Origin of the sequence: Enterovibrio norvegicus (assembly GCF_002876705.1) — a bacterium.
GTDB classification, from domain to species: domain Bacteria; phylum Pseudomonadota; class Gammaproteobacteria; order Enterobacterales; family Vibrionaceae; genus Enterovibrio; species Enterovibrio norvegicus_B.
This window is the reverse complement of the sequence record NZ_MDAG01000014.1, coordinates 173014-230684: the sequence shown is the minus strand read 5'-3', so window position 1 is coordinate 230684 and position 57671 is coordinate 173014. Positions and strand designations below refer to the sequence as shown.

The 57671-nt window shown below is 47.5% G+C and carries 54 protein-coding genes and 1 riboswitch (2 of these 55 only partly in view); of the genes, 30 read left to right on the top strand and 24 right to left on the bottom strand.

All coding sequences use genetic code 11. The features are described 5' to 3' along the window. From BCT27_RS10740 to gbpA, 3 genes are all read left to right on the top strand, one after another. On the top strand, window positions 1–968 hold the final stretch of the coding sequence (locus BCT27_RS10740) for a monovalent cation:proton antiporter-2 (CPA2) family protein (protein WP_102316888.1). 1009 nt of this gene lie to the left of the window's left edge; only the last 968 of its 1977 coding nucleotides appear in the window; its start codon lies beyond the left edge, outside the window; the stop codon is at window positions 966–968. Next, window positions 968–1447 carry a GNAT family N-acetyltransferase gene (locus tag BCT27_RS10735; protein WP_102395797.1) on the top strand — a complete coding sequence of 160 codons (480 nt, stop codon included), beginning with the start codon at window positions 968–970 and terminating at the stop codon, window positions 1445–1447. Before BCT27_RS10740 ends, BCT27_RS10735 begins: the two co-directional genes overlap by 1 nt. Before the next feature lie 282 nt (window positions 1448–1729). Beyond that, window positions 1730–1832, top strand: a riboswitch (cyclic di-GMP riboswitch). A 142-nt stretch (window positions 1833–1974) separates the two neighbouring features. Continuing rightward, the gene (gene gbpA / locus BCT27_RS10730) at window positions 1975–3546 is read left to right on the top strand and encodes an N-acetylglucosamine-binding protein GbpA (RefSeq protein WP_102395796.1); all 1572 of its coding nucleotides are present in this window, start codon (window positions 1975–1977) and stop codon (window positions 3544–3546) included. 156 nt (window positions 3547–3702) lie between these two features. Here the strand turns inward: gbpA and BCT27_RS10725 are convergent, their stop codons facing one another. The 3 genes from BCT27_RS10725 to BCT27_RS10715 all read right to left on the bottom strand — a co-directional run bounded on the left by BCT27_RS10725 (window position 3703) and on the right by BCT27_RS10715 (window position 6373). Next, entirely contained in the window at window positions 3703–3981 is a 279-nt protein-coding gene (locus tag BCT27_RS10725) for a hypothetical protein (protein WP_017016531.1), read from the bottom strand. A 9-nt stretch (window positions 3982–3990) separates the two neighbouring features. After that, the gene (locus BCT27_RS10720) at window positions 3991–5133 is read right to left on the bottom strand and encodes a Na/Pi symporter (protein WP_017016530.1); all 1143 of its coding nucleotides are present in this window, start codon (window positions 5131–5133) and stop codon (window positions 3991–3993) included. Window positions 5134–5575: 442 nt separating this feature from the next. Next, window positions 5576–6373 (bottom strand): L,D-transpeptidase family protein, encoded by a 798-nt coding sequence (locus tag BCT27_RS10715; RefSeq protein ID WP_102395795.1) that lies wholly within the window; start codon window positions 6371–6373, stop codon window positions 5576–5578. Window positions 6374–6882: 509 nt separating this feature from the next. Here BCT27_RS10715 and BCT27_RS10710 point away from each other — a divergent pair. From BCT27_RS10710 to pcp, 3 genes are read left to right on the top strand one after another with little or no spacing between them, the layout of a single operon-like run. Continuing rightward, entirely contained in the window at window positions 6883–7596 is a 714-nt protein-coding gene (locus BCT27_RS10710; RefSeq protein WP_102316892.1) for a DUF969 domain-containing protein, read from the top strand. Between the two features lie 3 nt (window positions 7597–7599). Next, window positions 7600–8505 carry a DUF979 domain-containing protein gene (locus BCT27_RS10705; RefSeq protein WP_102395794.1) on the top strand — a complete coding sequence of 302 codons (906 nt, stop codon included), beginning with the start codon at window positions 7600–7602 and terminating at the stop codon, window positions 8503–8505. A gap of 8 nt (window positions 8506–8513) precedes the next feature. After that, entirely contained in the window at window positions 8514–9152 is a 639-nt protein-coding gene (pcp, locus tag BCT27_RS10700) for a pyroglutamyl-peptidase I (protein ID WP_102316894.1), read from the top strand. Between the two features lie 150 nt (window positions 9153–9302). Here pcp and BCT27_RS10695 read toward each other — a convergent pair whose 3' ends face one another. Beyond that, window positions 9303–9641 (bottom strand): DUF2185 domain-containing protein, encoded by a 339-nt coding sequence (locus BCT27_RS10695; RefSeq protein WP_102395793.1) that lies wholly within the window; start codon window positions 9639–9641, stop codon window positions 9303–9305. Window positions 9642–10116: 475 nt separating this feature from the next. Between BCT27_RS10695 and BCT27_RS10690 the strand changes: the two genes are divergently transcribed. The 4 genes from BCT27_RS10690 (at window position 10117) to BCT27_RS10675 (ending at window position 14304) form a co-directional block, all read left to right on the top strand. Continuing rightward, complete coding sequence (locus BCT27_RS10690; RefSeq protein WP_102395792.1) at window positions 10117–11916, top strand: FG-GAP repeat protein; 1800 nt, start codon at window positions 10117–10119, stop codon at window positions 11914–11916. Window positions 11917–12126: 210 nt separating this feature from the next. After that, window positions 12127–12612: a hypothetical protein gene (locus BCT27_RS10685; protein WP_102316897.1), complete on the top strand. Its 486-nt coding sequence runs from the start codon at window positions 12127–12129 to the stop codon at window positions 12610–12612. Window positions 12613–12717: 105 nt separating this feature from the next. After that, window positions 12718–13437: a hypothetical protein gene (locus tag BCT27_RS10680; protein WP_102316980.1), complete on the top strand. Its 720-nt coding sequence runs from the start codon at window positions 12718–12720 to the stop codon at window positions 13435–13437. Window positions 13438–13533: 96 nt separating this feature from the next. Continuing rightward, on the top strand, window positions 13534–14304 hold the full coding sequence (locus BCT27_RS10675; RefSeq protein ID WP_102316898.1) for a phosphotransferase enzyme family protein: 771 nt from the start codon (window positions 13534–13536) through the stop codon (window positions 14302–14304). Between the two features lie 74 nt (window positions 14305–14378). Here the strand turns inward: BCT27_RS10675 and BCT27_RS10670 are convergent, their stop codons facing one another. Then, window positions 14379–15410: an extracellular solute-binding protein gene (locus BCT27_RS10670; RefSeq protein WP_017015337.1), complete on the bottom strand. Its 1032-nt coding sequence runs from the start codon at window positions 15408–15410 to the stop codon at window positions 14379–14381. Between the two features lie 349 nt (window positions 15411–15759). Here BCT27_RS10670 and BCT27_RS10660 point away from each other — a divergent pair, with 349 nt between their 5' ends. Next, window positions 15760–16002, top strand: a complete 243-nt coding sequence (locus tag BCT27_RS10660) for a hypothetical protein (protein ID WP_102316900.1) — start codon at window positions 15760–15762, stop codon at window positions 16000–16002. Between the two features lie 116 nt (window positions 16003–16118). On the opposite strand, the gene BCT27_RS10655 is transcribed toward BCT27_RS10660, so the two are convergent. Then, window positions 16119–17249 carry an HlyD family secretion protein gene (locus tag BCT27_RS10655; RefSeq protein WP_102316901.1) on the bottom strand — a complete coding sequence of 377 codons (1131 nt, stop codon included), beginning with the start codon at window positions 17247–17249 and terminating at the stop codon, window positions 16119–16121. After that, a complete protein-coding gene (locus tag BCT27_RS10650; protein WP_102316902.1) occupies window positions 17249–17644 on the bottom strand; it encodes a DUF3302 domain-containing protein in 396 nt (131 codons plus the stop codon). Before BCT27_RS10650 ends, BCT27_RS10655 begins: the two co-directional genes overlap by 1 nt. 783 nt (window positions 17645–18427) lie before the next feature. Here BCT27_RS10650 and BCT27_RS10645 point away from each other — a divergent pair. From BCT27_RS10645 to BCT27_RS10630, 4 genes are all read left to right on the top strand, one after another. Continuing rightward, window positions 18428–19603: an RNA ligase RtcB family protein gene (locus BCT27_RS10645; protein ID WP_102395790.1), complete on the top strand. Its 1176-nt coding sequence runs from the start codon at window positions 18428–18430 to the stop codon at window positions 19601–19603. Beyond that, window positions 19600–20229 carry a peptide chain release factor H gene (gene prfH, locus BCT27_RS10640; protein WP_102395789.1) on the top strand — a complete coding sequence of 210 codons (630 nt, stop codon included), beginning with the start codon at window positions 19600–19602 and terminating at the stop codon, window positions 20227–20229. The genes BCT27_RS10645 and prfH overlap by 4 nt, the downstream gene beginning before the upstream one ends. Before the next feature lie 326 nt (window positions 20230–20555). Further along, a complete protein-coding gene (locus BCT27_RS10635; protein ID WP_102316905.1) occupies window positions 20556–21884 on the top strand; it encodes an anaerobic C4-dicarboxylate transporter in 1329 nt (442 codons plus the stop codon). Between the two features lie 589 nt (window positions 21885–22473). Continuing rightward, entirely contained in the window at window positions 22474–22914 is a 441-nt protein-coding gene (locus BCT27_RS10630; RefSeq protein ID WP_102395810.1) for a hypothetical protein, read from the top strand. 306 nt (window positions 22915–23220) lie between these two features. On the opposite strand, the gene BCT27_RS10625 is transcribed toward BCT27_RS10630, so the two are convergent. The 6 genes from BCT27_RS10625 to efpL all read right to left on the bottom strand — a co-directional run bounded on the left by BCT27_RS10625 (window position 23221) and on the right by efpL (window position 28472). Beyond that, window positions 23221–24606, bottom strand: a complete 1386-nt coding sequence (locus BCT27_RS10625; protein WP_102395788.1) for a class II fumarate hydratase — start codon at window positions 24604–24606, stop codon at window positions 23221–23223. 16 nt (window positions 24607–24622) lie between these two features. After that, window positions 24623–25003 (bottom strand): hypothetical protein, encoded by a 381-nt coding sequence (locus tag BCT27_RS10620; RefSeq protein ID WP_102395787.1) that lies wholly within the window; start codon window positions 25001–25003, stop codon window positions 24623–24625. Between the two features lie 186 nt (window positions 25004–25189). Further along, the gene (trxC, locus tag BCT27_RS10615) at window positions 25190–25618 is read right to left on the bottom strand and encodes a thioredoxin TrxC (protein ID WP_102316908.1); all 429 of its coding nucleotides are present in this window, start codon (window positions 25616–25618) and stop codon (window positions 25190–25192) included. Window positions 25619–25850: 232 nt separating this feature from the next. After that, the gene (locus BCT27_RS10610; RefSeq protein ID WP_102395786.1) at window positions 25851–26186 is read right to left on the bottom strand and encodes a PepSY domain-containing protein; all 336 of its coding nucleotides are present in this window, start codon (window positions 26184–26186) and stop codon (window positions 25851–25853) included. 312 nt (window positions 26187–26498) lie between these two features. Further along, window positions 26499–27611, bottom strand: coding sequence for a chemotaxis protein (locus BCT27_RS10605; RefSeq protein ID WP_102395785.1), 1113 nt, complete (start codon window positions 27609–27611; stop codon window positions 26499–26501). A gap of 294 nt (window positions 27612–27905) precedes the next feature. Next, complete coding sequence (gene efpL / locus BCT27_RS10600; protein WP_017011449.1) at window positions 27906–28472, bottom strand: elongation factor P-like protein EfpL; 567 nt, start codon at window positions 28470–28472, stop codon at window positions 27906–27908. Window positions 28473–28749: 277 nt separating this feature from the next. Here efpL and BCT27_RS10595 point away from each other — a divergent pair, with 277 nt between their 5' ends. The 7 genes from BCT27_RS10595 (at window position 28750) to BCT27_RS10565 (ending at window position 36675) form a co-directional block, all read left to right on the top strand. Further along, on the top strand, window positions 28750–29679 hold the full coding sequence (locus tag BCT27_RS10595) for a DoxX family protein (protein ID WP_102390836.1): 930 nt from the start codon (window positions 28750–28752) through the stop codon (window positions 29677–29679). Window positions 29680–29822: 143 nt separating this feature from the next. Further along, window positions 29823–30338: an RNA polymerase sigma factor gene (locus tag BCT27_RS10590; protein ID WP_102395784.1), complete on the top strand. Its 516-nt coding sequence runs from the start codon at window positions 29823–29825 to the stop codon at window positions 30336–30338. A gap of 2 nt (window positions 30339–30340) precedes the next feature. Continuing rightward, window positions 30341–30928 carry a hypothetical protein gene (locus tag BCT27_RS10585; RefSeq protein WP_102390834.1) on the top strand — a complete coding sequence of 196 codons (588 nt, stop codon included), beginning with the start codon at window positions 30341–30343 and terminating at the stop codon, window positions 30926–30928. A 186-nt stretch (window positions 30929–31114) separates the two neighbouring features. Beyond that, window positions 31115–31603, top strand: a complete 489-nt coding sequence (locus tag BCT27_RS10580) for an NUDIX domain-containing protein (RefSeq protein ID WP_241905132.1) — start codon at window positions 31115–31117, stop codon at window positions 31601–31603. A gap of 407 nt (window positions 31604–32010) precedes the next feature. Then, complete coding sequence (locus BCT27_RS10575) at window positions 32011–34173, top strand: TonB-dependent receptor plug domain-containing protein (RefSeq protein WP_102395783.1); 2163 nt, start codon at window positions 32011–32013, stop codon at window positions 34171–34173. Between the two features lie 7 nt (window positions 34174–34180). Further along, complete coding sequence (locus tag BCT27_RS10570; RefSeq protein WP_102316918.1) at window positions 34181–34747, top strand: YfiR family protein; 567 nt, start codon at window positions 34181–34183, stop codon at window positions 34745–34747. Then, complete coding sequence (locus BCT27_RS10565) at window positions 34744–36675, top strand: diguanylate cyclase domain-containing protein (RefSeq protein ID WP_102316919.1); 1932 nt, start codon at window positions 34744–34746, stop codon at window positions 36673–36675. The genes BCT27_RS10570 and BCT27_RS10565 overlap by 4 nt, the downstream gene beginning before the upstream one ends. Window positions 36676–36862: 187 nt before the next feature. Here the strand turns inward: BCT27_RS10565 and BCT27_RS10560 are convergent, their stop codons facing one another. Continuing rightward, window positions 36863–37351: a hypothetical protein gene (locus BCT27_RS10560; protein WP_102395782.1), complete on the bottom strand. Its 489-nt coding sequence runs from the start codon at window positions 37349–37351 to the stop codon at window positions 36863–36865. Window positions 37352–37872: 521 nt separating this feature from the next. Between BCT27_RS10560 and BCT27_RS10555 the strand changes: the two genes are divergently transcribed. Further along, on the top strand, window positions 37873–38673 hold the full coding sequence (locus tag BCT27_RS10555) for a tRNA (adenine(22)-N(1))-methyltransferase (protein WP_102395781.1): 801 nt from the start codon (window positions 37873–37875) through the stop codon (window positions 38671–38673). Here BCT27_RS10555 and BCT27_RS10550 read toward each other — a convergent pair. Then, window positions 38666–38869: a hypothetical protein gene (locus BCT27_RS10550; protein WP_102395780.1), complete on the bottom strand. Its 204-nt coding sequence runs from the start codon at window positions 38867–38869 to the stop codon at window positions 38666–38668. The two genes, BCT27_RS10555 and BCT27_RS10550, sit on opposite strands and share 8 nt — an antisense overlap. Before the next feature lie 154 nt (window positions 38870–39023). Here BCT27_RS10550 and BCT27_RS10545 point away from each other — a divergent pair, with 154 nt between their 5' ends. Continuing rightward, window positions 39024–39647 (top strand): LysE family translocator, encoded by a 624-nt coding sequence (locus BCT27_RS10545; RefSeq protein ID WP_102316923.1) that lies wholly within the window; start codon window positions 39024–39026, stop codon window positions 39645–39647. A 121-nt stretch (window positions 39648–39768) separates the two neighbouring features. Here the strand turns inward: BCT27_RS10545 and BCT27_RS10540 are convergent, their stop codons facing one another. Together BCT27_RS10540 and BCT27_RS10535 are read right to left on the bottom strand one after the other, a co-directional pair. Then, a complete protein-coding gene (locus BCT27_RS10540) occupies window positions 39769–40542 on the bottom strand; it encodes a class I SAM-dependent methyltransferase (RefSeq protein WP_102395779.1) in 774 nt (257 codons plus the stop codon). 31 nt (window positions 40543–40573) lie between these two features. Next, complete coding sequence (locus BCT27_RS10535; protein ID WP_102395778.1) at window positions 40574–41443, bottom strand: LysR family transcriptional regulator; 870 nt, start codon at window positions 41441–41443, stop codon at window positions 40574–40576. 116 nt (window positions 41444–41559) lie between these two features. Between BCT27_RS10535 and BCT27_RS10530 the strand changes: the two genes are divergently transcribed. Both BCT27_RS10530 and BCT27_RS10525 read left to right on the top strand, forming a co-directional pair. Continuing rightward, window positions 41560–42225 carry a glutathione S-transferase family protein gene (locus BCT27_RS10530; protein ID WP_102395777.1) on the top strand — a complete coding sequence of 222 codons (666 nt, stop codon included), beginning with the start codon at window positions 41560–41562 and terminating at the stop codon, window positions 42223–42225. Window positions 42226–42438: 213 nt separating this feature from the next. Beyond that, window positions 42439–43545, top strand: a complete 1107-nt coding sequence (locus BCT27_RS10525) for a M20/M25/M40 family metallo-hydrolase (RefSeq protein ID WP_102395776.1) — start codon at window positions 42439–42441, stop codon at window positions 43543–43545. Window positions 43546–43632: 87 nt separating this feature from the next. Here the strand turns inward: BCT27_RS10525 and BCT27_RS10520 are convergent, their stop codons facing one another. Together BCT27_RS10520 and BCT27_RS10515 are read right to left on the bottom strand one after the other, a co-directional pair. Further along, on the bottom strand, window positions 43633–44265 hold the full coding sequence (locus tag BCT27_RS10520) for a LysE family translocator (protein ID WP_102395775.1): 633 nt from the start codon (window positions 44263–44265) through the stop codon (window positions 43633–43635). Window positions 44266–44418: 153 nt separating this feature from the next. Next, a complete protein-coding gene (locus tag BCT27_RS10515; protein WP_102316928.1) occupies window positions 44419–45267 on the bottom strand; it encodes an AraC family transcriptional regulator in 849 nt (282 codons plus the stop codon). A gap of 65 nt (window positions 45268–45332) precedes the next feature. On the opposite strand from BCT27_RS10515, the gene BCT27_RS25475 reads away from it, so the two are divergent. Continuing rightward, window positions 45333–45485 (top strand): hypothetical protein, encoded by a 153-nt coding sequence (locus BCT27_RS25475; protein ID WP_157939236.1) that lies wholly within the window; start codon window positions 45333–45335, stop codon window positions 45483–45485. A 79-nt stretch (window positions 45486–45564) separates the two neighbouring features. Here BCT27_RS25475 and BCT27_RS10510 read toward each other — a convergent pair whose 3' ends face one another. From BCT27_RS10510 to BCT27_RS10490, 5 genes are all read right to left on the bottom strand, one after another. Next, a complete protein-coding gene (locus BCT27_RS10510) occupies window positions 45565–45789 on the bottom strand; it encodes a hypothetical protein (RefSeq protein ID WP_017008404.1) in 225 nt (74 codons plus the stop codon). A gap of 149 nt (window positions 45790–45938) precedes the next feature. Further along, a complete protein-coding gene (locus tag BCT27_RS10505) occupies window positions 45939–46469 on the bottom strand; it encodes a hypothetical protein (RefSeq protein WP_102395774.1) in 531 nt (176 codons plus the stop codon). Window position 46470: 1 nt separating this feature from the next. Beyond that, window positions 46471–47292 (bottom strand): hypothetical protein, encoded by an 822-nt coding sequence (locus BCT27_RS10500; RefSeq protein WP_102395773.1) that lies wholly within the window; start codon window positions 47290–47292, stop codon window positions 46471–46473. A gap of 28 nt (window positions 47293–47320) precedes the next feature. Beyond that, the gene (locus BCT27_RS10495; RefSeq protein WP_102395772.1) at window positions 47321–47578 is read right to left on the bottom strand and encodes a hypothetical protein; all 258 of its coding nucleotides are present in this window, start codon (window positions 47576–47578) and stop codon (window positions 47321–47323) included. A 306-nt stretch (window positions 47579–47884) separates the two neighbouring features. Continuing rightward, window positions 47885–53302 (bottom strand): DUF4114 domain-containing protein, encoded by a 5418-nt coding sequence (locus tag BCT27_RS10490; RefSeq protein WP_102395771.1) that lies wholly within the window; start codon window positions 53300–53302, stop codon window positions 47885–47887. Window positions 53303–53742: 440 nt separating this feature from the next. Between BCT27_RS10490 and BCT27_RS10485 the strand changes: the two genes are divergently transcribed. The 3 genes from BCT27_RS10485 to BCT27_RS10475 form a co-directional block, all read left to right on the top strand. Then, a complete protein-coding gene (locus BCT27_RS10485) occupies window positions 53743–54759 on the top strand; it encodes an alpha/beta hydrolase (protein WP_102395770.1) in 1017 nt (338 codons plus the stop codon). A gap of 180 nt (window positions 54760–54939) precedes the next feature. Further along, the gene (gene gshA, locus BCT27_RS10480) at window positions 54940–56472 is read left to right on the top strand and encodes a glutamate--cysteine ligase (protein ID WP_102395769.1); all 1533 of its coding nucleotides are present in this window, start codon (window positions 54940–54942) and stop codon (window positions 56470–56472) included. A 30-nt stretch (window positions 56473–56502) separates the two neighbouring features. Next, window positions 56503–57671: the 5' portion of an ABC transporter ATP-binding protein gene (locus tag BCT27_RS10475; protein WP_102395768.1), read on the top strand. Its footprint extends 634 nt past the window's final position; the window shows 1169 of its 1803 coding nt (coding positions 1–1169); the start codon lies at window positions 56503–56505; its stop codon lies beyond the right edge, outside the window.

The following is a 57671-nucleotide window of genomic DNA, read 5'->3' as shown; positions in this document are numbered from 1 at the left end:
AAATCAAAGGGAGCAGCCGTTGGTTGTTTGCATTGAGCCTTGCGCAAGCGGGTGAGTTTGGTTTCGTGCTTCTCAGCTTCACCACACAGAACCATGTGTTGCCGATGGACATCGCACAGTTGCTATCACTGGTGGTCGCAATCTCTATGTTCCTAACACCTGGGTTGTTTATCTTGTATGACAAAGTCATCTTGCCACGCTATGAAAAAGCGTCGAATGATCGCGAAGCGGATGAAATTGACGAACAAGGCACTGCCATCATTGCTGGTGTCGGTCGTTTCGGTCAGGTGGTTAACCGCTTGCTGACGGCAAATGGCGTAAAAACGGTTGTTCTTGATTATGAAGCCACCCAAGTGGAAAACCTTCGCCAAATTAACATCAAGAGCTTCTTCGGTGATGCGACACGTCCTGATCTGCTGCACACCGCAGGCATTGAAGAAGCGTCGTTGTTGGTGGTGTCTATGGATAATCAAGAAACCACGACCGAGCTGGTGAGATATGTGAAGCATACCTATCCACATGTGAAAATCATTGCGCGTGCGTTTGACCGTGGGCATTCCTACATGTTGAGAGCGGCGGGGGCAGATTATGTCGAGAAGGAAACATTCCACTCCGCGATTGAAGTCGGTGCAACGTCACTGCGCTGTTTGGGTGTGCACCCATTTTTGGTCGAGCAGCAAAAAGCCAAGTACCTTCGCTTAGAAAATAGCAGCTCTGAAATGTTGTATGAATCTTGGATGGGCGGCGAAGAAACAGAGTCGTACGATAATCACTATCAACATTTGTTTATCCAGTTGGAAGAAACCATTCGTGATGCCATGGATGAAGATCGTATGGATCGACATGGGTTGACGGAACGTGAGTGGACGCCACCGCCGAAAGATTACCTTGATGATTTTACCGATCACCCATTGGACGAAGTGGTCGATGATGAGGATGATCTTTCTGGTAGTGAGAAGCCAGCATAATGGAGCTTGTGCCCTTCGGTGAAAATGACGCGGCGCAGCTTTGCGCTTGGATCCCTGATGCCTCGGCGAATTTTCAGTGGGGTGGGCCGGCGTTTTCTTTCCCACTGACGCCTGACCAGATCTGTACGCACATTGCGCGTGAAGAAGTAGCACCGTATTTAGTAAAACATCTTGAAGAAGCGGTGGGCTACATCGAGCTGTTTCGTGTGTCCGACAATGAGTACCGTTTGTGTCGTGTACTCATTGCTTCACCGACGCAAAGAGGTAAAGGTTTAGGGCACCAATTGGTTGCGCTGGCGTTGGAAAAAGCGCGGGTGATTCCGAACGTGTATAAAGTCTCCTTGGCGGTGTTTGCGCACAATACGGCGGCGATTTCCTGCTATTCCTCTTTGGGGTTTGTAGTATTGCCTGATCACACCAAGACACGCTTCTTTAACGGAGAGTCGTGGACGTTACTCCGTATGGAACGTTGGCTGTAGCCGGCACCTATACAAACCAGTAGGTAGGCAGTCGTCATTAACAGAGGGTGTTGAAACCAAGGCCAAGTAAATTAAAAGCCAGACATGCTGTCCAGTATGTCTGGCTTTTTCATGTGTAATCAATCGGGTATGAAATATCGCCACACTGCTTGATATGTCATCAATGCAGATTGCGCACACCTTGATTTAATGTGATTAAAATCACATTTATGGATCTGTGTGCTGTTTGTATGCAGTAAATGTTTGTCTCGACGCGTTTTCTGAATACTCTGGCGACCGTTCCACAATCATCGGCAAACTGCTTGAAAAAGCAGGACGCAAAGCTTCCGGTCTAAGGGCAATTACCCAATAAGAGGTAACAGCTTACGACAGCGGGGCCGCCATTTTCTTGGTTCACGAAGAACCTGCTCGTTAAGACGCGTTTTCGTAGAAAGCGACGTTCCACAACACGAGTCTCCGAGAAAATGTTCCGTTGCGACGTTTGTCAGTGCTGTGGGTGAATTTATAAACACTCAGGAAGTACAAACATGCTCAAACTACGATCGACCCTTCTTCCCCTTTCGGCTGCATTGTTTAGTGCGGGCGCGATGTCTCATGGTTATATCAGTGCGTATGATGGCGGCGTGGCTGCGGGTCGTGCTGCTTTGTGTAAGGCGGCAACCGCTGATACAGGCGAACAGAACGCAAATTGTGGACAAGTACAATGGGAGCCTCAAAGTGTTGAGGGCCCTGAAGGATTCCCGGAATTTGGCCCAGAAGATGGCAAGCTTGCAAGCGCTGGCCTGATCCAATTTTCTCCGCTGGATGAGCAGACGGCATCACGCTGGGTTAAGCGTCCTATTGCTGCGGGCATGAATGACTTCGAGTGGACGTTCACCGCGAACCACGTGACCCGTAGCTGGAAATATTACATCACAAAACCAGACTGGAACGTCAATCAGCCGCTTTCCCGTAACCAACTCGACTTAACCCCTTTCTGTGTGGTTGAAGGCAACATGCAAAAGCCACCTAAACACGTTCTTCATGCATGTGATGTTCCAGTACGTGAGGGTTACCACGTCATTCTAGCGGTGTGGGATGTGGGCGATACTGCCGCTGCTTTTTACAACGCGATCGACGTGCAATTTGGTGGTGACCAACCGGTATTGCCAGAGTGGTCAGTCGCGGGTCAGATTTTCCCAGGGATTAACTTGGCGAAAGGCGACAAAGTGTTCACTCGCGTGTTTGATAATGAAGGCGAGCGCCCTGAATTGACCACACGTCTTGAAATCAACTCTGAAAAAGCGGGCATCGCGAACAACTGGTCGCATGATCTTGCCGTGAAAATTAATGATTCACACAATGATGCAATCAAAGCGGGCCAGCCTGATGGCAAAGGTAAATTTGTGCCTGCATATGGCGCAAACCCAGTCTACCTGAAAACCGACAGTGGATTAGCACGCGTTGAAGTGGGCTATGAGATTGCATCGCCAGGGCTTGACTACAACATCACGATTGAGGGTCTGAAAAACGAATACATGCTGAGCAACGAGCCTGTCACACTGGATCTTGCGGTGACGGCATCTGGTGACTTAACCGTTGAAATGACCGTGTATAACCATGCCCAAGAAGCTCTTGCTAACGAGAGTTTGGCATTGAAAGACGGCACAACCGCCTACGTTGATATGGTGCTAAAGAGCCCGACAGCGGGTCATCACATGCTGGTATCTCGCCTGAAAGACAAAGACGGTAACCTTGTTGATCAACAGTTATTGGATTTTCATTTGATTGAGCAAAGCGATCAATGTGGTACTGATCCTGATGCGGTTAACTTCCCTGTGTGGAATACGGACAGCATTTATACGGGTGGCGACAAAGTCAGTTACAACGGCTTGGTATGGCAGGCGAACTACTGGGTAACAGGTGCAGAACCTGACAACAGTGATGCGTGGTCGCTTGTGAGCAACATGCCTGTGCCATGGACACAAGGCAAAGCCTACAACGGCGGCGAGCAAGTGATTTTCGATGGTGAGCTGTATCAAGCAAAATGGTGGGTGAACAGTAGCCCTACATCTTCCCCTGAAGCGTGGGAGCACAAAGGTGCGTTTGTTTGCGAATAATCGCAATTGTTGTGAAGATGCAGAGTGCTGAACTCTGAATAACGTCGTAAAAACCACACGCTAAAAGAATGAAAAAAGCCCGACACGGGGATGTGTGCATCGGGCTTTTTTGTTTTGCTCTTTCTCGTGTCGATTGACCACTATTTTGTGACGTATTTAGTGGTGCATTTTGTTGTGCATTTTTTCAACCAATGCCTTTAGTTCGCTGGCAGCGAGCTTGGCAAAGGTTTGTAGATTTGTTGCGTTGTGTTCAGTGTCTTCGTAAACCGCTTCAAGGTTATCGATCATTAAATGTTGCTCACGTTCGATTTCCGCTGCGACTTCGACTTTCTTTTCTTTGTTCTTTTTTGCCGCTGCTTCGAGTTCAGAAAGCAACTTGCGCGCACGACTGATTTCTTCCATTAACTCGTCATACGATAATTTTGAATCTGGCATCTTGGCCTCCTAGCTAAGCAAGATTAGGAATAATGGGACAACGAAGAACACAAACACGATGTAGGCCAAAGGATATAGCTTGCTTCTTGCTGCGAGGTCGCCCATGTAGGCGGCGCCTTTGAGTGGTATCTCCCGTAAGAACGGAATACCAAATATGACGGCCACGGCTAATACATTATAGACAAGGTGTACCAGTGATATTTGGAGTGCAGCATCCGCGAGCTCACCACTCACCGCGGTGGCAGCCAGCAATGCCGTTACACACGTACCGATGTTTGCGCCCAAGGTGAAAGGATAAATCTCACGTACCTTGAATACCCCAGAACCTACCAATGGAATCGCCAGGCTCGTTGTGGTCGAGCTAGATTGCACAAGAATCGTCATCAAAGTGCCGGAGAAAATGCCTGAAATGGGGCCTTTACCGATGGCATTGTGAAGAAGCTGCTTCGCTCGGCCTACCATCGCGACCTTCAGCAATTTGCCGATGATGGTGATGGAAATGAAGATGCACGTGATGCCCAACAAAATCATGATGATGCCACCAGTCGGCTCACCCAAAGATTCCAATGCGCCTTTGACTGAGTTGATCACCGGCTTGGTGATGGCTTTCATGAAGTTGAAGCTGCTCAAACTCATGCCGTCAGAACCTGATAGTGGTGACACCATCCATGCACTGACCTTCTGCAAGAAGCCTGTTGCGATTTCTAATGGCAGGAAGATAACAACCGCCATCAAGTTAAAGAAATCGTGAATGGTGGCAGCTGAGAATGCACGTTTGAATTCTTCTTTGTCACGCACGTGGCCCAAGCTCACTAAGGTGTTAGTGATGGTTGTACCGATGTTGGCACCCATGACCATAGGGATGGCCGTTGCGAGAGGCAAACCGCCTGCAACCATGCCCACGATGATGGAGGTTACAGTGCTAGAACTTTGAATGAGGGCAGTACATACCGTACCGATAATGAGGGCAGTAAAAGGGTTTGAAGCAAATTCAAAAAGTTCTTTAGCTTGTCCGCCAGTGGCCCACTTAAATCCTGAACCAATCATGCCGACGGCTAAAAGTAACAAGTAAACCAAGCCTACGATCTTGATCCAGACCATAAAGTCAGCGCGTTTACCTGTTTGTTTATTTTCGGCTTCTAACTGTGCCATATCCTTTCCTTGTGATGGAAACCAACATATTTATCGTTGTGGTTTTCTGTACGCACGCAGAAGGTAGGATCGAAATATGACAGTTATCTTACAGCCAGATGACAGGCACTACTGATGGGATGCAATATCAAAATTGAGACAAATTTGTAACTGTTGCACTTTTGTTGCGCTAAATTCTGAGGTGAGGCGTCAGTAAATATAACCATCCCGTCTGAGAATGTGTGCATCTTGTGTTCAATGAAAACAGGTGAATATCCGGCAGGTATCATCGAGCACAAAGGGGTAAGTCGTAGAGGAAATTTAGGGGTAAACGGTCAAGAGGATAGGGACTATGAGTTGCGGCCTGAACAGAGGCAGAGAACGAGAGTGAATAAAGGGTGACTAAATGAGGTGTGACTATAGAGGGCAAGGCTCTGCACCTACGAGAGGCGCAGAGGCTAAACTACCATTCTATTTCAATGGGGGTTCCTATATTGACCAATGCCAAGAACTCATCCATCTCTTTGTTTGAAATTGCAACGCAGCCGTCAGTCCAATCTTTGCCGCGATTCAGGCTTGGGTGCGGGCCGTTACCGTTCTTTTGCCCGTGTATCATGATTTGACCTCCTGGCGGAAAGCCCAGTAACTCCGCGCGCGCGAGATCATCTTTACTCGGGTAATTGATGCGAATTGAACGGTAAAAGCGCGAGCGCTCGTTAATCAAATCCAACGTGTAGCGGCCTTCAGGTGTGCGCTTGTCACCTTCCCGTAGCTTATGGCCTTTAGGGTTCGCGCCTAATGCAATGCCATAGGAAGCAACCACTTCTTCCCCTTTGAGCAGAAACATCTTTCGCTTTGACTTGTCTATTTTGACCAAATCGACTTTTGGCGCTGCTATCGGCTCGGGTGGCTTTTCGGGCAGAGTTTGCTTGTTGTTTGGTGTGGCGGCGCTTGTGTCAGCGCGTTGGCTTTTTCCCAAAATCTCATCGATGGAAGAGCGGGAATAACGCGCGGCAGATGATGACGTGGAGATAATGCGGCGAACGGCATCAATGGACGACGTATCGCTGACTTGCGATACCGATGGAAGTGCGGTTGCGTCTGTCTGATTATCGCTGAACGGTGCGATAGTGTTATTCGAGGTGGTAGACGCGGTCAGTATCCCCGTCTCCTCGGAAAGTAAGTTTGCAGAGGCTGTGCTTGTTTGCGGTAGCGCCCACAACATGGTTGCGGCTATCGTAATCCCAATAAACGTTTTCATGAATGTCCTGCTTTGTTTCTGGTGTCCATACCGTTTGTCTTTCAATCTTGTGTTTATTCTGCCCGACGCGTTTCTTCGACGTGTCTACTTCATCCATCTCAATCGATGTCGCCCCTCGATATGCGCTCGCTATTCTGCATGTCAATGCTTTTTCTGAGTGAACAAGTCGGCGGAGATATAAATAAGTATTGGCGATGAACACCAGTAGAACGGGATTTTTCAGGAATTTTTGTTTCATAACTGAAAATTCAATTGATTAGCGCTTCTGGATTCTCAATTTTCCACGAATTTGATGCCAACCCCGATTTTACAAGGGCTTCCGAAGATCTATGCGCGTGGAAACAACGACCTAACAAATGAAAATAATATATCACTTCGACAAGAAAACTTGCTTTTGGTCGCAAAAATCTCTGATTGGAGGTGATTTAGGGGCTTCCGTATACTCGGGCCATCTTTGAATTTTTAGTCACTGATAACACGTAAAATTACAGATCGTGTAGAGAGCCCTTATGATTGATTTTTGGCCATTGATTGGCATTGTGATAATAACGGTGGGCTTAGCATTAAAGCTAAACACCTTGTTGGTAATTTTGGTTGCGGGTGTTGCGACTGGCTTGGTCGCAGACATCGCGGTAATGGATATTCTGTCTACCTTAGGCCAATCCTTTACCCAGAACCGCTACATGTCCCTGTTCATCCTTATCCTTCCTATGATCGGTATTCTTGAGCGTTATGGCCTGCGCCAACGTGCAGAAGCCTTGATCGGTGCAATGAAAAAAGCCTCTGTCAGCAAGATATTGATGACATATTTGCTACTTCGCAAAGTGACCAATGGCATGGGCTTGAGCATCGGTGGTCATCCATCCATGATTCGTCCTTTGATTGCACCGATGGCGGAAGCCGCCGCAGAAAAAGCCTCGCCAAATCTATCTGATGAAAAACGCCAAGGCATTCGTGCGTTATCCGCAGCCAGTGAAAACTTCGCCAATTTCTTTAGTCAGCTGCTGTTTATTGGTACAGGCGGCATCTTGCTGATTAAAGGTGTAATGACCGATAACCAATTGGATGTAAAACTCGAGACCATGGCGCTGTGGGCACTGCCGACCGCGATTGCTTCTTTTGTTGTATTCGTGATTTTCAGCAAAATCATGGAAACCCGTTTGTTGAAAGCGGATACATCGTCTGCTGCTGCAACGGCAAACGTTCAAAAAGAAGGGCAGTAAGCGATGTTAGAATACATTTACCAAACCACAGGCTTGCTGTTGCTGGCATTCTCCCTACAAAGCTTCCTTGATAAAGACAACCCAAAACGCATCGGTTCCGGCTTGTTTTGGATGATCTACGGCATCACCTTTATCTTTGGGGCAATGATCCCGAACTGGGTAACCGGTGTGATGGTGTTAGCGCTAACGGCGTTAGCGGCTGGCGGCTTCATGGGCGTGGGCAACTATGGCACTACCTCTGAAGAAGAGCGTCATAAAACAGCGTCTGTGCTGAAAAATAAACTCTTCATTCCTGCGGCCATTGTACCTGTGGGTACGGTTGCGATTAGCCAATTCACCTCATTAGGTGCGCTGGTGGGCCTAGGTTTAAGCTCCATTGCATCCATCGTCGTGGCATTGCTGCTAACCAAAAGCAAGCCAATGCACAGCTTGAACGAAGGCCGTCGCTTGATTGATTCCATCGGTTGGGCTGCCATTCTTTCGCAATTCCTTGCAGCATTGGGCTTCTTGTTCAACCAAGCAGGCGTGGGCGATACCGTCGCGCAAATCGTCAAAATGATGATCCCTGAAAACATGCTGCTGGTGAACGTGATTGCTTACTGCGTGGGCATGATGATCTTCACCGTGGTAATGGGCAACGCGTTCGCGGCATTTGCGGTGATTACGACGGGCATCGGTATTCCACTTTTGGTCATGGAATATGGCGGCAATGCTGCAATCATCGGTGTGGTGGGTATGCTCTCGGGCTACTGTGGAACGCTAATGACGCCTATGGCAGCCAACTTTAACGTTGTACCTGCGGCCTTGCTTGAATTGAAAAATAAACACCATGTTATTTTGATGCAAGTTGCGCCCGCGATGATCATTCTCGCGTTTAACATCTTCATTATGTACAGCTTTGCTTTCTGAGAATCCCAATGAAAAAAGTACTGATTACTGGTTTTGAACCGTTTGGTGGCGCAGCCATTAACCCTGCTCTAGAAGCCGTAAAAAAGTTGGATGGCGTGAAGCTAGACGGCGGCGAAATCATCATTTGCGAAGTGCCTGTCACGCGTTATGAAGCCATTGATGCGGTTATCGCAGCGATTGAAACGCACAAACCTGATTTCGTTATCACCGTCGGCCAAGCGGGTGGACGCATTGCGATTACGCCAGAGCGCGTTGCGATTAATATTGATGATTTTCGCATTCCAGATAACGGTGGCAACCAGCCTATCGACGAGCCAATCTATGAAGACGGCCCAGATGCGTATTTCTCTACCTTGCCAATTAAAGCGATTACCGCCGCGATGCAAGCGAAAGGGATCCCTTGCCAAGTGTCTAACACTGCCGGCACGTTCGTGTGCAATCACCTGGCTTACGGCGTTCAGCACTACCTGCGTGATACTAATATCGGTCATGGCTTTGTTCACATTCCATTGTTGCCAGAACAAGCAACAACGGGCGAACAACCAACGATGGCACTGGATGTCATTGCAGAAGGCCTACGAATCGCCGCGCAAGCAACCATTGATAACAAAACTGATATTGCAGTCGGTGCAGGTAAAATCTGCTGATTGTTGTTTTGCCGTGATGCAGTTAAAGAGAAAAACGCCAGCAATTTGAAGTGTTCCCTTAACGTTGGACATTTCAGTTAGGCGGATTGCAAGGCCTGATTTCGATATTCCATCGGAGTCAGGCCTTTTTGTTTTTCTGACTGAGTAGTTTTATTGATCCAAAAGCGCTTCTTCTACAATCACATACGCATCTTCAAACCATTCCAATTCGACAGGGGCTTTCAAGCTCAAGAAGGGCAATATTTCAGGGTGAAGTGCCGCCAGTTTTGGCGCGCTATACAGCACGAAGTTATCTGCATTATCAACAAACTCTTGGGTTTCTTCACCCGTAAAAAAACGCCATCCGCTGTCTTCGCTACTGTCAGGTGTTTCACGATAGAAATAACCAATGGATTTGCCGTCATCAATCAGTTCTTTATTCACAATGACATAGCCAAGTAGGATAGGGGAATGGCTACTATTTCCATTCAATTCTGTGTGTTGCGTCATTTCTACGTCCTGTTGAAAATGGTTGGTGACAATTTGTTTTTGCCTATCAGATTATATCCATGAATTTGATAGAAATGTCTTATCTCCATGAAATTGAGCAATAAAGCCAAAATGTCAGTGCATGTACAAACGTCAAAGCATCACTTTTTGGGCTACGAAGGGTGAGAGTGCAGCATGTTGTTGTATTTGATACTGAAAAATGACGGTCGAAATGAACGTTTAAATATGCATTTTGATTCATTTGTGAGGGCAGGGTTTATGTGCCATATATTAGTGAACAAAACAATAAATAAACTGTTTGCTTTGCTGGACATTTTGTCTGTTAAAACTGGAACTTAGTCGTAAGTAAAGATACGCAGGAATACATCCGTACAACGCTTTTGGCATTAAACATTTTAAGTAGGAAGAGAAAGGCATCGCAATTGTGTAGTGCTCAATCTTACCTGGTGTTCAATGGCGGCTGTGTGGGGTGAATATGCGATATACGGTGGTTTTTTTACTTTTCATTCCTCTTCTCGTCGGATGCGATACTCGTGGGCTTTTCTTTGATGGAAAAGCCAGTTCAGGTGGAGACACCAGTGACTCTGACGCCAGTTCGACCTCTGTTTCCACGTTAACGGCGTTTAATCTTGTCAGTATTGATGCCGTATCTGGTGATCTAAAAACACTCAAGTTTGTTTGGGAACCCAGTCAAGACGCGCAAAGCTATAGTTTGTGTCGTCGTGATACGTCGCAGCCTAATAACTGCCAAGTTCTGCAAACGGGCAACACTGGTACCGAATTAGAATACACACTTGAAGAAGTGGTAACGCCTACGCTCACTGAAGATGATTTTTTCGTTTTGGCAGTGGACGAAGAACATGTGCTCAGTAGCAGTGAAATGACAATGGATATGAGTACCTATACCGCATTGTCTGGGTATATCAAGGCTAGCAATATGGGAAGCTCTGATGCGTTTGGTGGTGAAATTAGCATGAGCGCTGATGGAATGACGATGGCAGTGAGTGCGAGACAAGAAGGCTCTGGGGATGCAGCCGACCCAAGCGATAACAGTAAGAGTCTTTCTGGAGCGGTGTACATATTCGTCCGAAATGGCAATGTTTGGACAGAAGATGCTTATATCAAGGCCGATGTTATTGATAGTTCAGATCGTTTTGGAACACATATTAGCCTGAGTGATGACGGTCAGCGACTTGCTGTGAGCACCCGTTATGAAGATTCAGCCGATCAAAACAGCCCATCGGACAACAGCGTTACTGAGTCTGGAGCAGCTTATGTCTTTGACCGAAGTGGTTCGACTTGGACACAAACCGCGTACTTGAAAGCCAGTAACCCAGAACAAGATGATTTCTTTGGGACTTCAGTCGATCTTAGCGGGGACGGTTTGACGTTGGCTGTCGGAGCGACGTATGAAGATTCGGGGGATCCTAATGATCAATCGGACAATTCAGAATCAAACTCAGGTGCGGTCTATATCTATACCATCAATGCGGGGGTGTGGGGGCAAACGTACTATTTGAAAGCAAGTAATGCGGGTAACGGAGACAACTTTGGCCAATCTCTCGCACTTGATGATGACGGAGATATGTTGGTAGTGGGAGCCATGTATGAAGATTCTGCAGATTCCAATGATCCTACAAACAATTCTGCCCCGAAGTCAGGGGCAGTGTATGTGTATTCACTGAATGGTGGGGTTTGGATCGAAGATGCTTATATCAAGGCCAGCAACCCAGAATATGAAGACGGATTTGGCGTGGCTCTCGCGATGAGTCGCGATGAAAAAACACTCGCGGTTGTCGCCCAGTATGAAGATTCGGGTGACGCAAATGATGAGTCAGACAATGGAACACTCGGTGCAGGCGCTGTTTATGTTTATACCTTTTCTGGTGGGGTGTGGACGCAACAAGCGTATGTGAAAGTACCGGCACCAAGCAATTATGACTACACAGGATCAGGGGTAAGCCTCAGTGATGATGGTAACTTACTGGTGTTTGGTTCGGTGGCGAATGATTCGGGAATTCTTAATGACCCTTATGACAAAAGCGCGAGTGATGTGGGCGCTGTGTATATTTATGAACGAGAAAATCAGACATGGTCATTCAGAGATTTTCTTCAACCTAATATCACGGGCAGCAGTGATAGATTTGGCATGGCGATTGGCATAAGTGGTGATGGTAAGACGTTAGCTGTTGGCACATCGAATGAGGATTCAAATGACCCAAACGATCCAACGGACAACAGTGCATCGAGTTCTGGTGCAATCTATGTGTTCTAGCCGTTTCAATGGCGATCGACAAAATGTAAACGTTTTGGTTTTATTCTTCATGTATGCATATATTCGCACTCATAGAGCCAATGTCTTATATCAATGAATTTGTGTTAGAAAATAGCAAATCCAACGCTTGAAAAACCACGTCGTTGTTACTTTGAACGATAGTAAGGTAAGGCGCGCCAACTTAGGGCGTATTTACGTGGAGGGATAGCCATGGAGACGCGTATTCACAGCGCTTATCAGGGTGAGGTATACGGCATTTCTTTCTTCACCTACTTTGCCGATCATTATTCAGATGCTTCCGCCAACGTTGCGACAGAAAACGCGCGTGAAGCGCTTTGGGAAGCACTCGTCCTTGTCGAGGCACTCACTGCCGATTTACTTGAAGAAACGCTCAAAGCGCGCGGTGTGAGCTTCGACAGAAATGACCAAGAGATGCAGCAAAAAGGCGTAGAAGATGCACATGCTTGGGTGGCGTTACCATGGAATGTGTTAGTGGACAATTTGGTGCATTGGGTTGCCCCGTGGGAACTAAAATATCGCGAATGGTTAGACGATGCTCCCAGCGACTTTCGATCGACGTTTCTGTTGATTGCTGAACAAGAAACTGCGATTTACCAATGCTGGGAAGCAGAACAACGCGGCGAATCTGGCGTGGATATCCTTAACGACTTTATTCGGAAATACACAGCCATTTAGCCAATATTTTTTACAGGCTGTCTCATTATGAGTTCAGATGCAAAGGTGTGAGCCTCGGTAGAATTGCAGAAGAAAAGGGATGTTTTGCAGTTTTTCGAGGTGATGATGAAAAGGTCTTTCTTGTGTGTGGCGTTAGTGGTGTTGAATGGTTGCGGTGGCAGTGGAAGCGATACCAGTAGCAACAATAGTGGAAACAGCACAAGTGCCACAGCATGTTTTAATGCAGATCTTAATGCGATTGGTGCGGATGTAACGACGGTTCACAATCTCTCGGTAGATGGGCAAAGTGGTCAGAATTTTACAGAGCGAGACGTGGTCAGTGGCCAAGTCACTTACGAGGGCTATACCAACGCTCGTGAAGTCTTGTTGTATGAAGATTCGGTGGTGAATAAAGTCTACATTGTGTCGGACGAGAGCCAACAACACGTTATCACTCTTGGGCAGATTATTGGTGGCGAAGAGATTATCTATAAGCCGAATGGTATCCAATTGGATTACAACTTGAGTGCAGGAGAAACGCGAGAGTATCCAACGGTATCAGTGTTTACCAATGGCACGCAAACGGCAACTTACGACATTTCCTTTACGTTTGAAAAGAATGAAACCATTACCGTTCCAGCAGGTGAATTTAATACCTGTTTAATGACGTTAACCTTTGATGTTGTCGAAGATGGCGAATCAACAAACGCGGTGTTTACTCAAAATATTGGGGTAGGCAACGGGTTAATGATTCGTGAGGAAACGAATTCGACATCAGGCAATAGTACTTTCACAGAGGTCAACGAGTTGGTGTCCGCAACGATCAATGGTGAGACCGTTCAGTGATCCTATTCTTATAAAGAAAAACTCACTCGCAGTATTCAACTGCTGGATGTTAGAAAATGCAGGAAGTTTCAGCTACTTGGCGATAGTCTAGCAAATATGGAAATATTAAATGGCGGGCGCGATAACGCCATCTTCAAACAAGGCGACCATGTGTTTAGACCATTAAATCCATGGTCGCCTTCTGTTCATAAACTGCTCACGTTCCTTCATGACAATGGATTTCATGCTTGCCCCGAGGTTATCGGCATTGAAGGCGGGCAAGAAATATTGACTTTTATGGACGGTGATACCTCGAACTATCCCTTGGTCGGTGCGATTGGTACAGATGCAGCCTTAATGTCAGCAGGCGCTTTGCTGTGTGATTTTCATGATGTGTCGGCACAATTTCTCGTGTCTGAACCCGCACAAAACCTACCTTGGATGCTGACACCTAGGCCACCCTTTGAAGTGATCTGCCACGGTGATTATGCGCCTTATAACGTGGCGTTAGACGGTGAGCGTGTCGTGGGGGTCTTTGACTTCGATACCGCACACCCTGCACCAAGGCTATGGGATGTGGCGTATGCGGTGTATTGCTGGGCACCGTTCAAAACGAACGAATACGACAAGTTGGGTGACATAAATACACAGGCCAAGCGCGCTGCATTGTTCTGTGAAGCCTACGGATTATCGGCACCGGAAAAGGCGGGTTTGATTGATGCCATGATTGAGCGCCTGCATGCGCTGATTGATTTCATGATGGCGGAAGCCAAGAAGGGCAATGCCGCCTTTGTAGAAAACATGAAAGATGGGCATCACCTCTGTTACCTGAACGATATCGCCTATCTAAAGACGCATAGAGAAAAGATTGAGGCTGCACTGACATAATACGGTGCGAGTAGGAATCCTCAGACAATAAAAAACCGCTCAATTGAGCGGTTTTTTTGGATTGTAGCGCGGGATTATTCGCCAGTCTTCAAACGTAGGAAGTAGTTTTCGTACTTCTCCGTCAGCTCGCCAACGGCATCTTGCCACTCACCACGATCAAGGTCGTCTTGTGGTGGGAACAGAGCTGGGTTGTCTTTGTACGCGGAGTTTGATTTCTCTACCGCGGTTAGGTAACCCGTGTCAGCACTGATTTTTGCTGCTACTTCAGGACGCAGAAGGAAGTCGATCATCTTGTGTGCGGCTTCAACGTTCTTCGCGTTCTTTGGAATAGACAGGCTATCTACCCAAAAAATGCCACCTTCTTTTGGCCATACCAGCTCGATTGGCAAGCCTTCTCGCTGAGCTGCTGCCGCAGAGCCGTTCCACAACATACCTAGGCCAACTTCGCCAGACATGTATGGGTTTGCAGGGTTATCAGAGTTAAATACCAGTACGTTTGGCATCAGTTTCTTCAACTCTTCGTAGGCTTCATCGATCTGTTTAGGATCGGTCGAGTTTCCTGAGTATCCCAGTTTACGCAATGCAATGTGGAATACTTCGCGGGTGTCGTCCATCAGCATGATTTGACCTTCCAACTCTGGGTTCCACAGATCAGCCCAGCTGGTGAAATCGTCAGGGTTGTACATGTCAGTGTTAACGGCCAAGCCCGTCATCGCGATGACGTGAGGGATCGAGTAGTCATTGTTTGGGTCGAATGGCTTGTCGAGGTAGTTTTTGTCTAGCTCGTTGAAGTTGTTCAACTTAGAAAGGTCAAGCTTCTGCAACATACCTTCATCGCGCATTTTGGCAACGAAGTACGTAGATGGCACCACAAGATCATACCCTTCAGGGTGCGTCTTCATTTTTGCATACAGGGTTTCGTTTGACTCATACGTCGAGTAAATCACCTTGATGCCGGTTTCGCGGGTGAATTGCTCAAGCAGTTCGGTGGAGAGGTAAGGTCCCCAGTTCGCGAAAATAAGTTGATCGTTTTCTGCTTTCGCAGGTGTGGTGAACATAGCAACTGCACATGCAGCGCTGGCCAGAATCGCAGACCATTTCTTCATTGGTGTTATCCACTCCAAGTCCCGTGTGTCGGGAGCATTCATACAGCGAAAGGAGATCGTTCTCTTTCGCTTAGTGTTTGAAAATGTCAGCCATTTTCGTTAGTTGTTTGGGCATAAAACCCTTCGCATCGCTTGCCAGTTGGGCGCTGCGGGCGAAAAGTCGCGGGATATTACCCATGAAATTCTGTTCAGGCAATACAAAAGCAACACGGTAAAGAACAAATTTAAGGGAAATGAAAAAGGGAGACGGATTATTACCAATGAGTAAGGGTGATTTGTCAGAATTGGCGATTATCATCGCCGATGAAAAAGACTACAATTTGACCACCAAATGAGGGAGGTATCGCTGATGAATCAAGAACGCGCAGAGAACCTTTACTACTTCCTGCGAGAACAAAACACGCCCCAAGCCGAAATCAACACGGTGATTGAACGCTTATTCGACACCCACGGCATTGATTTGAGAAAACTGGATCTGCATTACCGCATGAGCCGTGGCTATTCCCCAAACCGCTTCGATATCAACACCTATGGCGGCGCAGGGTCGCGCACCATGAATCAAACCAGACAGATGCAACGGACTGAACGTTAAGTCATGGTCATGTAGGTTGTGTATCGAAGACACAGAAAACGCCGAACACAAAAACAAAAAGAGGATCACGGTTTACCCTGATCCTCTTTTTTGTGGAGCGTCCGGCTTAAACAGCGCTAGTGATCCAAATAGAGGTAGTTCTGCCAGCTCTTCATTCTCAGCAACACTTTTCGCATGATAGCCAAATGTTCAATACTGTCGGAATACACAGCGATTTCGGCATTTGTACCATCGGGAAGGGAGTATTGGCTCATGTCTTCGTTGATTTTGAGGGTCACGAGTGCGCGACCTTGCTTATCGAGCAATTGGCTGCCGTACAAGGTGCCCTGTGCCTGAACCTGACTTTCACCAATAGCAGGCAGTACTTCAACGATTTCACCTTGGAAAACTCTGCCAGGAATGGCTTTAAAGATGAATTCCGCATTAAAACCGGGCTCTAAGCGCAGTAAGCTATTTTGCCTAAATGCACCAACGAACAGCTCGGTTTCTTTAGGAATGAATGTCATTACTGGTCGTAACGGCATGGGCACGGCGAGCATGCCCGGTCTCAATGTTACTTGCGTGACATAGCCATCTGATGGGGCACGCACTGTGGCACTGTCGAGATCAAACTGCGCGCGATCGAGTTGTGCTTGGGCTTGCGCCACGATGGTGTTTTGACCGTCAATTTCTGATTGCGCAGCAAAGCGTGCTTTTTCTTCCTGCGATTGAACGGCTTTGAGTGTGGCTTCTGCGGCGAGATAAAGCTGCCTGCGGTTATCGACACTCGCTGCAGTGAACGCGCCTTTCTTTGCACCTGCCTCGTAACGTGCATATTCCTTTTTGGTTCGGTCTCTATCGGCAACAGCTTTTATCGTGTTGGCTTTTGCTGTTTCATAAGTCGCGTTCAGTTCTAGGGACGACTGCTTCGCCGATTGGAGCGCTGCTTTGGCATCTAATAGACGTGCATCAAAAAGGGTTGTGTCTAGTTGGAACAGTACATCGCCTTCTTTCAGCAATTGATTCGGCTTGACTGGCACATCGACGACTTGCCCGCGTACATTAGGGATGATCGGCGTGGTAACAAACACATTGCCACCGAATTGCGTGTAAGGGTGGTTGTAATTCATCAATAAGATCAAGGAACCCACCAACCCAATCCCCCCTAAAACAGCCGTTGGTACTGTCCATTTGGTGAGGGGAATATGGAAGACTTTAAAGACGACAATACACAAAGCCGTGTACGTCATGATCAGAAGGATATCCATTATTGGTTGCCTCCCACATTGTCATCGTCATTCTTGGTTGCATTAGCGGCAGTAGAAGCAGCGCTCGCCGTCTGTGCCATTTGTTGTTTTTCCAGCGCGTCGATACGCTCTGAAAGGGTATTAACCTGTTCAAGTAATTTGGTTTGGTTGTGTTCTAAACTTGAAAACCCCCAGCCTCTTTCGTCTTGCCACATGGTTGCCCATATCCACAAAAACGGCCATAAAACATGAAGGGTAAAAAGGCTCACCCAGCCGGCATAATGAATCGCGTCTGAATGGGGATGGTTGCGCTTTTTCGCGATTTCACAAGGGATGTCGTGAATGGCGATCACGCCATAGAAAAAGACAATCGCGACGAAGAAGAGTAACCCTAGCGCGAAATAATCAAGAAACATGAGGACTCCTTGTCTCTACTGTTTTTTATATATACCTAAACAGCCTGAAGATGCTCGATGTTAGAGGCCATCAGAGTGTTCAATTCTAGGCAAATTCTTGTAGGAATAGTCATTCTATTTCACAGGAATTTAACGATGAAGTGGACGCACTGAGGGCCTCCCTTCGGGCGAGTTTACTGACGCCATGCTCGGTGTTGTCCCTTTTTGATGGAGCGCACTGCATTGGCAAAGGGACGCCTTGATCATAACGTCAGTAAAGCTCGCTGAATCCGGCATCTTCAGGTTGTTTGAGTATAAGTATTTAATTTGAAGATAATAATTCGCACATTACTGCGCGACTAAAAATTCATCATATACACAAACGCCAATCACCATACCGCACAATATAAGAATATCTGCCACTTCTCAGCCATGAAACAGGGGAACGGCTAGTGCAATACAGCAACTTGCTTTCACCCTCCAAGAAGGTGAACAATCGCATCACGCTTTTTCGACGAATATTGTTTAACCCTAAAAGCTTACTGTCTTTTTTTGGTTACAATTTTGTTATTAGTGGTTGATCTTTGTTCGATGAGTACTTAACATGCGCTCGCACTGGGTGCTTTCACCATTTTTCTTATCGACGAGCAAAAGGAGACATAAACATGACGATGACAATATTTACTCCCTTTGCAGGTATTGATAGCCAGTAACAGTTCCCTCGCTTCGCCGTCGTCTGTTCTATCCGTCTACATGCCTGCCTAAAAACATATTTTTATTATCCTGATCAAAGGAATAGGTAGCATGGACAAATCCGTCCAAATACTGACTGAAAAAGTCAGCCTTTTCGCGTCTGAAAGCACGTGGGTTGAAGGGCTGGCGACACAACAACTCATTAAAACATCTGAGCTTGCTGGCATGATTGCCGTTGCAGGAATGCCTGATTTACACCCAGGCCGTGGATACCCGATTGGGGCCGCATTTTTGTCAGATACCAAGGTATATCCCGCATTGGTGGGAAATGACATTGGGTGTGGCATGGCGCTCTGGCAATCCTCACTGAATGTGGCAAAAGCGAACGTCGATAAGCTCGCGAAGAAACTTCGACATGTTGAATCTGAACTAGATGAAAGCTGGCAGCCCCTTGTGCAAAAAAGAAAGGTGGAGAAACAAATATCGGTATCTCTGTTCGATGTTGCACTTGGTACCATTGGTGGAGGTAACCACTTTGCCGAGTTTCAAGCGGTCGATGAAGTGTACGACGCCTCCGCGATGGAGCAGCTCAACATTGATAGAAAGAAACTGTTGTTGCTTGCGCATTCTGGTTCGCGAGGGCTAGGGCAATCCATTCTCGTTGGCCATATTACGGAACACAATCACCAAGGGTTATTGGTAAATTCGCCAGCGCATTTGGTGTATATGCAGGCACACAATGAAGCTGTTAGTTGGGCCGAACTGAACCGTGAGCTGATTGCACGACGCTTTTTTGATGCCATCAATGTGAACGGGGAGTGTGTGCTGGATGTAAATCACAACTTCATTGAGGAAAGCACACCGCGTGGTGATGACCATAAAGCGGGTTGGCTTCATCGAAAAGGCGCGACACCCAGTGACAAAGGTTATGTCGTGATCCCCGGCTCGAGAGGCGACTATTCCTACCTTGTGAAGCCAACTGCATTGACCAGCAAACACCACGCGTTGGCGCTGTATTCTCTTGCTCATGGCGCGGGGCGAAAGTGGAAGCGCGGTGAATGTCAGGCAAGATTGAGTCATAAATACAAGAAAGATGACCTGTATAAAACGTCGTTGGGCAGTAAAGTCATCTGTGGCGACAAAGGCTTGCTGTATGACGAAGCGCCTCAAGCCTATAAGCGCTGCGACAGCATCGTTGGCGATTTGGTCAATGCAGGCTTGATCACCTTGGTGGCAAGGCTGCGCCCAGTGTTGACGTTCAAGACACAGGGAGGCTGTTCAGCATGATATTGTTGCAATTAACCGCGGGACAAGGACCTGAAGAATGTTGTTTGGCGGTGGGGTTGGCGCTGAAGGCCATCGAAAAAACGTGTCGTGAACACAAGGTGAAGGTGGACATTGTTACATCAACGCGCAGTGAACGGTCGCGTGGGTTTAAATCGGTATTATTGGCCTTCGATGAAAAGGACACCGTGTCGGTAAAACATCTCGCACTGCAGTGGGAAGGCTCGATGCTTTGGGTGTGTACTAGCCCCATCAGACCAAAGCACAAGCGTAAAAACTGGTTCTTTAGTGGCAAAATGTTTGAAGCAAATCAGCAAACGCTCGACAGGGACATTACGTATCAGGCTTGCCGTGCTTCGGGGGCGGGTGGGCAGCATGTGAATACCACCGATTCGGCGGTGAGGGCGACGCATGTTACCACTGGTATTTCTGTTCGCGTCGAAAGTGAACGAAGCCAACACGCTAACAAGCGATTGGCTCGCGCGCTTATTCTGCAAAAGCTAGAAGAAGCCAAGCAAGAGACAGTGGAACAAGATGCGAATGCGCGTTGGCAACAGCACTGGGATCTGGAGCGCGGAAATGCAGTACGTAAGTTTGTCGGCGAAGGGTTCAAAGAAGTGCGTGAATAAAAACCGTTCAACCTGAACTTGATGTGATTTTATACAAATATCCTCATTCAAGAGCCAGCGTTTGCTGGCTCTTTTTTTGCCTTCTTTGCCATGGGGTTCAATCACGCATCGGTTTCAATAATTCAATTAACCATTCACTCAATACCTGTCATCAACTGTGTTACATCTTCGTTTTGTTTCGGCTACGAAGTGGGGTTTTTATGTGCTGAAAATCTGATTCAGAGACATCGCTTTTTTTGAAAAGAAGGAGTGTGAGACGTTGTTTAGAAATTATTGAAAGATAAGCGGAAAATACAAATAGCCATAAAATTTAAGAGGTTATTGGTATGTTGTACTTGGAATTTTTATTCCTTCTGTTAATGCTTTACATCGGTTCACGGTATGGTGGTATTGGCCTAGGTGTGGTCTCGGGCATTGGTCTGGTGATTGAAGTCTTCATCTTCAAAATGCCGCCAACATCGCCACCTGTTACCGTTATGCTTATCATTCTTGCGGTGGTCACTTGTGCGTCGATTCTTGAAGCCGCTGGTGGCTTAAAATACATGCTGCAAGTTGCTGAGCGTGTACTGCGCAAGAACCCAAAACGCGTCACCTTGATTGCGCCGTTCGTGACCTATGCAATGACGTTCCTGCTTGGTACAGGTCACGCGGTATATTCCATCATGCCAATCATTGGCGATGTGGCGTTGAAAAACGGCATTCGCCCAGAGCGCCCAATGGCGGCATCGTCTGTCGCATCTCAAATCGCGATCACGGCATCACCGTTATCTGCGGCAGTGGTGTATTACTTAACGCAGCTTTCAGGCATTCAAGCTGACATTACCTTGCTTTCAATCTTGCTCGTTACCGTGCCTGCAACCTTGTTCGGTACGTTACTGATGTCTCTATACAGCATGAAGCGTGGTAAAGAGCTGGATGACGATCCTGAATATCAAGCGCGTTTGAAAGATCCAGAATGGCGAGAGCGTATTCTCAACACCACAGCAACGTCGCTGGATGAAGTGCTTCCTAAATCAGCGCGCAATGCTGTGCTTATCTTCCTTGCTTCTATCATTACTATCGTTGTGATTGCGATGGTGCCTGAAGTGCGCACCATTACTGAAGGTTCAAAGCCTATCAGCATGTCTGTCATCATCCAGATGATGATGCTGTGTTTCGGTGGTGTGATTCTGTTAGCGACCAAAACCGACCCGCGTGACGTGCCAAACGGCGTTGTATTTAAGTCAGGTATGGTGGCAGCGATTGCGATTTTCGGTATTGCATGGATGTCAGACACCTACTTTCAATATGCCATGCCGCAGTTCAAATCGGGCATTGTTGGCATGGTGACAGACTACCCTTGGACATTCGCACTCGCGCTGTTCATTGTTTCTGTGGTGGTGAACTCTCAAGCAGCAACTGCACGTATGATGCTGCCTGTTGGCCTGGGTTTGGGGTTAGATCCAGCGTTGCTGATCGGTATTATGCCGGCGGTATACGGTTACTTCTTCATTCCCAATTACCCATCAGACATTGCAACCGTTAACTTTGATACCTCGGGCACAACCAAAATTGGTAAGTGGTATTTCAACCACTCATTCATGTCTGTTGGTCTGATCGGCGTTGTAGGTGCATGTTTGCTGGGTTATGTGCTTGGTCAGATGATCATCGCATAATCACTTTCGGCATAAGCCATACTTCAAGCCCTCTTTTAGAGGGCTTTTTGGTGCGAGTTGAATATAGAGCAAAAAAATGAGGATTTTTCCTTGGATTTTTCTTTACCTACCCATCTTTATCGTTTCAACCATTTATTTTGTAAATAATCATTTAATATCAGATGGATATAGCGGAATCTGAGGTTTCTTTGCGTGCTGGATAAAGTAACGTAATTACTCTAAATACTTTGTTTATGTAAAATTAAACGACACATGTGTTTTGTATTTGAGTCGTTAATTCTTTAAAGAACACATTTGTACTTTTAAAAAATCACATTCTGGTCAAAGCTAAAAGCGTAGAAAGAAAACGCGATTATTTAATAGGGGAAATAATCGTGTTTTATAAGAACATTGGGTTTCCACTCCTTTTCCTGATGTTCTTTATACTTGACGACAATTGGCTAGGTTGTCTTTCTGCGGGGAATGGTTCTTTTTATTTAGATGCAAGCTTCATATAAAAAATATAAATGACCAGTAGTGCTGGTCGACAATAGGACAAATGAAAAAAAACGATTGCTTAAATATCATCGTTCACTGGGGAGTGTTTCCCATGCAAATGATAAAGTGTGTAATATTTCCATTGTTAGGGTTAGCAATTTCTGCATGCGTTAATCAGGATGGCGTAAAAGAAGACAAACTGAACGCGACATTGAAAATTGACGGGTATTACCATTCAGAGTTTGACCAAGATTCAACACTGGCGAAGGAAACGCTGCGGTTTGTTGATAAGGTTAATCGAAGGGTTGTTGTATCCAAAGTGTTGATGACACAAGGCGCGGGGGAGTCCGGGCTGCATGTTACAAAGACAAAAGAATCTGGTAACTATCACATAGATTGTCGGCAAGGTCGTCAGTTTTGTTTCTTAACCATTGATGGCGAGCTGGATGGAGACGAATTTAAATACACTTATCGACTCAGTTATAGCGGTGCATTGGTTAGGGGGGATGGCATCAGGAAAAGGTTTATCTCTGACACGTTAGATAATATTTAATGTATGTAGACAGGAAATAGTTTACGTACTCAGTTTTGGACAGGCATATAACAGCAACAGCACGACTCCATTTTGTCTGTCCATTTTTATTCATTAAACGCACAGTGTGTTTAATCTACAGAGTTCTCGTTGACACGGATAGTCAGAATGTGTGTGTTCTCAAGACACATTTGAAATAGGTTTTTCTGAGTGATGCAGTGTAGTGTTTACCTATTTCATCTTTTATATAGAATTGTGCTTGTCGGCAGCGAGCAATATAGCCCTCCTTGTGAGGGCTTTTTTTTAATTTGATGATTATTTTCTGCGTTAGTTTGCGACGCCACCTTTCGTGAGTGCTGTTGGGTCAAGCAGGCGCTCAAGTGTCGCTCTGTCTAATTCCGTCTCTTCTTCAGCCACATCAATGATCGCACGTCCTTCTTTATAAGCTTTCTTCGCGATTTCAGCGGCTTTCAAATACCCGATCACAGGGTTGAGTGCCGTGACTAAAATCGGATTTTTTGCCAATGCGATGTTGAGGTTGTCCTCTCGCACAGTAAACGTCTTGATGGCTTTATCAGCCAATGCGTTTGCGCTGTTTGCCAGTAATTCAATACTTTCCAGAATGTTATGCGCAATAACAGGCAGCATAACATTGAGCTGGAAATTACCTGATTGTCCAGCAACGGTAATGGTTGCGTCATTACCAATCACTTGTGCAGATGCCATGGCTGCTGCTTCCGGTATGACAGGATTCACTTTCCCTGGCATGATCGACGAACCAGGCTGCAAAGCTTGGAGTTCAATTTCACCCAGACCTGCCAGCGGGCCTGAGTTCATCCAACGTAAATCATTGGCGATCTTCATGATGGCGACAGCGGCGGTTTTTAATTGCCCTGAAAGTGCCACAATGGCGTCTTGGCTACTGAGATTAAAGAAAAAATTTACGCTCGGTGTGAAAGATGCCTTCGTCAGTTGCGACAAGTTGTCTGCAAATGTTGCTGCAAAACGAGGGTCTGCATTGATCCCTGTACCGACGGCAGTACCACCTTGGGCAAGGGCGCGAACCGCAGACAAGCTCTGTTCAATGGCGCATTTTGCATGGTCAATTTGGTATTGCCATCCTGCCAGTTCTTGGTCGAACGTCACGGGCATTGCATCCATTAAATGGGTGCGACCTGTTTTTACAGTATCGCCAACTTCAATGCGCTTTTCACTCAAGGTTGAAATCAAATGTTCTAGGGCTGGCAGTAGCTGTTTTTCAACGCTCAATACGCTGCTGATTTGAATCGCCGTTGGAATGACGTCGTTACTGCTTTGGCCCATGTTGACGTGATCATTCGGGGAAACATCGCCACCCAAGGCTTTGCTCGCAAGGGTTGCGATCACTTCGTTGGCGTTCATGTTCGAGCTTGTACCAGAGCCGGTTTGGAACACATCAATCGGAAATTGATCCAAATACTGGCCGTTGATGATGTCTTGCGATGCTTCCGCAATCACTTGTGCAATATCACCTTCCAGTAGACCAAGCTGTGCATTGGTCAGTGCCGCCGTTTGTTTGATGTACGCGAGTGCTTGAATAAATGAAGCTGGCATTGTGTGCTTACTGAACGCGAAATTGTCTACAGCGCGTTGAGTTTGTGCCTGATAAAGCGCATTTTCAGGGACTTTCACATCGCCCATGCTGTCTGTTTCTGTGCGGAATGTTTGCGTCATGTCCTGTCCTTTTGAATCAATCTAGCGGTGCTTGAAGGCGTTGTAGCATCAGCTGAAGTTGGGCAAATTTTCTCTCGCCGCCCGGTACTTGTACGTAATGACGTTGCAATGCGTAGAGCGGGCTATGCACCCCATCTAGGCAGACTCGCCGAAAACTGTGGGTTCTGTAAGGGCTTTGAATGGCATCAAGTAGCTTAAAATACACCTGACGAAGAAAGAGTTCGTTCAGCAACACGCTTTCGTTCTCGGCACCAAGCTCGTGGTAAGACGCCAGCATTAATCCTGTTTGCACAAATCCCTGCACGATATCAGGCTCGTAACCAAATGCGCTTCTGTCTTCATCGAACTTATCTTTTGCTTTGAAATAGGCATTATAGATGTGTCGTCTGGAATCCATAGCCAACCCCTTGTATGTATCACTCGTCTTGTAATGATAATTATTACCATTTAGTGCGTTCTATAACAACCCTGAGTTTGCTATGCCTACTGGTTTGCATTCGTAAGCGTTAGAAAATAATAAAGGGCACATAATGCCCTTTATTGGTTTGTGTTTTTGAAGGGGGTAGCAACCCTCACGGAACATTTACATGGCTTGATCTAACCATGCCGTGAATTCTGACTGTGGCAGTGCACCGTTGATCTGCTTCACCATTTTGCCTTCGTTAAACACCATGATGGTTGGAATGCTGCGAATGCGGTATTTCGCCGCCAGCGTTTGCTCTTCCTCGGTGTTTATTTTTACAAAGATCACATCATCAGCTTTGCTCGAAGCAGTCGCTTCAAAGACGGGTGCAAATCCTTGGCACGGGCCACACCACGGTGCCCAAAAATCGACAACAACAGGCTTTCCTGACGACAACAGCGCATCCATATTCGCTGCAGTGCCTTCAACTGGTTTGCCATTCACTAACGGTGACTTACACGCGCCACACTTCGGCTGATCATCAAGGCGTTCAACCGGAAATTGGTTGTTTTTATGGCAACTTGGGCAACGAACAGTAATTGAACTCATAATCTTCCCTTTGTTTTTTATTCTGTTTTTCTTTGTTGATTGAACAGTATTACGGATGAAGGGAAAAGGCTATGTGGTTCTGGCTATTGGTGTGATTGGTGGGGGCGATGGAAAGGAAGGAAGAGCAGGAAGGGCAGGAAGAGCAGGGGCGAGATAAGAGAAAGAGCAGACTTGCTTATACCCTCACCTAGAAAGCCCGCCCCGAAACACACCTGCAGGGCGGGTTATCTCATTACTTATCAACGTCGCCAATCACGCCTTCATGAGAAAGGTCGCCAGAAAGCTCCGCTTTAATTTCTGCTAGGCTTTCTTCTTCAGCCGCAACGATTTTGCCGCTGGCAGCGTCGACTTCCACTTCATACGCTTTTTCGCCTGACTTAACGAATACATCCCACTGCGAGTCTGGCTCGTCAAAACGGATACCAAGCACTTCTACGCCGACTTCCAGTAGTGCAGCTTTGATTGCGTCTTGCTCGCTGATGATGTCGGCGTTACTTGCTGCGAAGCTTGGAACACTGAAAGCGCTTAACGCTGTTAATACAACACCACTTAAGATTAATTTCTTCATTTGTTTTTCCTTTACTTCGCATAAAGCGCACGTATGTAAATTCTTGCGCCTTTATAGGCACTAAGTTCCATCGGTATCGTCACTACGACGAGAGAAAGAGTAAGAAAAGTAATGTCGAAAAAATGTGTACGCAGAAATCTCAGTGAGTCTGAGGTGGATTGTAATCGACGAATCAAGAGAGCTATGGACCTAAATGGCACATAGATTGTGTTTGTTGAATGGGAGGCTTGGAAATCGCAACACGACCCGAACAAGGCTTATAAATAGCGATGCTGGGTCGTGTCTAGGAAGTGATTTACAACGAATGAATCGTTATTTTGCTGATTTACGACCCAAAATATAGCCAAGTCCTAACGGGGCAAAGAAGATCACCGCAATAAACAAAACGATGTAAAGAATGAGGCTGCGTATCACGTCGATGAGCTTGTCCATGACAACATTTACCAACTCTTGAGAGACGGTATTTACATCGTCCACAAGTGCTTTCCGTTCTTTGGTGATAATGCGTGCCACTTCTGCGCGTTCCAATGCAATCATTTCTTCCAACAGTCGTCGCTCTGCGCTTAATGTTTGTAGGTGCTCACCGGTTTTCTCATCAATACTGTCAACGAGAGGTTGAAGTTTGAATGCCATTTCTTCAGCGAGGTGGCGCATATATTCAGGGTTGTTTCGAATAAAATCATTCATAGAGTTCGACACGACTTTGAAGCTTTCGACGGCCTGATTTACCTGCTCAATACTGTTCATACTATTTAGTGCAAGCAACTGAGCTTTCCACGTCATGATTTTCGGTGTCTGCTCTGAAAAAAGGCTCATTTTATCCGACATATCACCTATCGCTTCTGGCATAGTCCCCAGCGTCGTAACTGCTTCTAGACCCCCACCGTCAATACTTTCCCGCCACAAACGGTAAGCGGGTGTTCGATTGAAACTCAGGTCTGCAAATGGGTATGCATTGGCGTGTTGTTTCACAAAACTGGCAGCGCTTTGATATTCGTGAGTAGGCAGCAAAGACTTCGCGACGTTGTCCATTTCGTTTGCAAGGTGCTGCGAGAGCTCTTTTGCTTCGTTACCCACGAACAAGTCTTTGCCATTCCCTTCAACATAGAACTGGTTGAGTTGGAGTGAAAAGACCCAAACATCAATGAGTCCAGCCATTGGAGACACCTGGTATGCAGCCGACTGCATTCTTTCCACTGCATTGATTTTCCAAAGCAAAACGTTTGATTGGTTTTCTTGATCTTTCGGGCCGTAATATTGGTGCATTTTGTCAGCAGCTTGCTCAGTTTGTGAAAAAAACTGCTGGGCATATTCTCGCGTTAACACGCGAGCGTTCAATTCTTGCTTGGTTAGAGGGACGGTTTGGCTTTCTATTTTAATATCGAGCAACGAACAGCCTGACAGCAAGAACACTGCCAAAAACATGGAGATGAAATGACGCTTCAATGTGAAAACTCGCGGGAACGAACTTAAGTGGTTCGCTTAGTGTTTGTAATATTAAGGACGCTTATCGTGTTGGTGCGCAAACAACTGACGTATGCGGTAACAGTGCGATAGGGACATCCTTAGCCGGGCGCGGATTCTACTGCGTTTGTATCTATTTGGTCGATAGCTATTCGTGTTTCCTGATTGCGAATATTTTTTGTCTTCGAGTGGAGCAACAAAAAAAGCCCCGATATCGCTATCGAGGCTTGTGCGTTGAACGAGTTCGGCGTGAAATTATGCGCGGCTCATGAATTTGTGTTCAACGGTGTTGATGCGGATTTTGTCTCCATTACCGATGTACTCAGGCACTTGAACAGTCAGGCCAGTAGAAACGGTAGCTGGTTTAGTACGAGCACTTGCTGATGCGCCTTTGATAGAAGGAGACGTGTCAGTAATAACCATATCAACGGTTGATGGCAGTTCGATTGCTACAGGGCGACCGCTCACTGTTAGAACCTGAATACCTTTGGTTTCTTCAGTAATGAACAGGATTTCTTCTGCAATGGTTTCTTTGTTGAAGTGGTACGGCGTGTAATCTTCGCTATCCATGAAGATGTACTCGTCACCATCGATGTAAGAGAAATCCGCAGCGTGACGGCTGAAGTCAGCCAGTGGAAGCATGTCATCCGCTTTGAAGCTTTCATCATATTTTGCGCCAGTTGCTACATCGTAAAGACGCATTCTGTACAGGCTAGTGCCTGCACGGCCAGCTGGAGTCAGCTTTGCAATGTCTTTAACCGCCAGCACTTTGCCGCCATGTTCGATAACTGCGTTCTTTTTAATTTCACTTGCCTTTGGCATGGTCATTTTTCCAATTGAGAAAATTTGGCAAGAAAATATCACGATTCTAAATTTTGGCAAGATGTTGGACGTTGAGATGGCGAAAGAACCACCGGTGAAGGCGTTCTACGAGGCATTTATCACGTATTCATGGCCTAAATACGTGCCTGAGATATCTTGGAAAAAGGGCCGCTGAAAAATTTCTTGAACAACAATGCAATCAAAATTGCGACTGATTCGTTAGTGAAGGAAAGCATTGTGTTTTACATGCGCCTTATTCATTCACACAGGATCTCCTATGAACAAAGACAGTACGCGTTATGCAAACGCCGCCCTCGCATTACGTATCGGACTCGGGTTGGTGTTTGTGATTGGTGGCCTTTCGAAACTGAGCCTGCTTCTTTCAAGTTCTAAGCAAGCTGCCATGGTTGCTAACTACATGGGGACGACGGGCTATATCAATGAATTGTTTCAAGACTTTCTCTTTAGTAATGGTGTGCTCTCGCCTTGGTTCTTTTTAACGTCACTTTCAACGTTTGAGTTGGTTTCAGGCATCGCCCTGATTGCGGGGTTTATGGTGAGGCCATTAGCGCTATTTTACGGCTTGTTGTTATGGACCTTTGTGTTCTCTTTGCCCGTCGATACCGTGCCCGGTGCGTCCGTGGGCGTGAAAACCTACACGTCACCTGCGATGTTTGTGCAAATTCGCGATATCACCTTATCCGGCATGATGTTTGTGTTGTTCAATCTTGGGGCAGGGGCGAGAAGCCTTGATCAGCGTCGAGGTCAAGGTGTAGGTGACGCGAACGCAGCGCCAAATTGGGATGTTCTTGGATTGCTGCTTCGTTTTTCACTTGGGGTGACGTTTATCATTGGTGGCTTCTTCGGGGCTTACGCAAAAATTCCATCTTTCGTGACGTATCAAATCATTTTGGCGTTGATTGGCTTGGTGCTGATCTTTGGTCAAGGCACGTCGCTAAAGGCTGCGGCAGGCGCGGTGGTCTTGGTCATGGCATGGTACATGTTACAAAAACTTAACCTCGATAAAGGGGTGATTGCGAACCTAAATGGTGTGAAACGGGAATTTGCACTGGCGGCTGCGGGTCTTGTGTTAATGAGGCTGGGCGGCGGTGCGCGCTTTACCTTGTCAGATTGTGTGCGAAGAACGAAGGAAACCTTGGGTATTCAAACGTCTCCTTCCGCAGTTGGGCACCAATCCAAGCCGTAATGAAAACTCGTAAGGTGGTGCCTGAAAGCGTGCCACCTGCATGAATGTATTTCCAGAGAGGGACGTTTCCTTTTCATTGGCGAAGGCGATTTAGGTTTCTCCGTATTCGTTTTACGGCTTCGCTGATGAGAAGGACACACGCCATGTTAAATTTTTTCAGAAAACGTCGAAAGGTCATCTTTACAGAAGATTTGCTCAATCAGCTTTTTCGCTATTCGCTGTCTTTGTGCCACCACGAATCGCAAGCTTATGATTTGGTGCAAAGCTGCTGCGAAAAAATGCTCAAGAGCGAAGATGAAACCATGCACAACAAAGCCTATATGCTGCGTGTGATCCGCAATGAGTTTGTGGATCACTGCCGACGTAATCAGCTTGAATTGATCACGTCGGCAGATCTGATGGATGATGAGGAAAATGATGGCCTTGCATTCAATGAACTCGAACAAATGACGATTGACGAACAACACGTTGATATTTTGCTTGCCAGTATTTCAGCGAAGGAGCGTGAGTTGCTGTATTTATGGGCGGTAGAAGGGTTCAGTATTCAAGAGATTGCCACCTTAACGAACATTCCAAGAGGAACATTGCTTTCGCGTTTGTGTCGAATGAAAGCCCGCTTGGTGGATGATTTTGGCCACATGTTAAAGCAGGTGTCGTAGCCATGACGTATTCAAAAAACCAGGATCCGTTAAAGTCGCAACTTACTAAGCACTATGACGCAAAATCCCTATCAGTAACGCAAGTGAACGCCTTAAATGAACTGCAGGAAAAGGTAACAAAAAAACAATCAGCGCCGAGATCACAGGCACATCGAACGGGCATGGCACTGGCAGCAATGTTAATGCTGGCGGTGAGTGTGTGGACACTGTGGGGTGATAGGCATGATTACGGCGCCATTTCGGCGGAGATTGCTTATAACCACAATAGCCAAATGCAGATGGAGATTCTGAGTGATTCGTTTGCCGACATTGATACTTATCTCAATCGCTTAGATTTTTCAGTGGTCATGCCGTCGCAGCTTCCCGTTGAAAAATGGGTCTTACTCGGTGGGCGTTATTGCAGCATTGACGGAAAAATTGCCGCGCAGCTTCATGTGAAAGATTTGGATACCGATCGTGTCTACACTTTCTATCAAGCCAAATTGCCGCGGGGTGTGGAAGCCCATGTTGATGACATGGTGATGGATGTGGATGGCGTGAGTGTGTCGCTGTGGGAAGAAAACGGTTTGTTGATGGGCCTCGCCAAATAACGTCAATCGGTATGTAATGCCGTGTGTTTTTGTACTTTTCCAACTGGGGACATGCGGGTATATTGCGTTGTATTCGATATCATTCTTTCGCCTATGACTTGTCTGAATAGGGTGTGCGAGAGAGCAAAAAAGGGATGCACCGTGATAAAGCAACTCGACAGTAAAATTGTTTACCAAAACAAGTGGATGAGCGTGAGAGAAGATAGAGTTCTTCGACCCAGTGGAGCAGAAGGCATCTATGGGGTAGTCGACAAGCCAGATTGTGCAGCGATCATCGCCATCGACAACGGCTTCATTCATCTGGTTCAACAATATCGCTATACGGTGCAAGAGCGTTGCTGGGAAATACCCCAAGGGGCGTGGGAGTCGTCGCCTGATGCTGACCATCTTGATCTAGCAAAAGGGGAGCTGCGAGAAGAGACCGGATTAGACGCGGCATCCATGACTTACTTAGGTGCTCAGTTCATCGCGTACGGCTTTCTTAACCAAACCTGCCATGTTTATCTCGCGACATCCCTGACGCAAAAAGAAAACCAACTCGACAGTGAAGAAGAAGATTTGATCACACGCGCTTTTCCTGTGGATGAATTTGAACGCATGATCATTGATAACGACATCAAAGACTGTGTGACAATATCTGCTTATGGCTTGGCCAAATTGAAGGGGTTGGTGTAGCGAAATTGACAATGGAAAACGACCATTCATTCCCTTCAGATAAGCTTGCCCCCTCATTACGCTAATGGCATTGACTTACTTTTGAATAATCTCAACCTGATATTGTTGTTTGGTGGTATTTGTTTTGTGTTTTTGCGACGAAAGATTGGCAAAATGTCGTTTAAATATACACATTTAAGTCATTTTTATGGCGCTGAGTGAGGGATATCGCAGAGACGGCCATAAACCACAATATATCCGTGTGCACGACAAAGTTTCATTCTTATAATGGCAAAAAAATGTATTAAATCGACTGTAAAAACATCGATTTAGATAATACGTGTCATAACAAGAAGCAGTTGAGCAAGGACGTCCAGTTTTACACTTCCGTGTAAGCGTGGAGAAACGTTGCGCTCATGGATAAAAATATGCGTATAGCCTCTCTAGCAATCCTTATCGCAGGATTGAGTACCAATGTCTCCACGTCTGCGTTCGCCGAGTCAGAACTCGATGAATTGCTTAATATGTCGCTTGAATCTCTTTCCGAAACCAAAGTTGTTTCCGCCACGCGTACTGCCCTCAGCTTGGCAGACACACCCGCCGCTGTGCATGTCATTACCGCCAAAGAAATCAAACGCTCAGGTGTTCGCTCAGTTGCGGATGCATTGGTGCTTGCCCCAGGCCTGCATGTCGCAAAATTCTCCAACTACGACTGGGGGATTTCAGCCCGAACCACCAATGAAGCCTTGAGTAATTCCATGTTGGTGATGGTGGATGGTCGAAGTGTTTTCAATGGTATGTTCTCTGGGGTGGATTGGGATCTCATTCCTGTCAGCCTTGATAATATCGACAGAATTGAAGTGGTAATGGGGCCAGTTGGCACCATTTGGGGTGGCAACGCCGTGCATGCCGTCATCAATATCATCACGTTGGATGCAGAAGATGCGTTACGCCGTCACGTCGCAGTGTCCGTCGGGAATTATGAATATCAAGAGTACCAGCTTCATCACGGCGGTCAGATCAGCGAAAATCTGCATTTAAGTGGGTACGTCGAGTTTGTTCAACACAAACCATGGACGAGTGATGAGGAGCGCGTAAAACCGCTTCAAGAATACAAGGTGTATACTGAACGTTTCGGGCTAAGAAGTGATTACCAACGCCTCGACCGCACTGTCTCCGTGCAGCTTGGCGGCATTCGTTCTCGTGAAGACTATCAATGGGGATATTACGAGCCTCATTTCCTCAACCCAGGGCATGATGGGCCAGATTTCAGTGCCTTTGACACCGAGCTTTTAGCGGAAGAGTATTTTGCAGGCTTGAAATGGCTTCAAGAAGTGGACGACCAGCGTCAGTGGGAGCAGCAATTTTGGCTGACCTATAGCAGCAGTGATGGCTCTGACCGCAATGCATCGTTTACGCGATTTGATTCTGAAACGCGGTATACCGATCAGAATGTGCTTGGAGGAAGCCTGACACTCGGCTTGAACTACCGATTGATTGACGAGCACTTCGACACCTATGATACGAAGTCGTCTTATACCCTGCCTTATGCGCGAGTGACGGATGAGCCGGATTTCACGAACCAAAGCGTGGCGGTTTATCTCAACTACTCCTATCCCCTTACTGACACCACAGAATTGATGGTGGGGAACCGTTGGCAGTACTTCAATTTGGTTGAAGACACCTTCGCGCAGCCACAAATTCGTGTGATGCAGGATTTGGGTGAAAATCAGCGCCTATGGGCTGGTTGGGGGCGTGCCGTGATCACACCGTCGCGCTTAGATCGTTCTACAGATTTCCATCAAAACATCTATGGCAGTGATGTGATGTTTTGTACGGCAACGCAACCCGTTCAATGCCTGCCAGAAAATTATGATTATCTGCAAAGCATCAGATACCTCGGTAACGAAGATATCCCTGTCCCTCAAATTGATACCTTCGAGATTGGCTATCGCTTCTGGGATGACAGGCGCATTCAGTTTGATGCCAATCTGTTTTACAGCGAAGAAGATGGTATTCCTGCTTATCAGTTGCTCAGTGCTGATCGTTATCTCTTTGGTGAAAACTCATCCCCTGGCACTGCGGGCACCGTTGTTGATGTTTACAGCTATCAATTGATCACGCCGCTTTCGGCGACAACCTACGGCGGAGAGTTAAGCATGAAGTGGTCAATCAATTCTCAGCTTCAAGTGAATGCCAGTTACGCCTACAAACAAATCGAAGCGAAATGCGAAGGAAGTATATGCGGAACGACCGAAGTGCCGCTGCGCTCATATGAGAATGAACCGATGCATCTAGCGGGTGCACAAGTGATGTGGGACGTTACACCAGCGTTTTGGGTGAGCAATGTGGTTCACTATGTATCGGGATCTCATCCTGACGATGCCATCCCAACAAAAGAGCAATATGAATGGCCTGAAGTGGTAACGTGGGATCTGATTTTAGGGTGGCAATATTCGCCACGTGCCCCTCTGTTCACTTTGACGGTTGAAAACCTGTTGAATGACCAAGTGAACGAGTTTCCTGATTCCGTGGGCGGCTTTGATAATGGCACGCAATACTGGCTAGAACTTGATTGGCAGTGGTACTGATTATTCGATGACAAGGCAGCGTTTACGTCACAGACAAGATTCAACGCGCTTTCACCAGTTCATTCTTGGACTGGTGATGCTTGCGTTGTTGTCTGTGTGCTTGCCTGTTCGAAGTAACGATTTCCAAGATGAAGATTTAAAGGCGGTGTATTTGTACCGTTTTGCGTTCTTGGTGAATTGGCGAGACATGCAGCCAGCAGACGGTCGGTATGATTTCTGTGTTTATGGCGACAGCAGTGTCAGCCGTCGACTTCAAGACATTGCAAACTCAAAACCTGAGCAAGTGCAATATCACAACATAAAAGTCAGTGGTTCTTCTCAGGAACCTTGCCAAATCATTTACACCCCCGAACGTGCCGAAGAACACATACGCACACTGCATAATCAATATCCCGATGCGTTGATTGTGGGTGAAGGTAAACGGTTCTCTAAGGCGGGTGGCATGATTTCGTTTATTAAAGTGAACAACCGCGTCAAATTACTCATTAATAGAAAGAATATTCAGGGTATGCCCTTTACTTTGCGCTCGCAGCTACTATCCATCGCCGTTATAGACGGGGAGGAGGAAATATGAATCGTCGCTGGATTAACAGCCTTCCTCTTCGCGTAAAACTTATCATGCCGATCTGGCTCTTGCTTACGCTTGGCATTGCCGTTGTTGGGCTTGCAGTGACGCACATTGTGAGTAAGAACCTCGATCAAAGCTTACTGAGTCGAACAGAAATCATGGCAAATGGTGCCGCAAGCAACTTAACGGCGGCACTGGCGTTTGAAGACAGGGCAACGGGTAGAGAACAGCTCGCAGCCTTGGGTTATGATCCTGATTTGATGGCAGCCCGCGTAACCCGTGTTGATGGCTCCGAATTCGTGAACTTGATGCGTCTACCTGATGATTGCTTCACCATGGGCGCAGGGATCATATGCTCGAAAACCCCATTCACCAAAGTCTCGCGTTCCATTTCATTGGGAACGGATGTGCTTGGTCACATCGATTTGTTTATGTCACGCAGCGCCATCGTGAATGAACGAAATAGACTGATCTTGTTCCTTGCTCTTGGAACGGTACTGTTGTCTCTGTTTTCTTGGATGTTCGCGCAGTTATTGCACCGTATTGTCTCTTACCCACTGGCTTCTCTTCACCGTTCAATGTCGAACATGATCCGGTTGGGTATTCATGGTCACACGATCCCGATTTATCACAATGACGAGCTCGGTCGCCTCACGGATTGTTTCAACGACTTGGTGAGTAGCCTTGAGGCGCGTGATAAGCAATTAAACGCGACGTTTAAACAGCTGGAAGAAAAGAATAGCTATATCAATCAGGTATTGGACACCATGGATCAGGGTGTCATGGTTATCGCACCGGGCGATCAGGTTACGTATTACAACCCTGCAGCCGCTGCACATTTGGCGCAGCTAGGCTGTGACCCAAATGACTTGGGGCAACTTCTGCAAATTTTGGAACCTTCGTCGGTGATGCATCAAATTTCCCACGCCATTGATGCGCATCAGCCGCTGACTGGGCTGGAATTGCACCACCGCCACACGAACAAATTGTTCCGCGTAAGCACACACCCAATGGCGACCGCGACGCATTCTTTGCTGCAATTTGAAGACATCACTGAGCAACATGTTGCGGAACAACGCCGTAAAATGGCGGAGTACATTTTTGACCAGAGCAAAGATGCCACTTTGGTACTGTCCCGAACGTTAGCCATTGAAGCGCAAAATGCGGCGTGTATTCGTCTGTTTGGTCAACATCGTCATTGGTCAGAATTGAGCGTGGATCAACATTTACGCTTTGGACGCCCTGAAGTGAAAACGCTGTTGTCTAGTGGCAGTCATCAGTGGCAAACCCATATGCTCTCGGCATTAGGTACCAGTTTGCCGTGCCAAATTTCAGTGCGCACACTGACAAATCGCCAAGGTAAAACCGAAGCCTTTGTGGTGTCCATTATCGATCAATCAGCGGCGATGGAAATTAAACGCCTCAACCATTTAGCAAACCATGACCCACTCACGGGCCTTGCAAACCGTGTAAGGGCTCAGAAGCAGTTGCTCCGTAGCCATGATATGGGTTGGGATGTGCACGTGCTGTTCGTTGACCTTGATGGCTTCAAAATGGTGAACGACCAATTTGGTCACCGAGTCGGTGACGAGTTGCTGAAAGTGGTCGCAAGACGATTATTGGCCAGTGTGGCTCAATCCGACATGGTGGCACGCCTATCAGGGGATGAGTTCTTATTGATCATCAATAATGCTGCCGAGATTGAACCTGTTGCTGAGCGTGTTCTTCATAAGTTAAGTCAGAGCATCATCATTGATGGCGCAAGACCTCAAATCAGTGCGAGCATTGGTATCCGCCATTGGCGAGCGGGGGAGAGCGGTACGTTTAATTCAATCATCGAGCAAGCGGATAAAGCCATGTATGCGGCGAAAGAAGCGGGTAAAAACCGCTATGCGATGGCGCTTGAAGGAAGCCAAGAAAGCTCCGTATCCTAATTGCCTTAAGACACGGCCGTGGAAAACATCAAAGGTAGAAACGCCATAGATTGCGCACAAACGAAGCGGCAATCGATGGCGTTTTATTTTGTGTTTTCGTTAACCTATACCCAAACAACCTCAAGCTGCTTTGAATCCTGAATCCTGAATCCTGAATCCTGAATCCTGAGACTATTTGGGTATAGTGTCAGAGAATCTTACTGGCTATTTTCTGGCAACGTGTAGTGACGTTACTCTCGTTTGACTTTGTAAATGTGGACTGAGATAGCCAAGAAATATCCCATTCTGATGATTTTGTGCGCATCAATCCTTTACGTAAAATAGGCACAAGTGGCTTTGAAATGTCATTATTTGCTTCCACATCAAAGTCGTTATTATTCTCCACCAATTTCCCGTCTTCTAATTTCCATTGCCCATGTGCAGACACATTAAAAGAATATGCATCCATTGGCTTAGGGTTTTGAATTGTCGAGATGGCTTGGGTATCTAAACCGCCGTCACTGAGGTAGGTAATGTCTGCGTTAAATGCTGTTTTTTCGCTGGGTGAGGATACGGTGGTGCATTGCCATGATCCCAGTATGTTTTCTTGCATATCAATGTATTGAAGATTACTACTGGCCAATTGCTGTTGTGTGTTGTCAGTCGATGCGCAGCCTGAAACTGCCGCGCAAATCATGAGCGGTATGAGTCCCTTCACGATACTGTGTCCCTTTTTGTCTAACCATTCATAATAAATAGCGGTGCGAGGCACGGCTACTAATAGGGGAAATAATAAAACTGGATGATTCGGTATTGCTGTTATTTTTATATGTCTTAATAGTCATCGATTGCCTAATTTGGCAATCAATGACTAGGCAGTGTTAAATGCCATGGCAAACCCGCATATTCTATTTATTGTTTATCGAGTGTTGCGAGAAAAATAATATCTTGGTTTCACATTGCAGAGTGTCAACAGGATGAGATTGCCGAAGATATTCCGCGACAGGTGTGTTAGGCATCACAGAAATGAATTGAAAATCGAAAGAGTGCGTAATCTCGTATCACAAGCAAACTGTTTTCCCCCAGTTTATTGCAGACGAGAAAGCGATCGAAATGAAAGCGATAAGGCACGTTTTTGACGAGGGTGATGTTGCGAGGGAAGACATCGCAGGCAGTGAAACTGTACCGTTAAACGGTTAGTCAAGGTTTTGTGGAACCATGCTTTGCGAATCAAAGCTTCGTGAATGCCGTCATTGGGATTACAATGCGCCGGATTTTTCATTCCCCCGCAAAACCGCCTTCCTGCGAGTATGCTTTCAGACGGACACCTTCTTGAAACTCAGTAAAAGATTGACTCAAATCGATGCGATGGTGGCATCAGGCTATGACCATGTGTGGGACTGTTGCTGTGACCACGGTTTTTTAGGTTTTTCGTTGCTTGCTCGAAATGCCGCTCCGCATATTCATTTTGTCGATATCGTTCCCGTGCTCATGGAGACGGTAAACCAGAAGCTGCAGCGTTATTTTGAAAATGCAGTCTCAGCATGGACAACACATTGCATCGATGTTGCCGCGTTGCCTTTATCGCAATATCAAGGTAAGCACTTGGTGATCATTGCTGGTGTTGGCGGTGATCTTATGATGACGTTTATCTCTGCCATTCGCCGTCGTTATCCAACGCTGGAACTGGACTTTTTGCTTTGCCCTGTGCGCCACCAGTTTTCATTACGTGAGCACCTTATCTCGCTCGAATTCTCTATGCTGCACGAGGCGTTAGTCGAGGAGAATAAGCGGCTTTATGAGGTGTTGTTGGTTTCTACAGAAAGTGATGCTGGTTTCTCTGTTCATCCCGTCGGCGAGCGATTTTGGCAAACTCACACACCAGAGCAATCCAAAATTGCGTCGCATTATCTCAGTAACACGCTGAACCATTACCGCCGTCTTCAGCAAAGTCAGCAAGAATCCGTTTCTCACATTGTTGAGGCTTACCAAGCGGTTACGTTGCACGACCTTATTTGACGTTAGGAAAGATGAAGAAGTAAAAACCACCGTAGAAGAAGATAAACAAGATGGACGCGAAGAGTCCCGCGAAGAAATGCGATTTGTTGTCGTAGTAGTCGATGAACCCACCTGCAAACAGTACGCGCTTGGTGGTGAACGCGTAAATCACGTTCGCGAATGACACGATAGTGGCGATGAGAAAAACGATGTCCATAAATGCCCAACCAGTCTGTGAAAAGATGTGATTCTACGTGAACGGTTCTCGACCATAAGATTTGCTGTTCTTCGCGAAAAACTTTCATCGATAGTGTTCACATTTCTGTGTTAGCTTCGCGGAATAACAAAGCAAAAAACACGGAGGAGTCGACATGACGTTGGAAGGGGCGGTGACGTTCACCATTGCGATATTCATTTTTGTTATCACGCCTGGACCTGGCATTTTTGCGTTAGTGGCACGTGCAATGACGCGAGGCGCAAAAGACTGTTGGGCGCTGGCATCTGGCATGGTGTTCAGTGATTTGGTGTATCTCACCTTGGCGTGTTTTGGTCTGGCGACCATTGCGGAAAACTATGCCACCTTGTTTGTGGTGATCCGTTATGTGGGCGCGGCGTACCTAATTTATCTGGGTTATAGAATGTTTGTGGCTTTGCCGCAAGTGCAAGACCTTGCTGAGCAGCCTGAAACCAAACATTCAGGCCATGTGGCGGCCTTTATGCAGGGCTTTTTGATTTCTGCATCGAACCCTAAAGTGATTTTGTTTTATATCGCATTTTTGCCAACCTTCATGGATTTGACGGTGCTGAGCATGGGCGATGTTGTGTTGGCAGTCGTGCTGGCGTTTTTTGCCTTGATGAGTGGCGCGATGCTGATGGCATTTGGTGCTGCGCGTATGGCGCGCATGCTAAAAACGGAATCGGCCCAGCGCAAACTGAACCGTTGTGCAGGTTCTGTCATGATTGGTGCAGGCGCGTATTTGGCCGTGAGCCGATAAACGCAGAAAACAGCTTTTCGACGCTCACAGCTAAATAACAAACAGCAGCTTCAAAATTACAAAAAAGCAGCCGAGAAGGCTGCTTTTTTACGTTTATGGGCGGGTGTTTTTTGCCACGAGCCTACTTAACGCGACGTCCCTTAATGGAATACAACAAAGGAATGGCATGGCCTTGATGGCGCAACTGGTAGCCTTTTCCTTCAACTTCTTCCATGTCGTTAAAGCAGTTATACGGGCTGTATGGATACTCTTGAAAGGCGTCTAACGCAATGCCCGCTTTGTTTAATGCCGTGATCACTTCGCCGAGGGAATGCGACCACTGCATCGTCTGATTTTTCTCTTCAGATTGCCCATCCGTGTATGTGCCTTCCAATTCAACGCTTGGCTCAACCGTTGAGAAGTAGTTGTAGCCAAACACCAAGTCGATCGCCGGATGAAATTCGACCATGTGAAACTCACCGCCTACCTTTAAGGCCTTGGCGATGGTCTGCGCCCAGCGATCCACGTCAGGCAGCCAACAAAGCACACCATAAGAGGTGAATACGATGTCAAATTCTGTCGTGTTGTTGTCGCCGAAACGGTAAACATCATCGTTGATGAATTGCGCATCCAACTTGAGCGTGTTGGCGAGCTCGTTGGCTTTCTCAATGGCTTCTGAAGAAAGATCCACCCCCGTCACGCGCGCGCCAAGACGCGCCCACGACAAGGTGTCTTGACCAAAATGGCATTGCAGGTGAAGAAGGTGCTTATCGTTAACATCGCCGACTTGTTCTCGCTCGATGTCGTTGAGCGAGCTTTTGCCGTTCAGGAAGCCATCGACATCGTAGAAATCTGATTTTACGTGCGTATCGACACGTTTATCCCATGCATTTTTATTAACGGTTAAGTAGTCCATGTTTCTTTCCAATTTACTGTTTTTATTATAATTAACCGATATTGGCCTGTTCGCTGTACTTTGCAGCAAAGGCTTGAGTCAGTGTTGATACCACAGACGCCGACAACAACGGGTGTGTGCGTGTTGCAGTGACCAACACGATATCAACGGCGGGCAACGGCGGCAGGTTCGCATGTGTGATCACGGTGAGGTCGTCAGGTACGCTGTTGGATGCCATGGCTGATACCGCAAGGTTGTTTCTCACCAAGCCTTTCAACGTGGAAGCGCTGGTGGTGAAGGCATACAAATCCACATCAATGCCAAATTTCCCCAGTCCATCTAATGCGGTGGTGTGAAATTTACAATTCTTATCGAACAAAGCAAGGGGCAGGGGGCGCTGCAATGGAAGTTGTTTGTCGCTGCCCATGATCCACACGCCTTGGTCGTGCTGCAGCAACCAACCTTCATCAGAATCAGGGGCGCGCGTTACCACGGCCACGTCAAGTTCTCCGCTGTCTAAACGTTGTCGAATACGCGTGCTGGATGCGCATAAAACATCAAAAGTAATGTGTCCATTTACGTGCGTTCGAAGTGATTCAAGAAGCCGTGGCAGCAGGCTTTCTGCATAGTCATCAGGGCAACCAATGCGAATGGGGCGAGAGGCATCTTCCTGTTTAAACGCGATCAAGGCTTCATCATGCCCAGCAACAAGGCGTCTTGCATGGCTCACTAAACGTTGTCCCGACAAACTCAAACTGAGGGGGCGTTTATCGCGATCAAACAGCGCACTACCCAACTCTTCTTCAAGCCGTTTAATCTGCATACTAATGGCAGATTGCGTGCGATGAATTTGTGCTGCCGCGCGCGTGAAACTGCCGGTATCGACAATCGCGAGAAAGCTTCTGAGTGAGTCGATGTCCATGACTGATTTTTCCTTACATCACAATAGTGAATACTTAGTATCAATACTTTGCGTTAGAAACCTAACGGCTTACTCAGCATACTGGTTTCATCAACGTAAATGCAAAGGAGTGCAAAGTGAAACTATTTATCGCAAACAAAAACTACTCTACATGGTCACTTCGCGGTTGGCTGGTACTTCGCGGTTTCAACATTGATTTTGAAGAAGTTGAGCTGTCACTTTTTACTGATGAGTTTTATACCGAACTGAAAAAATACAGCGGTGCGGCGAAGGTCCCGATGCTAGTGGACAATGGTCTTCCGGTCTGGGAGTCACTTGCTATTTGCGAATACGTGAACGAGCAATATTTGCAGGGAAAAGGCTGGCCACAAAATGCGGCTGACCGAGCGAAGGCGCGCGCCATTTCTTCTGAAATGCATGCGGGTTTTGGTGGGGTGCGCAGTGAAATGCCAATGAACATTCGCGGCCGCCGCAAAATCTCACCTTCCGACACTTGCCTCAAAGACGTGCAGCGTATTGACGATATTTGGGCAGAGCAAATGGAAGTGTTTGCGGACAAAGGCGGTTATCTGTTTGGTGAATTTTCCATTGCGGATGCCATGTATGCGCCAGTTGCGCTGCGTTTCCTCACTTACGGCGTTCAACTGTCCGAGAAGGCCCAAATCTATGCGGATAACATTCTTGCAAATGCGGCGGTGCAGCAGTGGGTGGAAGAATCTAAGCAAGACTTGAGCGTGGTGCCGGAAGATGAAGCCGGTATCGAAATCAATGCTTATGCATAGTGTGTCGACGACAAGCGTGAAACATACCGAGTAATAACACCCTCTCAATCCTATCGATTTACCATACCTTTGACGGGCGTAAGCCCGTCTTTTTTTGCCTCAAACAGTCAGTTTGTCATCAAATCGGCCATTTCTTTGATGTAACCCATCGAATCCGTTTTTCACTTGCGTTTAAGGTGTGGTTTCATCCCGCAGAAAAGAAGTCGCACACCGATGACAAACATTAATCAAGAAAGACTGGTAGAGCATTTTATTGAGCTGGTGAAAATTGACAGCGAGTCAGGTAACGAGAAAGCCGTTGCCGAAGTGCTTGCGGAACAACTGGGCCAAATGGGCTTTGAAGTGACGAAGCTTCCTGTCCCAGACACCATTTCAAATGGCTTTAACATCTACGCGAAACTGCAAGGCGAGCTTGAAGGCAGCATTGTTTTCAGCAGCCATATGGATACGGTAACACCGGGTATCGGTATCGAGCCAATCATTGAAGACGGCATTATCCGTTCGAAAGGCAACACCATTTTGGGTGGCGATGATAAATCTGGCATCGCAGCGGTGATGGAAGCGGTTCGCACCATCAAAGCGAATGGCGAAGCGCACAAGACCATTGAAGTCGCGTTCACCGTGTATGAAGAGCTTGGCCTTGAAGGCGCGAAGCACTTTGACATGAGCAAGATTGAATCCAACCAAGCGATCGTGCTTGATTCAGGCGGCAACATTGGCACCATCATTACCACGGCTCCAGGTCAGCAAAGCCTGAAAGTGACCATCAAAGGTAAACCAGCGCACGCAGGTCTGGCACCAGAGACGGGCATCAATGCCCTGACGGTCGCTGCAGATGCGATCAGCAACATGACGCTAAGCCGTATTGACCATGAAACCACCGCAAACATTGGCGTGGTGCGTGGCGGACAAGCGACTAACATCGTGATGCCAGAGCTATACATTGAAGCGGAAGCGCGTTCGCTGGACGACGAGAAGCTGGCGAAGCAAGTGGCGCACATGATGTCAACGTTTGAAGCGGCGGCTGAAAAGCACGGTGCTGAGATCGAAATCGAGTCTACCCGTTCTTACAATGCTTACCGCATCGCGGATGACAACCCTCACGTTATTGCGATTAAAGCCGCATTCGAAGCCATCGGCATTGAACCAATGACCAAGCCAACGGGCGGCGGTTCTGATGCGAACGTCTTTAACGAGAAAGGCCTAACCACGGTTAACTTGTCTACAGGTATGTCAAAAGTTCACACCACTGATGAGTTCATCGCGATTGCTGATATGGTGTCTGTGACTGAATTCATTCGTTCATACCTGACGCGTTAATTTCAATCATACGATTTTTCAAAGCATCAAATGCCGCCTACATGGGCGGCATTTTTTTATCCAAGCACCTAGTATGAAACCCTGCTTCTAGGAAAACCAGACACTTAGGCTATGTTCTATGCAAATGGAAACAGCAACGTATGCCAGCAGCACCGCCATCACCCGAGTGAAATACGCAAAGTAACGAGGGTTTTCGATCTGTCGTCCAAGCGCTCCGCCAATTAGTGAGTAGGAAAGGGGCGCACCAAAGGCCAATATCGACAGGGCGACTGACCACAACACCCCCGTCATGCCGCTGATGTCTGCGGCGGGGAATTGTATGGTGACGATAGGCAGTGTTGCGACTAAGCCTTTTGGGTTGAGCAATTGCACGGTTAACCCTTGGCGAAACCTTAATCTTTCTTCCGTCTGTTTTTCCTCTTTCTCCGATGTATCTGTAATCGGTGAATGTTGCTGAAAACTTGCGTGCAGCAATTTGCTGGCAAGGTAAAGAATATAGCCGCTTCCTAGCAAGCTGGTGTAGGGCAATACGTTAGGGCTTATCAAAGAGTTACCCAGAAAACCAAGGCTAAGAAACAGCAATAACATCGCAACGCCAACCCCTGCAAAGAAGCCGAGGTTTTGTTTGGTTTTCCCGTTAACACCGCCGTTTAAGCCAAGAAAATTGACGGGGCCAGGGGAATACATGATGCCAAATGCATACGTCCAAATTTCGAACATAGAAGAGAACCCTTATTGTGTAGACGAGCGAATGCAATGCTTCTGATTTTGCCAATCGTGACAAAAAGAGCAGAGGCTCGGTTTACCGCGTGATAAGACGCGAGTGCGTAGAGAGTGGATCTCGGTTAAGAACCACGATGATCGATGAATGACCTAGCTGGAAGCGGGTGGTGGCAGTGCGCGTATCTGGAGTTGGTATTGTTTTGGCGTCATACCGTAGGCGCGCTTAAAGCGTCGATTTAAGTGGCTGCTGTCTGAAAAGCCAAAGGCTTGAGCAACATCGCTGGAAGGTAACCCTGTTTCCAACGCTTTCCGTGCACCATTGATGCGGCAATTGAGCACGTATTGGTGCGGTGTGATGCCGAATTGCGCGCGAAACAGCCGAATGAAGTGGAATTTCGACATAGACGCTGCATTCGCAATGTCATCAATGGCAATGTCTTTGTGAAGGTTGGCTTGGATGTAGTCTTTCGCCCGCAGCAACAGTGATTCTTTTCGGCTCGATGTTTCCATTTCATCAAGCAAACCTGCACTCGACACCATGGCGTGTGAAAGCTGAAATAAGGCGGATTCTTGCTCTATGCGACTGCTTTGCGGATCTTTCAATAACGAGGCCATGATCAGGGCTTGGTTGCGCAGGTCAACATTGTCGATACGACACCCTTCGATGCGGAGTGCGTTGGGTTGTTTCACGCCAAGCGCTCTGAATTGACTCTCTACGCTTTCAGGGTGCACATAGAGCATCAAGTACTCCAAATCTTGCAGGCCTCCCGAACAACCATCATGCACATCTTCAGGGTTAAACAGTAAAACGCTGCCTGCGGGGTTTTTATGAAATGCCCCTTGGCAGAAGAAATCTTGTCGCCCTTGTAGTGTGACCCCGATAGAGAACTCTTCATGTGCGTGTTTGTCATAGGCGAAGTCGCGCATATTGGCATCAAGCACCGACACACCGTTGAGGTGCGTGCTATTAACAAACTGGAAGCGATTACTTGAGTCCACGATGACAGTCCTTTTGGGTTCTCTTAACATCTTGGCAAACTATATGAGAGAAAAGAAAGCAAAACTTGAACAAAATTGCGCATCGTGACAGTGAAGGACATATCGCGTTAGGTGCAGGTGCAGGTGCAGGTGCAGGTGCAGGTATAGGTATTGCAGCTGCGAGGTGGTGTGATACAAAAAAGTTGGTTCGATATAAAGCGGTCAGTGACATCCTATAGACAGAAAACTGACAAAAAAGAGGCAGCGTCTTTAGACACTGCCCCTATTAAATAATCATTTCTTAGCGCTTACGCCGTATTAAAAACCACCGCCACTTTCAGGATAACCAAATGTCGAACCGCAGTGGTCACATTGTTGGTAAGAAGAGCCAAGCATCACATCGATGGAGTTCGATATAACGATGGTCGCGCGATGGAAAAGCGTGCTGTTTGCGTCCGCTTTCAGTGGTTCTAGGTCGATACGTTGGTGCGAAGTCATACACGCACACTCGTTGCAAAATAGCTTGTTTTCTTGGTCTGCCATGTCGCCTTCCTTGGTTCGGTGAACAGATTCGGATGACTTCACCCTACGTAGCGTGACGCTGAAAAATAGGTTAACGCCCTATATTTGTGACTCACATCACTGTATCTGGCGATGACTGCTGACGATTTGAACACCACGAACAGAAATCTTTACGAAGACGTTGAATGCTGGACGCTCTCTTGTTTTGCGATCCTCTTTCGTGCATTGATGGCGCAGCCTTTTTCATTCACTGGGCCTGATACTGCTAAAAATAGGGGAGGGGTAGCAGTATCTGGAGACAGCAAACCTTCGACGCTATATTTCAATCTTGCCGTATATGCATGAGCTGTGAGCATAGAATTTATCGGTTCTCCGTCTAGGAAGTATTGGATGTCATTCTTATTAAGGTACTGTGCGAGTAGCATGTTATCGCTCGCGTCTTCACCCAGAATATTAACCAATACTTCCTGGTGGCATTGGGCTCGTGAGAGCACATACACATAGCTGCTGTTATTGGTGTTTAATGCTGCTTTAAGATCAAGAGTCCAGCCTGAACTTGCTACGGTCTCTAAGAAGTGTGTCTCTGTTTTTTCATGTTGCGTGATAGCGGCAGTGCTCGTATAGCGAGCAACCTTTTGACCAAGACTCACTGTGGCGATGAGGATGAATAGAAAAATACAACCGTAGTGGGTTCGCATCATGTTATGCCTCCCTAACAGCATTTATTGGCGTTTTTTTGTCACTGAACAGCAAAGCAGATGCGGCAATTAGAGTGAGCAATACATTGTACACTTCGAGCCCGACACCTTCATGGACGACCAGGTAAATGTCGTAACTTATTGCCATTATGCCGATGCGCACGATGTTCAGTGACATCAATAGAACAATGATCGCGATTGGCCAAAGTGGGCGAATGGACTGTCCGCCTTTCAAAAAGAACAAAGACACCCATCCCAGCATGACGAAAGCAACATTGGAAAAACACGAACAGCCAATGCCGATGGAAAGATCATGGTTTCCGGTAAAAAGAAGGTGATTTCCGTTGATAATGAGTCCGTCATAAAGTAGCGAAAGCGTAGACCCAATGAGCCAAGTCTCAGCATCTAGTATTGGCGATGATGTGATTTTGAAAAGACAGGATTTCCAGATAAAGCTACCAGCAATCATCAGCCATAGCAGGTGCTGCGGCTTGGCACGCTGACAGAAGTAGATGCGCCATACTGATGCACACGCTAAACCGATCCATGCCACCAAGGTGCTAGGAATCAGACAAGCAAGTGAGAGAACGAGACAAGGAACGATAACGTTATCTGGCTTGTGGTTGTCTTTCCCCCGCTTCCAGTGAAGACACATTATGGTAAACAACGAGACAATCAAGACGGCGGGGAAGGGGTCGTTGGATTCTCCGTTAACCCAAAGAATAAGGTTGTAAGAGAGCCCATTCGCGACCGTTAGCAAGGCCAAAACAACATAAACGGTTTCGGTAAAGAAAATGGTTTTGCCATTGCGATTCTGGGCTTTCATTCTTGTCACCGTCAGGTCTGTTTAGAGACTAGGCCGCTGTGTTATCAGCATGTGAAACATTGGCTTTTCTGCGCTGTAATACAAAACCAACTGCGCCTGCAAGAAGTAGTACACCCGAACTAATAGCACTTGCGCCAAAATCGCCCATTGGAGCACTAGAACTTGAGGCACAGTGTGGATTACCCACGTGTTTACCCTTTCCACAAACGGCATCAGGCACTGCATAGGCTGCTGTTGAACACGCCAGTAACGTGACAAAACCAAGGGCTCGATAATATGTTTTCATTGTGATCTCCTAAATGTGATGTGCGTAGCTGTCTGGTTTCAATATAAAATTCAATTTGAAGAGAGATTTTCAATTTGCACTTATCCAATGGTGAATTGCGTAAAATTGCTCTCTTCCATTGATACAGTTCAAGCGCTGTGCCAACAAAAGGTGTTGTATGATTTTTTTAATCAAACTGTGAAGATAAATGGACGGTGAGGAAGTGCTGAAGCGCAACCTGAGAAGAGAGAAGAGAGAATATGGGAATGAGGAAACAAGAAAAAGGCCTGCAGATGCAGGCCTTTCAGCAGACATTACCGTCTCGGGTTAATCGACGCTGATGAGTATGCGACTCTCTTCCAACATGGTTGAGATAACGTCGGAGCCGGATGATGTTCCCGCCATTCCAAGGTTTTCTGCCAGCTCAGACACCGAGGTGTTACTGAACACGATTTGCTGGTCGATCACGTCGCCATCTGTCGAGATAGAAAGAATGGCTTCGTTTTCGTCGTTGTCTTCGAGAGATACAAGATAGTCACCAATACTTTCATTCTGGATGCCATCAAGGACATCGGTGAAATCCAGCACATCCATTGATGGCGAGTAATCTGTGATGGTGTCGATAGTCAATGGCGCTGCATCCCCCTGAAGGAAAGCAAAAGTATCTGAACCTTCGCCGCCAGTGAGTGTGTCAGACCCTGCACCACCAACGATGAGGTCATTGCCCAAACCACCGTCGATGTCATCATCACCCAGGCTACCGTAGAGGCCGTCATTGCCTTCTTCGCCACGAATGACGTTATTGTCCTCGTCGCCAATGAGCAGATTGTTGCCTTCAGTGCCGACAAGCTCATTATCATCTACCAGCGCATGAAGGTCTTTATCGACATCTTCGCCAGCTTTAATGTCTAGTGTGCTGTCTGCGTGCTCACCAAGATCGTTCACTAAGACGAGGTCAAAATGCTCAACTTGATCGTCCGCTATCGCATCATCAATCAAATGATAAGCGTATTCACCTTCTGCGTGACGTGGGTCGTCGCGTCCAAAGATGGTGAGTTCACCTTTGTCGGTTTCGATCACCACGGTTGATTCTGGCATTTCGTAAACGGTGCCATCAATGTTGATAGACTCGATGTGCCAATGCCCAATCATGTCTGCTTCAGAGAGTAGGGCGCCCGTCGCAAGGAAGTTGTCGTCTACTTGTGAAACAATGGCATGTTCTTCAAAAGAGAGCACACCTGATTGGGCAATCAAATCGTTGAAGTCTTCATCAGACACAAACTCAAAGTTGCTTTCATCAAGGTCATCTACTGCGACATCCACCAAACGTAGCGTGTTGTTACCCAGTGTGATCAAGGTGTCCAAGCCATCTTGTGTGAGCGTCAGCCCTGCAAGGGTAAAGGCACCGACCGAGCGAGGTAGTGAGATTTTGTCATCACGGACGCTGAAATCAGCCACGGTGTCATTCCCTTTGCCATCAAAGAGCACCACATTGTTGCCGCTGCCTAACGTGATGGTGTTGTTACCTTCACCACCATAAACCACGTCGCTACCGCTACTGCCGTATAGGTTATCGTTACCTTTGCCGCCGATCATGATGTCATCGCCGCTGCCGCCGTTCAGATCATCATCACCCAAACCACCAGACAAGATATCGTTATCATTTCCGCCGTAGAGGGTGTCGTTGCCGTCACCGCCGTTAATGGAGTCGTTACCGTTGCTGCCGTAGAGGGTATCAGCACCGTCGCCGCCATTGACGATATCGTTCCCGACGCCGCCGTACATTAAGTCGTCACCCAGACCGCCGTCTAAGTTGTCGTTGCCTTCGTCACCCCACAGGCTGTCGTTGCCTTTTCCACCCCATTGCGTGTCATTGCCGATGCCGCCGTAAAGCTTATCATCGCCTTTGTCACCCATGAGTAGGTCATTGTCTTCTGCGCCATAGAGAACGTCGTTTCCATCGTTGCCGCGAAGAACGTCATCGCCTGTACCGCCTTGCAGTTCATCAGCGCCTACACCGCCGTTGAGGGCGTCTTCGCCTTCATCGCCGTAAAGCACATCGTCGCCTTTACCGCCATTGAGTAAGTCTTCACCTGTGCCACCAACCAGCAGATCATTGCCGAGTCCGCCAATCAGGGTGTCATCGCCAGCATCGCCCTTCACGTAGTCATTGCCTTTTCCGCCGATGACGACATCATTGTCGTCACCACCGAACAAGCGATCATTGCCTACACCGCCGAGCAAGGTATCTTCACCTGCTGCACCATAAACCTCATCGTTCCCTTTGCCACCGTTTAGGGTGTCATTACCGATGCCACCTTGAAGCTCATCAGTACCAAGTCCGCCAACCAAGGTGTCATCACCTTCATCGCCGTGGAGAACATCGTTACCTTTACCGCCATTTAGCGTGTCGTTACCGATGCCGCCGTCGAGGTTATCATTGCCTTTTGCACCGAGAAGGACATCGTCACCTTCTTCGCCTTTAAGCCAGTCATTCCCCAAGCCACCGTTGAGCGTGTCTTGGCCTGTACCACCTTTCAGTTCATCGCTGCCGCGACCGCCATAAAGCATGTCATCGCCCGCATCGCCTTTGACGTAATCATTGCCTTTGCCGCCATTAACGACGTCGTTATCGTCGCCACCAAACAGACGGTCAGCACCGACACCACCTTGAAGATTATCTGCGCCTGCTGCGCCATAAAGTTCATCGTTGCCTCGGTTGCCTTTCAATGTATCGTCGCCAACGCCACCTTGAAGCTCATCAGCACCGAAACCGCCGAGCAAGGTGTCATCACCTTCATCACCGTGGAGAACGTCATTACCTCTTCCACCGTTGAGCACGTCGTCACCGATACCGCCATCAAGGTTGTCGTTCCCTTTGCCACCGAGAAGGGTATCGTTGCCTTCCTCGCCTTTAAGTAGGTCGTTGCCCAAGCCACCGTTGAGCGTATCTTGGCCGGTACCACCCTTTAGTTCATCGCTGCCGCGACCGCCGTAAAGCATGTCATCGCCCGCATCGCCTTTGAGGTAGTCATCCCCTTTGCCGCCTTTCACAACATCGTTGTCATCACCACCGAACAAACGGTCAGCGCCAATGCCGCCATGCAGGTTGTCTTCACCCGAGCCACCGTAGAGCGCGTCTTCGCCCTGATTGCCGCGTAGAATGTCGTTGTCATCGCCGCCTTGCAGTACATCAGCACCACGTCCGCCATTGAGGACATCGTCGCCTTCTTCACCGCGAAGCAGATCTGCGCCACGTCCACCGTTTAAGGTGTCATTGCCGTCGCTGCCGCGAAGCTCATCATTTCCGCGTCCGCCGAAGAGTGTGTCATCCCCGTCGTCGCCTTTGACATAATCATCGCCTTGACCGCCATGGAGAACATCGTTGTCGTCACCGCCGTAAAGTCGGTCTGCGCCTCGGCCGCCGTGCAGGTTGTCTTCACCTTCTGCGCCATAAAGCATGTCGCTGCCTTGGTTGCCTCGCAGCACATCGTCCCCGAGGCCGCCTTGCAATTCATCTGCGCCGCGTCCGCCTTTAAGGACATCATCGCCTTCATTGCCGTGGAGTTCATCGTTGCCTTTACCGCCGTGCAGAATATCGTTACCGGTACCACCGTTCAGGTCATCAGCACCTCGACCACCGAACAGGCGATCATCACCGGATTCACCAAAGATTTTGTCATCACCTTGGTTTCCGTAAAGGGTGTCGGCATGGCCAGTAAACTCGTAAACAACGCCGTCGATTTCCACGGTTTCGTAGACTTCAGCCAGCGACACTTGGTCAATCAGCGCGCCGTAGCTGTCTGATTGTCCCTCGCCTTTGAACGTGACGGTGAGGCTTTCTGTGCCTTCAGGCACAACAAACAAGGCTTCAAAAGAATGGAAGCTTTCATTTGATTGGGTGTTATCGAAAAATTGGGAATAAAGGACATTGCCTTCATTGTCTTCTACTTCAACCGAGAATTGGCTTGTCTCTGTGTTGCCACCGCGATAGCGGTTTGCATAATCAAAGCTTAAAGAAAGAGGGGAGGTTGAATCTGCAGAAATACCGGATACATCAACGGTTTGTTGTACGGTCGCATTCGCCGTCGAATCCAGCTCCATCACAGTGTTTGATGTACTATTTTGTGGACCACCACCGAAGCTGCCTTGTTGGAATTCCATGCGAACGTTGTCTGGTGTGCTCCAGCCTTCCACTTGATCGTCTTGGAAAAGCCCCCAGCGATTACCGGCATCATTGCCCCACGCTTCAAACTCACCGTTTACCAACTCACTTTCGCCGCGTGTTGCATTGTCGCCGTCGTCGCCAAAGATAACATCGTCACCACGACCGCCGCGGATGGTGTCATTGTCGCTATTGCTGTCGTCAATGACGGGGTTTTGTGTGACGTTAAGATCGAACGTAACATCGTTGTAGTTTGCATCACCCAAATCCCACAGGTCTTCCCAACTGGAGCGGGTACCGTCAAAGTTCTCGTGGTCCTCGCCGTCACCATTGGCATTGTCGTCAGAGACATAAACATCCAGTGATGACCCGTTTTGAGTGACGGTCGGGCGGGCGAGACTTAAATCAAGTTCGACATCACCCACTTCAAATCCGTTATTCCCACCATTTGGCACCAAGAAAAACCCAAGGGTTTCTGCACCAGAGGGTGAAATATTGATATCAATATTGTCCGCAGTTTTTGCGTTGGTAATGAGCACCTGCGCTTCAGTGACATTGCCATCACCATCTAGCAGGTAGTAACCCATGCTGTTTTTGTACCCTGCGACGCTTTCTACATCGGAGATGGAGATGTTAACGTCCCCATCACCTTGAAGCGTGAACAAGCTGCTGTTGGTTTGATGACCCAGTTCTATTGGATCTGCATCAACGTTGTTCGAACTAGGCGTGCCGTCAGGTTCGCCTGCATTACCGTATAGGCGGTCATCACCTCGGCCACCGAGAACAATGTCGTCACCGCCATCACCTTTAAGGGTATCTTCCCCGTTTCTGCCAACGATTTTGTCTCTTTGTTGCGTACCGTCCAGTGCGTCATCATCGGCTGTGCCTTGAATAACGTTATCAAAGGCAGGCGGTGCTACCTCTTGTTCTCGCGCTTCAGGCAACACTGACTCGATAGGATCTTGAACTGGGTCGTCTTCTTGTGGGGCTTCTTGGTTGAGTGCCGCGATAACGGGTTCGTCTTCAGCTATTACAGGTTCTACATTATTGTCGTTCTGTTCATCATTATTCACTGCTGTGCGACGAGAAGGTGAGAAGGCATCAAAGCGGGTAGTCACCAGTGAATTGAATTGATTCGCAGAAAGACTGAAGTCGGGGTTGAGATCGTTGATGTCGTTAAAAAGAGATTCGAGGAGAGATTCCTGCTCTTCATCAACATCGTCTTCTTCATCACCGAGGCCTGCAAAGAAGGTCGGTTGACTAACAGGTTGCCCTGCTGCTGGATCGCTTCCGTCTTGGCTAGTAGGGTCGTCGCCATTAGCAATGGCCTCAACAATACCTTCAACACCCTCGGGCAATTGAAGTTCCTTGTCTTCACCGTTTTCATCAATGAAAACCACTTCACCGTTGAGGGCGACAGAATTGTCTGACGTGTCAACAAATGTGGTTTTACCTTGTTGAGAAGTTAACAGATCTCCACGACCAATTTGATCGCCGGCTACTATCTCTCGCGTGCCACCATCTGGTGATACCGCGAAAGCTTGACCCTGTACCTGAGTAACGACAAGCTTCTCATCCATAAAATTTCACCTTCTTCTCGTTTTCTGAGTGCTCAAAAAGTGCACAGTGCTACAAGGTAAAAAATAGGCACAAGATTCAAGTGGCTCAAATATAAAATTAACGTCTCATATATGAGATTTGAATTTGAAGCAAATGTCAGAGAATTTTTGGGAGATTAAATTCTTATTTACAAGAGGTTAATGTGATTTTGAAAAAGGTGGGTAAATAAAGAGCATAACCAACGGTAAATACGCAAAACGCCGCAAAATGGAAATGTGTAAAGAAAGTAGACAAAAAATCCATTCTTCTATGCAATTGGTGGCATTGCTTTGACTGGTCGCTATTTCTCTGAGGGATTTATGTTTCGTTGTTACTTCCATCGCATTCTATTCACGTGATACACGTGACTAAAACACCTTGTGCTGAAATATCTATTTAGCCAAAGGATAAGGAATATGCAATGCGCTCAGAGGTTGAGGCGATCATTCAAATGAGGGAAGAACACGTTACCGCTGTGAGTGTTAATACAAATAAGAGCGTGATTGAGCGATTCTCTTTTCAAGCGCCTTCACTGATTGATAATGCAGCAGGGGAAACCGCGAACCGCGACATTGTTGTTTACCTTCCGCCAAGTTATGAAGCATCGCCTGATTGCTTTTACCCGATTGTTTATGTCCTACATGGCTATGATGCCTCACCTGAAAGTTGGTTTACGCAAGCTGAAGGCGTGCCAGCGCTTGATGAGATCATGGATTCGCTCATTGAGTCTGGTGAGGTGGAAGAGATGATCCTTGTGGCAGTCGACGGCACAAACTCTTTGTTCGGAAACTGGTATTTGAATTCAGATGTATCTGGCAACGCTATGGACTACGTTGCTAAAGATCTTATCGCTGAAGTAGAGAGCCGATATCGCGCCTGTAGCGATAAACGCGCATTGTTTGGGCACTCCATGGGGGGATTTGGGGCATTTAATATTGCCTTCCATTTTCCGAATACCTATCAAGCCATTGCTGCTCTGAGTCCTGCCGCCATGATGCTTGTTCCTCATGCCTACCAAGCGCATGCAGATTTCTTTGGCGATCAAATACGCCGCTATTACAACGACGAAGACGTAGCGTGGTTCATCATCGCCTATCTGTCGATTCTACGTGGCGTTGCCCCAAATGCAGCCAATGCGCCAAGTTTTATTGATCCCACCATGAAAGAAGCGATGGCGGCACTTGAAACCCTTGGGCTTTCGCAATTGTCGCAAACACACGCAAAAAGTGTTGGTTCACTGCCGTTTTACACTGAAATAGGCACACAAGAAGAGGATGTGTTCGACATGCCTGTGTTGACGCAGTTTGATCAAATGCTCGCCACGATGAAAGACAGTGGTTTGAATGTCACGCACACCACGTTTGAAGGTGGTCATGTTGATAAGATCTCGGACCAAATTACGCGTGCATTAACTTTTATTGGGCCATTTTTGCGATAACGCTAGGGTGTGAACGCGCCATGAAGCGTGACACCTGATTTCGTGTATTGCGCCTTTTTTTTAAATTTTCGTCGTCTTTTCTCTCGCTACCCCGTCTTATAAGCAAAGATACAATAAACGCCACATGCATAGCGTGTGGCGAATTTTATTAAGTTATTGCGATATATAAGAAAAATGACAATGAAATCAGATTCTGTTTTGGCTGGCACGCTTGGAGGCATCCGCCGAGGTATTGAAAAGGAAACCCTTCGCACCACAAAGAACGGCACATTCGCACAAACCCCTCACCCTAAATCACTAGGCGCAGCACTTACACATCCATTCATCACCACGGACTTTGCAGAAGCGCAGCTCGAACTCATCACGCCGGCATTTACAGACAAACTGCAGATGTTTGAACACTTGGCGTCGTTGCATCATTTCGTGGCAACTGAATTGCCAAAAAGTGAAATGCTTTGGGCGGGCAGCTTGCCGCCAGTATTGCCGAACGACGACGATATTACGATCGCGCAATATGGCACCTCGAATGCCGCACAGATGAAAATGAAATACCGCCAAGGGCTTGCGAACCGTTATGGCAAAAGGATGCAAACCATTTCCGGCATTCACTATAACTTTTCATTTCCAGAGCACTTTTGGCAGTACGTGCATGCACAAGAGAACAGTGAACTGGCACTGTCTGATTTTATCTCTGAAAAGTACTTTCACATGATCCGCAATGTGATTCGTCACGGTTGGATCGTTCCTTTCCTCTTTGGTGCATCACCCGCAGTAGATAAAAGCTATGTGGAAGGGCGTGAGCACAACCTAGAGCCGATGGGTGATGACACGTTTTATTTGCCTTGGGCAACATCGCTGCGTCTAAGCAATCTTGGTTATACCAATAGCGAGCAATCAAACTACCCCCTCAATTACGACAGCAAGATGACGTACTTGAAAGGTGTGTCTGATCTGCTTGCAATGACGAGTGATAAGTATCGTCTTCTCGATGACAATCAGCAGTTGAATGCGTCAGTGCTGCAACTCGAAAACGAGCTTTACAGTTCGGTACGTCCAAAGGTTGTGAGTGCGGATCTGCGTCCGCTGGACGCCATGTGTCAGCAAGGTGTGGAGTATGTCGAGTTGCGCACTGTCGACAACAATCCGTATTTGCCGCTGGGCATCAACGAAATGCAAAGTCATTTCCTCGATCTGTTCCTGACCTACTGTGCATTGTCGCCAAGCCCATCTTTGACACCCGAAGAACTCGCCGTTGTTCAACAGCGCGTTGAGTTGGTTGCCAGTATGGGTAGAAAACCTGATTTACTCCTGCCAACCCTTGAGGGTGAGCAGCGTTTGGCGGACATGGGGCAGACGTTACTGGCTTCAATGAAAGAGGTGGCGGCGCTGTTTGATACTGCGTTTAACACGCAAGCCTACTCACTCAGCGTGTCACTGGAACGCCAGAAGTTCGCTGACACCTCGCTGACGCCGTCAGCCATGCTACTGGCAGACATGCGTGCCAATGGCCTCGGTTATCGAGAACTGGTTCAACGTTTATCCGATGGCCACATGCAAACGCACGCCGCGTATTTGATTTCTGATGCTATGCACGCCGAACTTCATCAGTGGGTAGCGAAATCTATAGACGAACAAGATGCGTTGGAAGGGACACAAGATGTGCCATTTGATGCGTTTTTGCGTCGTAAAACCGCCATGACGTGCGATTGCTAATCCTTGCGCCAACTAACAGATAGATAACCCATGGAACTTATTTGGAAAATGCGCGGGTACATGAAGCTATGTACCCGCCGATACTTGATTGCGTTTGTCTCCTTGCAGACAGTGGCAATCTTAAACCTTGCGCCGCCTTGGCTTATTGGACGCATTGTTGATGCGATCAGTGCCGACACCTTAACGCCGTCGTTTCTGTTTTCACACCTTGCGGGCATTCTTGTCGCAGCGATTGCGATGTACGCGCTGCGCTATGTGTGGAATAGCCAGTTGTATGGTGCAGCCGTCGAGATCTCGCGTGTGATCCGCCGTGATCTGTTCTTACACTTCACCGCCATGTCGCCATCCTTTTATGGCAAACACAGCGCGGGGGATTTGATGGCACACGCCACCAATGATCTGAATGCAGTCGAAACCGCCGCGGGTGATGGTGTGATGACCTTGGTGGACTCGCTCATTGCGGGCTTTACCGTGATTTTCGGAATGGTGTTCTTGGTCAGCGGCCATTTAACGGCTGTCGCGTTGTTACCTTTTCCGTTACTGGTGTTTGTGACGAATCGCTACGGCGCGGGGATGCAAAAACACTTTGGTCGCGCACAACAAGCCTTCTCTCACCTCAATGAAGAAGTGCGAGAAACCGTTGCAGGTATTCGCGCAGTCCGCTCGCACGGCATCAATCAGCGCCAGCAGCAACGTTTTGGCGAAAAACTGGATGAAACCCTTGATGCGAACATTGCTGTGGCAAAAGTCGACGCCTTATTTGGCCCGACAATTCAGCTAATTTACGGCACGTCGTTTGTGATCACCTTGGCGTACGGCGGTTGGCTGATCAGCAACAACACCATCACGGTGGGGTTGTTTACCAGCTTCACCTTGTACTTGGCGCAGTTGCTTGGGCCTTTCTTGCAGTTTGGTTGGCAGTTCAACGTGTTCCAACGCGGGAATACCTCGTGGAAGCGCCTTGAAGCCTTGTTTGCCCAAAAGCCCGACGTGGTGGAGGGGACTAAGACCCTGCAGGTTGATCAAGCCGCAACACTGGCGGTCAACATTGGCGCGTTTTCTTATTCGCACACCAAGGTGTTGGAAGATATTCACTTTACCTTGCCTGCCCGCGGGCTTATTGGTGTCACGGGGCCAACAGGGGGTGGCAAGAGCACGCTGATCAGCTTGATCATGCGTCAATACGGTCTGTCCGATCC

Bases quoted from the DNA above. Each gene is read 5' to 3' on its own strand.
- BCT27_RS10735 (WP_102395797.1), top strand. From the start codon at position 968: ATGGAGCTTGTGCCCTTCGGTGAAAATGACGCGGCGCAGCTTTGCGCT.
- gbpA (WP_102395796.1), top strand. From the start codon at position 1,975: ATGCTCAAACTACGATCGACCCTTCTTCCCCTTTCGGCTGCATTGTTT.
- BCT27_RS10725 (WP_017016531.1), bottom strand. From the start codon at position 3,981: ATGCCAGATTCAAAATTATCGTATGACGAGTTAATGGAAGAAATCAGT.
- BCT27_RS10720 (WP_017016530.1), bottom strand. From the start codon at position 5,133: ATGGCACAGTTAGAAGCCGAAAATAAACAAACAGGTAAACGCGCTGAC.
- BCT27_RS10715 (WP_102395795.1), bottom strand. From the start codon at position 6,373: ATGAAAACGTTTATTGGGATTACGATAGCCGCAACCATGTTGTGGGCG.
- BCT27_RS10710 (WP_102316892.1), top strand. From the start codon at position 6,883: ATGATTGATTTTTGGCCATTGATTGGCATTGTGATAATAACGGTGGGC.
- BCT27_RS10705 (WP_102395794.1), top strand. From the start codon at position 7,600: ATGTTAGAATACATTTACCAAACCACAGGCTTGCTGTTGCTGGCATTC.
- pcp (WP_102316894.1), top strand. From the start codon at position 8,514: ATGAAAAAAGTACTGATTACTGGTTTTGAACCGTTTGGTGGCGCAGCC.
- BCT27_RS10695 (WP_102395793.1), bottom strand. From the start codon at position 9,641: ATGACGCAACACACAGAATTGAATGGAAATAGTAGCCATTCCCCTATC.
- BCT27_RS10690 (WP_102395792.1), top strand. From the start codon at position 10,117: ATGCGATATACGGTGGTTTTTTTACTTTTCATTCCTCTTCTCGTCGGA.
- BCT27_RS10685 (WP_102316897.1), top strand. From the start codon at position 12,127: ATGGAGACGCGTATTCACAGCGCTTATCAGGGTGAGGTATACGGCATT.
- BCT27_RS10680 (WP_102316980.1), top strand. From the start codon at position 12,718: ATGAAAAGGTCTTTCTTGTGTGTGGCGTTAGTGGTGTTGAATGGTTGC.
- BCT27_RS10675 (WP_102316898.1), top strand. From the start codon at position 13,534: ATGGAAATATTAAATGGCGGGCGCGATAACGCCATCTTCAAACAAGGC.
- BCT27_RS10670 (WP_017015337.1), bottom strand. From the start codon at position 15,410: ATGAAGAAATGGTCTGCGATTCTGGCCAGCGCTGCATGTGCAGTTGCT.
- BCT27_RS10660 (WP_102316900.1), top strand. From the start codon at position 15,760: ATGAATCAAGAACGCGCAGAGAACCTTTACTACTTCCTGCGAGAACAA.
- BCT27_RS10655 (WP_102316901.1), bottom strand. From the start codon at position 17,249: ATGGATATCCTTCTGATCATGACGTACACGGCTTTGTGTATTGTCGTC.
- BCT27_RS10650 (WP_102316902.1), bottom strand. From the start codon at position 17,644: ATGTTTCTTGATTATTTCGCGCTAGGGTTACTCTTCTTCGTCGCGATT.
- BCT27_RS10645 (WP_102395790.1), top strand. From the start codon at position 18,428: ATGGACAAATCCGTCCAAATACTGACTGAAAAAGTCAGCCTTTTCGCG.
- prfH (WP_102395789.1), top strand. From the start codon at position 19,600: ATGATATTGTTGCAATTAACCGCGGGACAAGGACCTGAAGAATGTTGT.
- BCT27_RS10635 (WP_102316905.1), top strand. From the start codon at position 20,556: ATGTTGTACTTGGAATTTTTATTCCTTCTGTTAATGCTTTACATCGGT.
- BCT27_RS10630 (WP_102395810.1), top strand. From the start codon at position 22,474: ATGCAAATGATAAAGTGTGTAATATTTCCATTGTTAGGGTTAGCAATT.
- BCT27_RS10625 (WP_102395788.1), bottom strand. From the start codon at position 24,606: ATGACGCAAACATTCCGCACAGAAACAGACAGCATGGGCGATGTGAAA.
- BCT27_RS10620 (WP_102395787.1), bottom strand. From the start codon at position 25,003: ATGGATTCCAGACGACACATCTATAATGCCTATTTCAAAGCAAAAGAT.
- trxC (WP_102316908.1), bottom strand. From the start codon at position 25,618: ATGAGTTCAATTACTGTTCGTTGCCCAAGTTGCCATAAAAACAACCAA.
- BCT27_RS10610 (WP_102395786.1), bottom strand. From the start codon at position 26,186: ATGAAGAAATTAATCTTAAGTGGTGTTGTATTAACAGCGTTAAGCGCT.
- BCT27_RS10605 (WP_102395785.1), bottom strand. From the start codon at position 27,611: ATGTTTTTGGCAGTGTTCTTGCTGTCAGGCTGTTCGTTGCTCGATATT.
- efpL (WP_017011449.1), bottom strand. From the start codon at position 28,472: ATGCCAAAGGCAAGTGAAATTAAAAAGAACGCAGTTATCGAACATGGC.
- BCT27_RS10595 (WP_102390836.1), top strand. From the start codon at position 28,750: ATGAACAAAGACAGTACGCGTTATGCAAACGCCGCCCTCGCATTACGT.
- BCT27_RS10590 (WP_102395784.1), top strand. From the start codon at position 29,823: ATGTTAAATTTTTTCAGAAAACGTCGAAAGGTCATCTTTACAGAAGAT.
- BCT27_RS10585 (WP_102390834.1), top strand. From the start codon at position 30,341: ATGACGTATTCAAAAAACCAGGATCCGTTAAAGTCGCAACTTACTAAG.
- BCT27_RS10580 (WP_241905132.1), top strand. From the start codon at position 31,115: ATGAGCGTGAGAGAAGATAGAGTTCTTCGACCCAGTGGAGCAGAAGGC.
- BCT27_RS10575 (WP_102395783.1), top strand. From the start codon at position 32,011: ATGCGTATAGCCTCTCTAGCAATCCTTATCGCAGGATTGAGTACCAAT.
- BCT27_RS10570 (WP_102316918.1), top strand. From the start codon at position 34,181: ATGACAAGGCAGCGTTTACGTCACAGACAAGATTCAACGCGCTTTCAC.
- BCT27_RS10565 (WP_102316919.1), top strand. From the start codon at position 34,744: ATGAATCGTCGCTGGATTAACAGCCTTCCTCTTCGCGTAAAACTTATC.
- BCT27_RS10560 (WP_102395782.1), bottom strand. From the start codon at position 37,351: ATGATTTGCGCGGCAGTTTCAGGCTGCGCATCGACTGACAACACACAA.
- BCT27_RS10555 (WP_102395781.1), top strand. From the start codon at position 37,873: ATGCTTTGCGAATCAAAGCTTCGTGAATGCCGTCATTGGGATTACAAT.
- BCT27_RS10550 (WP_102395780.1), bottom strand. From the start codon at position 38,869: ATGGACATCGTTTTTCTCATCGCCACTATCGTGTCATTCGCGAACGTG.
- BCT27_RS10545 (WP_102316923.1), top strand. From the start codon at position 39,024: ATGACGTTGGAAGGGGCGGTGACGTTCACCATTGCGATATTCATTTTT.
- BCT27_RS10540 (WP_102395779.1), bottom strand. From the start codon at position 40,542: ATGGACTACTTAACCGTTAATAAAAATGCATGGGATAAACGTGTCGAT.
- BCT27_RS10535 (WP_102395778.1), bottom strand. From the start codon at position 41,443: ATGGACATCGACTCACTCAGAAGCTTTCTCGCGATTGTCGATACCGGC.
- BCT27_RS10525 (WP_102395776.1), top strand. From the start codon at position 42,439: ATGACAAACATTAATCAAGAAAGACTGGTAGAGCATTTTATTGAGCTG.
- BCT27_RS10520 (WP_102395775.1), bottom strand. From the start codon at position 44,265: ATGTTCGAAATTTGGACGTATGCATTTGGCATCATGTATTCCCCTGGC.
- BCT27_RS10510 (WP_017008404.1), bottom strand. From the start codon at position 45,789: ATGGCAGACCAAGAAAACAAGCTATTTTGCAACGAGTGTGCGTGTATG.
- BCT27_RS10505 (WP_102395774.1), bottom strand. From the start codon at position 46,469: ATGATGCGAACCCACTACGGTTGTATTTTTCTATTCATCCTCATCGCC.
- BCT27_RS10500 (WP_102395773.1), bottom strand. From the start codon at position 47,292: ATGAAAGCCCAGAATCGCAATGGCAAAACCATTTTCTTTACCGAAACC.
- BCT27_RS10495 (WP_102395772.1), bottom strand. From the start codon at position 47,578: ATGAAAACATATTATCGAGCCCTTGGTTTTGTCACGTTACTGGCGTGT.
- BCT27_RS10490 (WP_102395771.1), bottom strand. From the start codon at position 53,302: ATGGATGAGAAGCTTGTCGTTACTCAGGTACAGGGTCAAGCTTTCGCG.
- BCT27_RS10485 (WP_102395770.1), top strand. From the start codon at position 53,743: ATGCGCTCAGAGGTTGAGGCGATCATTCAAATGAGGGAAGAACACGTT.
- gshA (WP_102395769.1), top strand. From the start codon at position 54,940: ATGAAATCAGATTCTGTTTTGGCTGGCACGCTTGGAGGCATCCGCCGA.